This window comes from Bradyrhizobium sp. LM2.9 (assembly GCF_054056555.1).
The window spans coordinates 6,544,096-6,601,766 of the sequence record NZ_JBSRYJ010000002.1 but is presented as its reverse complement, the minus strand read 5'-3'; the positions used below and the strand labels follow the sequence as shown (position 1 = coordinate 6,601,766).

43 protein-coding genes and 10 pseudogenes (2 of these 53 only partly in view) are annotated in these 57,671 nt (G+C 64.4%); 25 read left to right on the top strand and 28 right to left on the bottom strand.

The annotated features are described in order from the left end of the window. Positions 1–65: the 3' portion of a polysaccharide deacetylase family protein gene (locus ACVWW3_RS33805; RefSeq protein ID WP_456651789.1), read on the top strand. It extends 994 nt beyond the left edge of the window; the window shows 65 of its 1,059 coding nt (coding positions 995–1,059); its start codon lies off the left edge, out of view; its stop codon occupies positions 63–65. Positions 66–249: 184 nt separating this feature from the next. Beyond that, positions 250–1,061, top strand: a pseudogene (locus ACVWW3_RS33800) (SDR family oxidoreductase). 178 nt (positions 1,062–1,239) lie between these two features. Here ACVWW3_RS33800 and boxB read toward each other — a convergent pair. From boxB to ACVWW3_RS33780, 4 genes and pseudogenes are all read right to left on the bottom strand, one after another. Beyond that, entirely contained in the window at positions 1,240–2,691 is a 1,452-nt protein-coding gene (gene boxB, locus ACVWW3_RS33795) for a benzoyl-CoA 2,3-epoxidase subunit BoxB (protein ID WP_456651790.1), read from the bottom strand. A gap of 148 nt (positions 2,692–2,839) precedes the next feature. Then, positions 2,840–4,529, bottom strand: a pseudogene (boxC, locus tag ACVWW3_RS33790) (2,3-epoxybenzoyl-CoA dihydrolase). Positions 4,530–4,823: 294 nt separating this feature from the next. Beyond that, a complete protein-coding gene (locus ACVWW3_RS33785; RefSeq protein ID WP_456651792.1) occupies positions 4,824–5,642 on the bottom strand; it encodes an alpha/beta fold hydrolase in 819 nt (272 codons plus the stop codon). A 43-nt stretch (positions 5,643–5,685) separates the two neighbouring features. After that, the gene (locus tag ACVWW3_RS33780; protein ID WP_456651793.1) at positions 5,686–7,227 is read right to left on the bottom strand and encodes a benzoate-CoA ligase family protein; all 1,542 of its coding nucleotides are present in this window, start codon (positions 7,225–7,227) and stop codon (positions 5,686–5,688) included. Between the two features lie 136 nt (positions 7,228–7,363). On the opposite strand from ACVWW3_RS33780, the gene ACVWW3_RS33775 reads away from it, so the two are divergent. Next, the gene (locus tag ACVWW3_RS33775; protein WP_247443563.1) at positions 7,364–8,272 is read left to right on the top strand and encodes a helix-turn-helix transcriptional regulator; all 909 of its coding nucleotides are present in this window, start codon (positions 7,364–7,366) and stop codon (positions 8,270–8,272) included. A 12-nt stretch (positions 8,273–8,284) separates the two neighbouring features. Continuing rightward, on the top strand, positions 8,285–8,680 hold the full coding sequence (locus ACVWW3_RS33770; RefSeq protein ID WP_456651794.1) for a group II truncated hemoglobin: 396 nt from the start codon (positions 8,285–8,287) through the stop codon (positions 8,678–8,680). Between the two features lie 75 nt (positions 8,681–8,755). Here ACVWW3_RS33770 and ACVWW3_RS33765 read toward each other — a convergent pair whose 3' ends face one another. Continuing rightward, the gene (locus tag ACVWW3_RS33765; RefSeq protein ID WP_247338730.1) at positions 8,756–9,088 is read right to left on the bottom strand and encodes a PRC-barrel domain-containing protein; all 333 of its coding nucleotides are present in this window, start codon (positions 9,086–9,088) and stop codon (positions 8,756–8,758) included. A 106-nt stretch (positions 9,089–9,194) separates the two neighbouring features. Beyond that, the gene (locus ACVWW3_RS33760; protein WP_456651795.1) at positions 9,195–9,980 is read right to left on the bottom strand and encodes an IclR family transcriptional regulator domain-containing protein; all 786 of its coding nucleotides are present in this window, start codon (positions 9,978–9,980) and stop codon (positions 9,195–9,197) included. Between the two features lie 111 nt (positions 9,981–10,091). Here ACVWW3_RS33760 and ACVWW3_RS33755 point away from each other — a divergent pair, with 111 nt between their 5' ends. Further along, positions 10,092–11,450, top strand: a complete 1,359-nt coding sequence (locus ACVWW3_RS33755) for an aromatic ring-hydroxylating dioxygenase subunit alpha (protein ID WP_456651796.1) — start codon at positions 10,092–10,094, stop codon at positions 11,448–11,450. A gap of 156 nt (positions 11,451–11,606) precedes the next feature. After that, positions 11,607–13,057 (top strand): annotated as a pseudogene (locus ACVWW3_RS33750) (glutamine synthetase family protein). Positions 13,058–13,117: 60 nt separating this feature from the next. Here ACVWW3_RS33750 and ACVWW3_RS33745 read toward each other — a convergent pair. From ACVWW3_RS33745 to ACVWW3_RS33715, 7 genes and pseudogenes are all read right to left on the bottom strand, one after another. Further along, positions 13,118–13,846, bottom strand: coding sequence for an ABC transporter ATP-binding protein (locus ACVWW3_RS33745; protein ID WP_456651797.1), 729 nt, complete (start codon positions 13,844–13,846; stop codon positions 13,118–13,120). After that, the gene (locus ACVWW3_RS33740; protein WP_247443570.1) at positions 13,839–14,606 is read right to left on the bottom strand and encodes an ABC transporter ATP-binding protein; all 768 of its coding nucleotides are present in this window, start codon (positions 14,604–14,606) and stop codon (positions 13,839–13,841) included. The genes ACVWW3_RS33745 and ACVWW3_RS33740 overlap by 8 nt, the downstream gene beginning before the upstream one ends. Then, positions 14,599–15,543 (bottom strand): branched-chain amino acid ABC transporter permease, encoded by a 945-nt coding sequence (locus ACVWW3_RS33735; RefSeq protein ID WP_456651798.1) that lies wholly within the window; start codon positions 15,541–15,543, stop codon positions 14,599–14,601. Before ACVWW3_RS33735 ends, ACVWW3_RS33740 begins: the two co-directional genes overlap by 8 nt. Beyond that, positions 15,540–16,457 carry a branched-chain amino acid ABC transporter permease gene (locus ACVWW3_RS33730; protein WP_247324607.1) on the bottom strand — a complete coding sequence of 306 codons (918 nt, stop codon included), beginning with the start codon at positions 16,455–16,457 and terminating at the stop codon, positions 15,540–15,542. The genes ACVWW3_RS33735 and ACVWW3_RS33730 overlap by 4 nt, the downstream gene beginning before the upstream one ends. 310 nt (positions 16,458–16,767) lie before the next feature. Then, complete coding sequence (locus tag ACVWW3_RS33725) at positions 16,768–16,986, bottom strand: hypothetical protein (RefSeq protein WP_247338742.1); 219 nt, start codon at positions 16,984–16,986, stop codon at positions 16,768–16,770. A 1-nt stretch (position 16,987) separates the two neighbouring features. Then, positions 16,988–17,645: pseudogene (locus ACVWW3_RS33720) on the bottom strand (acyl-homoserine-lactone synthase). A gap of 83 nt (positions 17,646–17,728) precedes the next feature. Then, positions 17,729–18,459: pseudogene (locus tag ACVWW3_RS33715) on the bottom strand (helix-turn-helix transcriptional regulator). A gap of 167 nt (positions 18,460–18,626) precedes the next feature. Here ACVWW3_RS33715 and ACVWW3_RS33710 point away from each other — a divergent pair. The 9 genes and pseudogenes from ACVWW3_RS33710 (at position 18,627) to ACVWW3_RS33670 (ending at position 27,433) form a co-directional block, all read left to right on the top strand. Beyond that, positions 18,627–18,803, top strand: coding sequence for a hypothetical protein (locus ACVWW3_RS33710; RefSeq protein WP_247338748.1), 177 nt, complete (start codon positions 18,627–18,629; stop codon positions 18,801–18,803). A 121-nt stretch (positions 18,804–18,924) separates the two neighbouring features. Next, a complete protein-coding gene (locus ACVWW3_RS33705; protein ID WP_247443577.1) occupies positions 18,925–19,863 on the top strand; it encodes a LysR family transcriptional regulator in 939 nt (312 codons plus the stop codon). A gap of 144 nt (positions 19,864–20,007) precedes the next feature. Then, complete coding sequence (locus ACVWW3_RS33700; protein ID WP_456672283.1) at positions 20,008–20,886, top strand: shikimate dehydrogenase; 879 nt, start codon at positions 20,008–20,010, stop codon at positions 20,884–20,886. A gap of 58 nt (positions 20,887–20,944) precedes the next feature. Next, positions 20,945–22,075, top strand: a complete 1,131-nt coding sequence (locus ACVWW3_RS33695; protein ID WP_456651800.1) for an ABC transporter substrate-binding protein — start codon at positions 20,945–20,947, stop codon at positions 22,073–22,075. A gap of 125 nt (positions 22,076–22,200) precedes the next feature. After that, a pseudogene (locus ACVWW3_RS33690) lies at positions 22,201–23,078 on the top strand (branched-chain amino acid ABC transporter permease). Beyond that, positions 23,075–24,073, top strand: coding sequence for a branched-chain amino acid ABC transporter permease (locus tag ACVWW3_RS33685; protein ID WP_456651801.1), 999 nt, complete (start codon positions 23,075–23,077; stop codon positions 24,071–24,073). The pseudogene ACVWW3_RS33690 and the gene ACVWW3_RS33685 overlap by 4 nt, the downstream one beginning before the upstream one ends. Continuing rightward, complete coding sequence (locus tag ACVWW3_RS33680; protein ID WP_247338759.1) at positions 24,070–24,813, top strand: ABC transporter ATP-binding protein; 744 nt, start codon at positions 24,070–24,072, stop codon at positions 24,811–24,813. Before ACVWW3_RS33685 ends, ACVWW3_RS33680 begins: the two co-directional genes overlap by 4 nt. Before the next feature lie 11 nt (positions 24,814–24,824). Then, entirely contained in the window at positions 24,825–25,565 is a 741-nt protein-coding gene (locus tag ACVWW3_RS33675) for an ABC transporter ATP-binding protein (RefSeq protein WP_456651802.1), read from the top strand. After that, positions 25,562–27,433 carry a bifunctional sugar phosphate isomerase/epimerase/4-hydroxyphenylpyruvate dioxygenase family protein gene (locus ACVWW3_RS33670; RefSeq protein WP_456672282.1) on the top strand — a complete coding sequence of 624 codons (1,872 nt, stop codon included), beginning with the start codon at positions 25,562–25,564 and terminating at the stop codon, positions 27,431–27,433. Before ACVWW3_RS33675 ends, ACVWW3_RS33670 begins: the two co-directional genes overlap by 4 nt. A gap of 137 nt (positions 27,434–27,570) precedes the next feature. Here the strand turns inward: ACVWW3_RS33670 and ACVWW3_RS33665 are convergent, their stop codons facing one another. Next, positions 27,571–28,941, bottom strand: a complete 1,371-nt coding sequence (locus ACVWW3_RS33665) for an IS4 family transposase (protein WP_456672281.1) — start codon at positions 28,939–28,941, stop codon at positions 27,571–27,573. Between the two features lie 146 nt (positions 28,942–29,087). Then, positions 29,088–30,260, bottom strand: a complete 1,173-nt coding sequence (locus tag ACVWW3_RS33660) for an ABC transporter substrate-binding protein (RefSeq protein ID WP_354048269.1) — start codon at positions 30,258–30,260, stop codon at positions 29,088–29,090. A 299-nt stretch (positions 30,261–30,559) separates the two neighbouring features. Between ACVWW3_RS33660 and ACVWW3_RS33655 the strand changes: the two are divergent. After that, a pseudogene (locus ACVWW3_RS33655) lies at positions 30,560–31,823 on the top strand (NAD(P)/FAD-dependent oxidoreductase). Positions 31,824–31,951: 128 nt separating this feature from the next. On the opposite strand, the gene ACVWW3_RS33650 reads toward ACVWW3_RS33655, so the two are convergent. Then, positions 31,952–33,163, bottom strand: coding sequence for an ABC transporter substrate-binding protein (locus ACVWW3_RS33650; protein WP_456651805.1), 1,212 nt, complete (start codon positions 33,161–33,163; stop codon positions 31,952–31,954). A 44-nt stretch (positions 33,164–33,207) separates the two neighbouring features. After that, on the bottom strand, positions 33,208–34,416 hold the full coding sequence (locus ACVWW3_RS33645) for a cytochrome P450 (protein WP_456651806.1): 1,209 nt from the start codon (positions 34,414–34,416) through the stop codon (positions 33,208–33,210). A gap of 83 nt (positions 34,417–34,499) precedes the next feature. Here ACVWW3_RS33645 and ACVWW3_RS33640 point away from each other — a divergent pair, with 83 nt between their 5' ends. Further along, positions 34,500–35,006 (top strand): MarR family winged helix-turn-helix transcriptional regulator, encoded by a 507-nt coding sequence (locus ACVWW3_RS33640; protein WP_247339213.1) that lies wholly within the window; start codon positions 34,500–34,502, stop codon positions 35,004–35,006. A gap of 369 nt (positions 35,007–35,375) precedes the next feature. Here ACVWW3_RS33640 and ACVWW3_RS33635 read toward each other — a convergent pair whose 3' ends face one another. Next, positions 35,376–37,226 carry a feruloyl-CoA synthase gene (locus ACVWW3_RS33635; RefSeq protein ID WP_456651807.1) on the bottom strand — a complete coding sequence of 617 codons (1,851 nt, stop codon included), beginning with the start codon at positions 37,224–37,226 and terminating at the stop codon, positions 35,376–35,378. A 152-nt stretch (positions 37,227–37,378) separates the two neighbouring features. Between ACVWW3_RS33635 and ACVWW3_RS33630 the strand changes: the two genes are divergently transcribed. Further along, a complete protein-coding gene (locus ACVWW3_RS33630; RefSeq protein ID WP_354048258.1) occupies positions 37,379–37,873 on the top strand; it encodes a MarR family winged helix-turn-helix transcriptional regulator in 495 nt (164 codons plus the stop codon). A 205-nt stretch (positions 37,874–38,078) separates the two neighbouring features. Then, positions 38,079–39,884, top strand: coding sequence for an allophanate hydrolase (gene atzF, locus ACVWW3_RS33625; RefSeq protein ID WP_456672280.1), 1,806 nt, complete (start codon positions 38,079–38,081; stop codon positions 39,882–39,884). A 122-nt stretch (positions 39,885–40,006) separates the two neighbouring features. Here the strand turns inward: atzF and ACVWW3_RS33620 are convergent, their stop codons facing one another. The 10 genes from ACVWW3_RS33620 to ugpB form a co-directional block, all read right to left on the bottom strand. Then, a complete protein-coding gene (locus tag ACVWW3_RS33620) occupies positions 40,007–40,729 on the bottom strand; it encodes a GntR family transcriptional regulator (RefSeq protein ID WP_456651808.1) in 723 nt (240 codons plus the stop codon). Between the two features lie 4 nt (positions 40,730–40,733). Beyond that, positions 40,734–41,126, bottom strand: a complete 393-nt coding sequence (gene hpxZ / locus ACVWW3_RS33615; RefSeq protein ID WP_456651809.1) for an oxalurate catabolism protein HpxZ — start codon at positions 41,124–41,126, stop codon at positions 40,734–40,736. A gap of 1 nt (position 41,127) precedes the next feature. Further along, positions 41,128–42,522, bottom strand: a complete 1,395-nt coding sequence (locus ACVWW3_RS33610) for an AtzE family amidohydrolase (protein WP_456651810.1) — start codon at positions 42,520–42,522, stop codon at positions 41,128–41,130. 7 nt (positions 42,523–42,529) lie between these two features. After that, on the bottom strand, positions 42,530–42,709 hold the full coding sequence (locus tag ACVWW3_RS33605; RefSeq protein ID WP_247339199.1) for a DUF4089 domain-containing protein: 180 nt from the start codon (positions 42,707–42,709) through the stop codon (positions 42,530–42,532). Between the two features lie 15 nt (positions 42,710–42,724). Continuing rightward, positions 42,725–44,461: a dipeptide ABC transporter ATP-binding protein gene (locus ACVWW3_RS33600; protein ID WP_456651811.1), complete on the bottom strand. Its 1,737-nt coding sequence runs from the start codon at positions 44,459–44,461 to the stop codon at positions 42,725–42,727. Between the two features lie 94 nt (positions 44,462–44,555). After that, positions 44,556–45,455: an ABC transporter permease gene (locus ACVWW3_RS33595; protein ID WP_456651812.1), complete on the bottom strand. Its 900-nt coding sequence runs from the start codon at positions 45,453–45,455 to the stop codon at positions 44,556–44,558. Between the two features lie 65 nt (positions 45,456–45,520). Then, entirely contained in the window at positions 45,521–46,534 is a 1,014-nt protein-coding gene (locus ACVWW3_RS33590) for an ABC transporter permease (protein ID WP_456651813.1), read from the bottom strand. Positions 46,535–46,540: 6 nt separating this feature from the next. Beyond that, positions 46,541–48,163 carry an ABC transporter substrate-binding protein gene (locus ACVWW3_RS33585; protein ID WP_456651814.1) on the bottom strand — a complete coding sequence of 541 codons (1,623 nt, stop codon included), beginning with the start codon at positions 48,161–48,163 and terminating at the stop codon, positions 46,541–46,543. A gap of 222 nt (positions 48,164–48,385) precedes the next feature. After that, on the bottom strand, positions 48,386–49,327 hold the full coding sequence (locus ACVWW3_RS33580; RefSeq protein ID WP_456651815.1) for an aminoglycoside phosphotransferase family protein: 942 nt from the start codon (positions 49,325–49,327) through the stop codon (positions 48,386–48,388). A 195-nt stretch (positions 49,328–49,522) separates the two neighbouring features. Next, a complete protein-coding gene (ugpB, locus tag ACVWW3_RS33575) occupies positions 49,523–50,848 on the bottom strand; it encodes a sn-glycerol-3-phosphate ABC transporter substrate-binding protein UgpB (protein ID WP_456651816.1) in 1,326 nt (441 codons plus the stop codon). Between the two features lie 201 nt (positions 50,849–51,049). Here ugpB and ACVWW3_RS33570 point away from each other — a divergent pair. The 6 genes and pseudogenes from ACVWW3_RS33570 to ACVWW3_RS33545 all read left to right on the top strand — a co-directional run. Beyond that, positions 51,050–51,412, top strand: a pseudogene (locus tag ACVWW3_RS33570) (TRAP transporter substrate-binding protein); the annotation flags it as partial. A 111-nt stretch (positions 51,413–51,523) separates the two neighbouring features. Further along, on the top strand, positions 51,524–53,554 hold the full coding sequence (locus tag ACVWW3_RS33565) for an ATP-binding protein (protein WP_456652131.1): 2,031 nt from the start codon (positions 51,524–51,526) through the stop codon (positions 53,552–53,554). Continuing rightward, positions 53,524–55,270, top strand: a pseudogene (locus ACVWW3_RS33560) (ATP-binding response regulator). The gene ACVWW3_RS33565 and the pseudogene ACVWW3_RS33560 overlap by 31 nt, the downstream one beginning before the upstream one ends. A gap of 10 nt (positions 55,271–55,280) precedes the next feature. Beyond that, positions 55,281–56,018, top strand: a complete 738-nt coding sequence (locus tag ACVWW3_RS33555; protein ID WP_247351854.1) for a response regulator — start codon at positions 55,281–55,283, stop codon at positions 56,016–56,018. Between the two features lie 286 nt (positions 56,019–56,304). Then, on the top strand, positions 56,305–56,916 hold the full coding sequence (locus ACVWW3_RS33550; RefSeq protein WP_247351852.1) for a sigma-70 family RNA polymerase sigma factor: 612 nt from the start codon (positions 56,305–56,307) through the stop codon (positions 56,914–56,916). 367 nt (positions 56,917–57,283) lie between these two features. Next, positions 57,284–57,671: pseudogene (locus tag ACVWW3_RS33545) on the top strand (cytochrome c biogenesis CcdA family protein) (it continues 313 nt past the right edge of the window).

Genomic DNA, 57,671 nt, shown 5'->3' with positions numbered 1-57,671 from the left:
CGGTGCTGACCTCAGGCGCCGCGACCGCGATGTGGAATGGCTTTCGAAGGATCGCGGCGGCTTGATCCAACCGCACACTCAGACCTCATCCTGAGGAGCGCTCCGAAGGAGCGCGTCTCGAAGGATGGGCCGCCCGCATCCTTCGAGACGCGCTGGCGCGCTCCTCAGGATGAGGGCGGAGCTGACGACGAGCTGAGTTGACTCCCCTCCCCACCCCGCTCACAACCAGCGCAAACCAAGGGAGGCATCATGTTCAACGATCTGTTCTCGCTCAAAGGCCGCGTCGCGCTGGTGACCGGCGGCTCGCGCGGCATCGGCAAGATGATCGCGGCGGGATTTCTCAGCGCCGGTGCGGCGAAGGTCTACATCACCGCGCGCAAGGCCGGGCCTTGCGAAGCGACCGCGAACGAGCTCACCGCGCAGTATGGCGGCGAGTGCATCGCGCTGCCGATCGACATCTCGACGCTCGCTGGCGCCGAGCTGCTCGCGAGTGAATTTGGGAAGCGCGAGCCAAAACTCGACATCCTCGTCAACAATGCGGGCGCCGCCTGGGGCGCGGAGTTCGACGAGTTTCCCGAGAGCGGCTGGGACAAGGTGATGAACCTCAACCTCAAGGCGCCGTTCTTCCTGACCAAGGCGCTGGCGCCGATGCTGCGCGCGGCGGCCTCGGCAGAGCGGCCGGCAAAGGTGATCAACATCGCCTCGATCGACGGCATTTTCGTTAATCCGGGCGAGACCTATTCCTACGCGGCGAGCAAGGCCGGGCTGATCCATTTGACGCGGCGCATGGCCGTGAAGCTGATCTCCGACCATGTCGTGGTCACCGCGATCGCGCCGGGCCCGTTCAAATCCGACATGAACCGCGCCGCGCGCGCGACCACAGCGACGAGGTCTCGACCCGCGTGCCCGCGGGGCGCATCGGCACCGACGAGGACATGGCGGGTGCCGCGATCTATCTCGCCTCGCGCGCGGGCGACTATGTGGTGGGCGCAACCATCGCGGTGGATGGTGGAATTGTTTACGCAAACCCGGGGATCAAGGGGAGCGGGTGGGATAGCTGAGGGTTGCCGCGACGGCGGCGTGCCCTCGCCTCATACTCAGTGTCGTGCCCTGCGCAGGCGGGGCATCCAGTACGCTGCGGCCTATCGGTTCTAGGCCTCGCTGCCTCTGGAATACTGGATCACCCGCTTTCGCGGGTGATGACACCATTTGTATTGCGAGAGCGTCAGACCCTGACCCCTACGACTCGATCTTCACGTACTCGAAATCGCCCGGCTTGTTGTCGATGCCGACCTTCGGCGGCGAGATCCAGGATGCGAACACGCCGGTCTCGGTGACGGGCTGCATCAGCGAGGTAATGAAGTCGCCGTCCGCGGTCGAGGGCAGCCAATCATCCTTGCGCTTGGCCCAATTGGCGTCGTCGATCAGGAGTCCGTCGGGCGTCGCGTGGATGGCCTTGAACTCGCCGATATGGCGGTGGAAAGCGACGTTGGGCAGCTTGAGCTCAAACTGATAGCCCGCGGTCGAGATCACCTTGTTCCAGCGCAGCATGCCCTTGACACAATCCTGGCTGTAATCGTCGCGCAGGCGCATGTTGAGCGCGGTCAGCGCCGGCTCGTCGACCAGCTTGATCTCGCCGTCGATGAACTTCAGCACCGGATAGGTCGCGTTCTTGAGCTGGTGATCGTCGTCGATCTGGGTCTCGTGATAGCGACCCTTGATGCCGGTGTTGAAGGCGTTGGCCGCGTTGGTCGAGACTTCCGAGCCGAACAGATCAAGCGACAGCGTGTAGTGCAGGTTCAGCTTCTTCTGGATGGTCGGCAGGTCGATCACGCCGAGCGCGCGGACTTTTGCGATGTCGGACGGATCGGTGATGCCGGCTTCGCGCATCGCATCGCAGGTGCGCTGCACGACGCGGGTGATGCCGGTCTCGCCGACGAACATGTGGTGCGCTTCCTCGGTCAGCATGAAGCGGCAGGTGCGCGACAGCGGATCGAAGCCGGACTGCGCCAGCGAGTGCAGCTGCATCTTGCCGTCGCGGTCGGTGAAATAGGTGAACATGAAGAAGGACAGCCAGTCCGGCGTCGCCTCGTTGAAGGCGCCCAGCATGCGCGGCGAGTCAGCGTCACCCGAGCGGCGGCGCAACAAATCGTCAGCCTCTTCACGTCCGTCGCGACCAAAGTACTTTTGCAGCAGGTAGACCATCGCCCAGAGGTGACGGCCTTCCTCGACATTGACCTGGAACAGATTGCGCATGTCGTACAGCGAGGGCGCGGTCTTGCCGAGGTGGCGCTGCTGCTCGACCGAGGCAGGCTCGGTGTCGCCCTGGATCACGATCAGACGGCGCAGCATGGCGCGATACTCGCCCGGGACCTCCTGCCAGGCCGGCTCGCCAAAATGCTCGCCGAACGGCACGACGCGATTCTCCTCGTGGGGCGCCAGAAGAATGCCCCAGCGATAGTCGGGCATCCGCACATAGTCGAACTTGGCCCAGCCGCGCGGATCGACGGAGTAGGCGGTACGCAAATACACCAGCGACTCCTGGAAACCTTCCGGCCCCATGTCGCTCCACCAATCCATGTAGCCGGGATGCCAGCCTTCCAGCGCCTTCAGCACCTGGCGGTCTTCGGCGAGATTGACGTTGTTCGGAATCTTGGTCGAGTAGTCGACGTTCATGATGTTCATGCTCATGGCCGTGCTCCTTGCGATCTCTTGTCCCGGATGCAGTGCGGCGCGAAGTGCTGCACTGCTGAGCCGGGACCTATTGTCCGGTCCGTAATGGGTCCCGGTTCTGCGCAGCGTCACTTCGTGCCGCAGCGCGCCCGGGACACGAAAGTCGTCACACCCGCGTCATATCGAATTTCGGCTTCTGGCCGCTGCCGTAGCGGCGCAGCGCGCCTTCCTCGCCGACCGCGTTCGGGCGCTGGAAGATCCAATTCTGCCACGCGGTGAGACGCGAGAAGATTTTCGATTCCATCGTCTCGGGGCCGACGAAGCGCAGGCTGGCTTCCATGCCGGTGAGGCTGTCGGGCGAGAAGCTGGCGCGCTCCTCCAGGAACACGCGGACCTCGTCGTCCCAGTCGATGTCGTCGAGCGCGAAGGTGACGAGACCAAGCTCTTCGGCCTGCTCGGCGTCCAGAGCCGTGCCCATCGTGGCTTCCGCGCGTTCCACATCGGACGGGTCGGCCTGGAAGCGCGACTGAAGCCGCGTCAGGCCATGGCTCATCGGATACGGGCCGAAATTCATCGCTGACAGCTCGATCGACGGCGGCGGGCGGTTGTCGCCCTGGCGCGTGCCGATCAGCATGTAGGAGCGGTCGGCGGCGAAGACGAGCTCGGCGAGCGTGCCGGCAAAGCAGGAGCCGGGCTCGACCAGCGTCACCAGCGTGCGCGAGGTGACGTCGATGCGCTTCAAGACGCGCTTCCAGTAATGCCTGATCTCGTTGACCAGCCAATGCGCCTTGTTGGCTTCGAGGAAGGCATCGCAGGCGAGCACATGGGCGCGATCGCCGTGACTCTTGAACACCAGCATGGCGATCTCGAGCTCGTTGATGCGCAGATGCAGGATCGCGTCGTCGAGTTCGCGCGCCACCTGGAGCGGCCAGAACGCGACACCCTGCGCCATCATGCCGTCGATGTCGGCGGGCGGCGCGGCTTCAGGCGCCTTGATCGAGATCGTGGCGATGCGCGCGGCGCGGTCGATATCGACGGTGATAAAGCCATAGCGCAGGCTGGTCTCGTCGATGACGCGCTTGAGCGGGGAGAGAGCAATGCCCTTGCCGCTTCCGTTGCGCTTCGACGCAGCCGCAAACTCCCTGGCGCGCTCGGCAACCTTGCCTTCGAGCTTGCTGTTCGGCGCGATCTCGTCGACCAAGGCGCCATTGCACGGCGCGCTTGCCCTTGACGCCTTCCTCGATAGTGCAGAAGAAGTCGGCATGGTCGCGGCGCACCTTGCGTTTGTCGACCACACGCGTGAGGCCGCCGGTGCCCGGCAGCACCGCGAGCAGCGGCACTTCGGGCAAGGCAACGGCAGATGCGCCGTCATCGGCGAGCATGATGTAGTCGGTGGCGAGCGCAAGCTCATAGCCGCCGCCGGCGGCCGAGCCGTTCACGACAGTGATGAAGCGCTGGCCGGAATTTTCCGACGAGTCTTCCATGCCGTTGCGGGTCTCGTTGGTGAACTTGCAGAAGTTGACCTTGTGGGCGTGAGTCGAACCCGCGAGCATGCGGATGTTGGCGCCGGCGCAGAACACGCGGTTCTTGGCCGAGCGCATCACCACGACCTTCACCTCGGGGTGCTCGAAGCGCAGCCGCTGCACCACGTCGGCAAGCTCGATGTCGACGCCGAGATCGTAGGAATTGAGCTTGAGCAGATAGCCCTCGAACAGGCCGCCGTTCTCGTCGACGTCCATGGTCAGGGTGGCGACATCACCATCGACCGCGAGCTTCCAGTGCCGGTAGCGGGACGGTTCGGTTTGGAAATCGATGAATGTCGCGCCGCCTGCGAGGCGCCGATCTTCCCCGGCCATGGGCCACCCTTGAGCTTGTTTATGCGTTTTGGCTGTCGCGTTAGATGCACAATAGTGCATCTTTTTGGGCGCGTCTAGCCCTTAACGGACGAGGCATGCACTTTGTTTCATGACCCCCGCTGGGATCACGCGCCGGCGCTGAGCGCGATCCAGTCGGCTTTGGACAGTTGCGGCCTGCCGAGCTTGGCTTGAAGCAGGCCGTCAGCGCCGGGACCGGAAAGCGCTGCGCGAGTTCAGCGCGCGCATTGGATCACTCGCGTTCGAAGGCACATTCATCGATGTGCCTCCGCAACGTCATGCGGCGCGCACCTGGAGTCCCTGATCGTCGCGCAGGGCCGCTTTTGCAAACTGCTCAATAGCGTCAAGCGTCGCCCCCGGCGCTTCACGATGCGGGGAATGTCCCGCGTCTGAAATGACTTTCAAATCTACCGGACAATAACACTCTTCCTGCGCGATTTCGAGCTGACGCAATGTCCCATATTGATCATTCCGGCCTTGCAGGATCAGCAAAGGGACGCGGATGTAGGCAAGAGACTCGGAAATATCCCAGTCGCGGAATTTCGGATCGAGCCAGGCGCCGTTCCAGCCCTGGAAGGCGTTGTCGACGTCCTTGTGCCAGCGCGCGAGTTTTGCCTTCAGATCGGTGGTCTCGAATGCCGTCTTGATGTCCGCAATCGACTTCACCGAGATGTCCTCAACGATGAAATGCGGCGCGATCAGCACGAGCCCGCTCACGCGATGATCCTGATGCGCGCCGGCATAGATCGTCGCGATCGAGGCGCCGTCGGAATGGCCGAGCAGGAGGCCACGCTTGAAGCCGATCGCATCGAGCACCTTCGGCAGCACGTCCAGCGCCTCGCGCTCCATATAGTCGAGCGGCCGCGGCAGCGCGACCTTGCTCGACTGGCCGTAGCCCGCACGCGAATAGACGAAGATGCCGGCGGAGGTCGCCTGCTGCAGCTTTTCCGGGAAGTCGCCCCAGAGCCCGACCGAGCCGAGGCCTTCATGCAGCATGACGATGGTCGGTGCGTCCGCGGTTTGTGGCGCGAGCCATTTGTAGTCGAGGCTGGCGTTGCCGATGCTGAGGAAGCCGGTGGGGGTGAGGTCGGTCATGCGCATTTTCTTCCAGCAATGAGAACGAGACGTCTCCGCGCGCTCAGCTCGCCCCGTCCCGCAGCTTGAACCGCTGGATCTTGCCCGTCGCCGTCTTCGGCAGCGAGTCCACCACGTCGATCCAGCGCGGATATTTCCAGGGGCCGATCTTCTGCTTGACGTGGTCCTTGAGCATCTCCTGCAAGTCCGTTGTCGTCGCGCCGGGACGCAGCACGACGAAGGCCTTCGGCTTCAGCAGCCCTTCCGGATCGGCTTCGGGCACCACGGCGGCTTCCAGCACGGCAGGATGCGTGATCAGCGCGCTCTCGACCTCGAACGGCGAGACCCAGATGCCGGAGACCTTGAACATGTCGTCGGCGCGGCCGCAGAAGGTGTAGCGGCCCTCGCCATCCCTGACATATTTGTCGCCGGTGCGGGTCCAAGGGCCTTCAAATGTGCGGCGGCTCTTGTGGCGCTGGTTCCAGTAGCCCTCGCCGGCGGAGGGCGCGTCGACCAGCAGCTCGCCGACCTCGCCGTCGGCGACATCCTGGCCGGCCTCGTTGACGAGCCGCACTGCATAGCCCGGCACCGGCTTGCCGGAGGAACCGTATTTGATGTCGCCGGGCGCATTCGATAGAAAGATGTGCAACAGCTCGGTCGAGCCGACGCCGTCGAGGATGTCGACGTTGAAGCGCGCCTTCCAGCTGTTGCCGACGGATTCCGGCAGCGCCTCGCCGGCCGAGGTGCAGATGCGCAGGGCGCTGCCGCCGCGCTCGCTCTTCATCGCCTCGTCGTTGAGCATCGCCGCGAACAATGTCGGCACGCCGTAGAAAATCGAAGGATTGTAGCGGTCCATCAGGTCGAACATGCGCGCCGGCGTCGGCCGTTCGCTGTTGAGAACGACGGTGGCGCCGACCGACATCGGGAAGGTCAGCGCATTGCCGAGGCCGTAGGCGAAGAACAATTTTGCCGCGGAAAGACAAACGTCGTTCTCGCGGATGCCAAGCACCTGGTTCGCGTAAGTATCGGCGGTCGCCTGCAGGTTCGAATGGATGTGGCGCACGCCCTTGGGCATGCCGGTCGAGCCTGAGGAATAGAGCCAGAACGCCGGCTCGTCGGGATGCGTCGCGGCGGTCGTGAACCGGTCGCTCTCGCCCGCGAGCTCTTCAGCGAGCTGCTTGTGGCCGTTGAGCTTGGCGCCGGACACCACGACATGCTCGAGATCGGGCATGCGGCCGACGACATCCTTGATGACGGGATAGAGGGCCTCGGAGACAAACAGCACGCGCGCGCGGCAGTCGGCGAGGATGTAGGCGTATTGATCTGATGTCAGCAGCGTGTTGAGCGGCACCGGCACGATGCCGGCGCGGATCGCACCCAGAAACACGACGGGGAAATCGACCGTATCCAGCATGATCATGGCCACGCGCTCTTCGCGGCGGACGCCGAGCCGGCGCAGCATGTTGGCGGTGCGGCGGGTCTGGTGCTGGAGCTCGCCATAGGTGAGCCGGGAGACGGTGTCGTCGAACACGGTCTTGTTGCCGCGCCCCTCCTCGACGTTCCGGTCGAGCAGCCAGGTCACCGCGTTATAGGATCCCTCGCTCACGGACTTCTCCCCCGAATTTAGAATTATAATTCATAGAAAGACACTGTGGCGGCTTGCTGTCAATGCCAGCAGGCACTATGTTTCATTAATATGCGCCGCAGGACACCCGCTCAAGAAGGCCCATGATCCGTAGTCCATGACCGACAGTCCCGACGCCGAATCCCGATTTCTCGAACAGCTCGGCCAGCGCGTGCGCACCATGCGCGCGCTGCGCGGCATGTCGCGCAAAGTGCTCGCCAAGGTATCAGGAATTTCGGAGCGCTACATCGCGCAGCTCGAGAGCGGCAAGGGCAACGTCTCCATCGTGCTGCTGCGCCGCGTCTCCGACGCGATGGGCGCGCATCTGGAAGATCTGCTTCCCTCGGCCGATCCGACCCCGGACTGGCAGATGTTTCGCGATCTCTTGCGCAAGGCGACGCCTGCGCAGATCGCGCAAGCCAAGGATTTGCTCGCCGGCGGCAGCGCATCGGCGCCGCGGCGCGCGCCGTTCTGCGGCATCGCGCTGATCGGCCTGCGCGGCGCCGGTAAATCCACGCTCGGCAGGATGCTGGCGAAGAAGGTCGGCTGGAGTTTTGTCGAGCTCAACAAGGAGGTCGAGCAGCAGAACGGCCTCTCGGTCGCCGAGATCATCGCGCTCTACGGCCAGGAAGGCTTTCGCCGCATGGAGCAGGCGGCGCTGCAACAGCTGCTCGCGCGCAACGAGCTGATGGTGCTGGCGACCGGCGGCGGCATCGTCTCGGAGCCTTTGACTTTCGACCAGATCCTGTCGTCGTTCTACACGATCTGGCTGAAGGCCGAGCCCGAGGAGCACATGGCCCGCGTCCGCCGCCAGGGCGATTTGCGGCCGATGGCGGACGACCGCTCCGCCATGGCGGAGCTGCGCAACATCCTCTTGAGCCGCGAGCCGCTGTATGCGCGCGCGACGGCGGTGGTGGACACGGCGGGACTTTCCGTCGATGCCGCCGCGGCCCGTCTGATTGATGCGGTGCGGCCGGTGCTGCAAAACGAAGCGCGCAGCTTTGGGCTGCGCAGCGTGGCGCTGTAGGTCCGAACTCCCATGGCCGAGAGCGACGTCGCAATCTCGATGTTCGAGCGGATCGGCGGCAGCGCCACGATCGAGCGGCTGGTCGATCGCTTCTACGATCGCATGGACACCCTGCCGGAGGCGCAGGTCATCCGCACGATGCACGCCGCCGATCTCGGCGCGATCAGGGACGTGCTGAAGCGCTATCTCACCGAATGGACCGGCGGCCCAAAACTCTATTCGGTCGAGAAGGGCCACCCGCGGCTGCGCCAGCGCCACATCGGCTTTGCCATCGGCGACGCCGAGCGTGATGCGTGGATGCTCTGCATGCGCGGCGCGTTGGAAGAGACGGTCGTCGATGCTGCCGCGCGGCAAGACCTCGACAAGGCGCTGTCCGGCCTCGCCGACTGGATGCGCAACCGGCCGTAAAAGCGTCGATCAAGGCCAACGTGTGGCGTTCCGGGTACCGCTTCGCTGACCCGGACTATGAGACTTGCGACGCGACTAGATCGACCAGTAATTCGGATGCGGGTAAGGCCGCGAGCGGTCACCCCAGTCGAATTCATCGCCATCGACCTCGCAGGGGCCGCTGCTCAGTTGCTCCGGCGTCAGCTCGACCTGGAAGACCTGACGTCCTGGATCATATCTCAGTGCGCTCCACTGCAGAGGATAATGATGGTGGGTGCCGAGCAGCCCACCGGTCTTGATCACGGCGTAGGCGACCGTTCCACTCACCTTGTCGAGCATCAACCGCTCGATCGTGCCGAGCTTGGTGCCGTCGCGCCCGTAGACGGCGACATGCTCCACGCGATCACTGGGAACCATGGTATGGTGCATGGCGTCCTCCCTGTTCTCTTTTTTGCCGCGCGCATTATAGCCTGCCAGGCAGGACGAGCGAAACCCACCTCTTTGCTCTCTGGGCTTTTTGCTCTCCTGGCCTCAGCTACAACAGCTGCGAACGCACCGACTCCGCACCGTCCCGCAACAGCGGCAGGAAGCGGCCGACCAATTCCTGCGCCGGCACCCGGTCGACATGGGCGCCCATGTTGATGGCGGCGACGAACACGCCGTCGTAGCGGCGGACGGGGACGGAGATCGAGCGGAAATGCGGCTCGGCTTCGCGGTCGACCAGTGAATAGCCCTGCGCGCGGTCGGCGACGATGCGCGCAAGCAGCGCCCTGGGATCGGTCTCCGTGTGCGGCGTCAGCGCCTCACGCTTCATCGCTTTCAGGCGCGCGGCAAGATCGGCGTCGTCGAGCTGGCCCAGCATGGCGCGGCCGACCGAGGTGCAGAAGGCCGGCAGGCGGTAGCCGATTTCGAGCCCGCCTGAGAACATGCGCGCCGGGCTGCTGCGCGCGATGAACACGACCTCATCGCCGTCGAGCACCGCGAGCGAGCAGATCTCGTTGGCCGCTATCGCAACGCGATCGAGCACCGGTTGCAAGACCGTGACGAGCTGGCTGGACCGCAGATACGATGCGGCCAGTGTCAGCACATGCGGCGTCAGCGAGAACAGCTTGCCGTCGCCGGCGACGAAGCCGCCGCGCTGGAGCGTGAACAGCATGCGTCGCGCGGTGGCGCGCGGCAGATCGGCGGAACGAGCCAGATCGCTCAGCGTCATCGGGCCGGCCGTGGTGCCAAAACATTGTAGCAGGCGCAGGCCGCGATCGAGGCTCTCGACGAAATCCGTTGCGCGATCGTCGCTCTCGCTTCGCTTCAGCTTGGGCATGGCGTCGGGACATTCCTGCAAAATAGTGCTTGCTGCCGATCCAAGGCATGTCATAATTCGCCCATTCGTTCAATAGGCGAACAAACGCCACTCCACAAGGATGCACTCGCCATGATGAGCCAGGAGCAGAACGACCTGATCACCCGCACCGGTCCGAAGAACCCTTGCGGAAAGCTGATGCGGAGCTATTGGCAGCCAGCGGCACTGGTGGACGAGCTCGACGGCGATCGCCCGATCCGCCCCGTCAAGCTGCTCGGCGAAAACCTGGTGCTGTTCCGCGACGAGACCGGGCGCTACGGCCTGATCGATCGCCACTGCGCGCATCGCGGCGCCGATCTCGCCTTCGGACGGCTCGAGCATGGCGGCCTGCGCTGCGCGTTCCACGGCTGGCTGTTCGACGCCGCCGGGCAGTGCATCGAGACGCCGGCCGAGCCGAAGGACTCGAAGCTTTGCCAGAACATTCGCCAGCGCTCCTATCCCGTGGTGGAGAAGAGCGGCATCCTCTGGGCCTGGCTTGGCGAAGGTAAACCGCCGGCATTTCCCGAACTCGATTGCTTTGTCGCGCCCGGCACGCACACCTTTGCGTTCAAAGGCCATATGGCCTGCAACTGGCTCCAGGCACTCGAAGTCGGCATCGATCCCGCGCACGCGTCCTATCTGCATCGCTTCTTTGAGGACGAGGACACGTCCACGGCGTATGGCAAGCAGTTCCGCGGCGCCTCCGCAGGCAGCGAGTTGCCGATGACCAAGATCCTGCGCGAGTACGACCGCCCGATCATCAATGTCGAGCACACCGAATACGGCCTGCGGCTGATCGCGCTGCGCGAGATCGACGAGGAGCGGACGCATGTGCGCGTCACCAACCAGCTGTTCCCGCACGGTTTCGTCATCCCCATGAGCACGGAGATGACGATCACGCAGTGGCACGTGCCGGTCGACGACGAGAACTGCTACTGGTACGCGATCTTCACGAGCTACGCGAACCAGGTCGACAAGCAGAAGATGCGCGACCAGCGGCTCGAGCTTTACGAGCTGCCGGACTACAAATCGCGCAAGAACAGCAACAACGATTACGGCTTCGATCCGCACGAGCAGCAGACGGCGACCTATACCGGCATGGGCACCGACATCAACGTCCACGACCAGTGGGCGGTGGAGTCGATGGGCGCGATTCAGGACCGCACCAAGGAGCACCTCGGCACGAGCGACAAGGCGATCGTGCAATACCGCCGCCTGCTGCGGCAGGAGATCGAGAAGGTCGCGGGCGGCGAGAAGCCGATGCTGCATCTCGACGAGAGCACCGCACGAAGCATCCAGGGTCCGGCGACCATGGACGGCATCGGGCCGACACGTGGCTGGGAGACCTACTGGATGGAAGTCGACGTCAAGCGCCGCCGCGGCGCGCCGTGGACGGCACCGGTGCCGAAGGAGATCGCGGACAATGTGCATCGGCTGACGGCGGCGGAGTAAGGGTGACGGCCCATCCTCGTCATTGCGAGCGAAGCGAAGCAATCCAGACTGTCTCCGCGGACGCATTTCTGGATTGCTTCGCTGCGCTCGCAATGACGGAGAATGTGGCGGGCGTCTTGCACCCGTCGTGCATCGGTGACTGAAGGAGCAAACATAGTGAGTTTCGTCGCGCGTCATGCGCTGTGGTCGGATGAGCAGAAGGACGCGGCGACGCGCATGCGCCGTCTCGTCGAGGAGAAAAATCTCGAAGTCATCCGCCTCGCCTTTCCCGACCAGCACGGCATTCTGCGCGGCAAGACCATCATCGCCTCGGAGGCGATCGCCGCGCTGGAAAGCGGCTGTTCGATCACCACGACCATGCTCGCCAAGGACACCTCGCACCGCACGGTGTTTCCGGTGTTCACGTCAGGCGGCGGCTTCGGCATGAAGGAGATGGAGGGCGCGGCCGACGTGCTGATGATCGCCGATCCCACCACTTTTCGTGTTTTGCCATGGGCGCCGGCGACGGGCTGGGTGCTCTGCGACCTCTATTTCAACGACGGCCGGCCCGTGCCGTTTGCGACGCGCGCGCTTTATCGCAAGGCGCTCGACGAGCTTGGACGCCGCGGCCACGATTTCGTTGCAGGCCTCGAGGTCGAATTCCACATCTTCAAGCTCGACGACGCGCATATGCGCCCGGAGGATGCGGGACAGCCAGGCACGCCGCCCTCGGTGAGCCTGCTCAGCCACGGCTATCAGTACCTCACCGAGCAGCGCTTCGATCAGATGGAGCCGGTGCTGGAGATTTTGCGGCGTGACATCGTCGCGCTCGGGCTGCCCTTGCGTTCGGTCGAGGTCGAGTTCGGGCCAAGTCAGTGCGAATTCACCTTCGCGCCGAAGAAAGGGCTGGAGCCCGCCGACAATATGGTGCTGTTCCGCTCTCTGCCGTGAAGCAGATCGCGCACCGCCACGGCTATCACGCCACCTTCATGTGCCGGCCGAAGCTGCCGAACCTGTTCGCGAGCGGCTGGCATCTCCACCAATCGGTCGTCTCCCGCACGAGCGGCGACAACCAGTTCATGGCCAAGGAAACGACCAAGGAGGGCGGCGAACCGCTCAGCGCGTTCGGCCGGGCCTGGCTCGCCGGCCTGCTCGACCACGCCCGCGCGTCTACCGTGTTCACGACCCCGACCATCAACGGCTACAAGCGCTACCGCTCCTATTCGCTGGCGCCGGACCGCGCGATCTGGGGCCGCGACAATCGCGGCGTGATGATCCGCGTGCTCGGCGCGGCCGGCGATGCCGCCACGCGCCTGGAAAACCGCATCGGCGAGCCCGCCGCCAATCCCTATCTCTACATGGCCTCGCAGATTCTCTCAGGCCTCGACGGCGTCGACCGCAAGCTCGATCCCGGCCCGTCCGCCGATACGCCCTACGAGACCAAGGCGCCGCTCTTGCCGAAGTCCCTGCGCGATGCGGTCAGCGCGCTGAAGGACGATCCGTTCTTCCGCGAAAAACTCGGCGCCGAGTTCGTCGACTACTACACCCACATCAAGAACGCCGAGATCGACCGCTTCCTGTCCGAGGTGACCGACTGGGAGCACCGCGAGTATTTCGAGGTGTTTTGACCTCGGCTTTCTCCCCGTCATTGCTTCGCTACGCATGTGACGACGGGAGAGAGCGGAGGCTCAAATTCCCAGATATCTGTGCTGCAGATCCGGTTCCGCCATCAGCTCTTCGGAGGTGCCGCTCCACACCGTCTTGCCGCGCTCGATGATGGTGTGGCGGTCGCAGATGCGGGCGAGGTGGTCGACGTTCTTGTCGACGACCAGGATCGACTGTCCCCGGCTCTTGAGCAGCGACAGGCAGTTCCATATCTCTTCGCGGATCAGCGGCGCCAGGCCTTCGGTCGCTTCATCCAAAATCAGGAGCTTCGGGTTGGTCATCAGCGCGCGGCCGATGGCGAGCATCTGCTGCTCGCCGCCGGAGAGCTGGTTGCCCATGTTGGAGGCGCGCTCGGCGAGGCGCGGAAACATCACGTAGATCGACGCCAGCGTCCAGGGATTGGCGCTGCCAAAGCGATCGGCGGCGGCCGCGACCAGATTTTCACGCACGGTGAGGTTCGGGAATATCTGACGTCCCTCGGGGACGAGGCCCACACCGAGTTTTGCGATTCGGTAGGACGGCTGCGTTCGCACTTCCGAGCCCGCGAAGCGGATGCTGCCCGCGCGCGCCGGCGTCAGGCCCATGACGGAGCGGATGGTCGTGGTCTTGCCCATGCCGTTGCGGCCCATCAGCGAGACCATCTCGCCTGATTTGATCGACAGCGACAGGCCGAACAGCACCTGGGACAGGCCGTAGCAGGTCTCGATGCCGTCGACCTCGAGCAGCGTATCAGCCGCCACTTTTTCAGACATGGTGCGTCACCACATGCGCCTCGCCGAGATAGGCGCGCTTGACGTCCTCGTTCGCCCGGATCGCGGCCGGATCGCCGGAGGCAATGACGCGGCCATAGACCAGTACCGAGATACGGTCGGCGAGCGCGAACACCGCGGGCATGTCGTGCTCGACCAGCACGATCGAGACTTCCTTCCGCAGCTCCTGGAGCAGCTGCACCATGCGCTGGGATTCAGTGACGCCGAGACCCGCCATCGGCTCGTCGAGCAGCAAAAGCTTCGGCTTGCTTGCCAGCGCAACCGCAAGCTCGATCTGGCGACGCTCGCCATGGCTGAGCCTGGACACCAGGACATCGGCACGATGGGCGAGACCGACGCGGTCGAGCGCGGCATGCGCGGCATCGCGCAGGCCTTTTTCCTTGCGCGCATCGGCGAAGAAGCGAAACGAGGTGCCGGCATGCGCTTGCGCCGCGAGCGCGACATTGTCGGCGGCGGTGAAATCGAGCAGCAGCGAGGTGATCTGGAACGAACGCGCCAGGCCCAGCGCGCAGCGGCGATAGGCCGGCAAGTAGGTGATGTCGCGACCGCCGAGCGAGATGCTGCCGGAATGCGGCTCCAGATGCCCGGTGAGCTGGCTGATCAACGTGGTCTTGCCAGCACCGTTCGGGCCGATGATGGCGTGCAGTTCACCTGCCGCGACGTCGAGCGAGACGTTGTCCGTGGCAATGATGCCGCCGAAGCGGCGCACCAGCTTGTCAACGCGGAGCAGCGGTTCAGCCACGGTTGAGCCTCCCGAGCAGGCCCATGATGCCGCCGCGGCCGAACAGCACGACCAGCAGCAACAGCGGGCCCATGATCAGCGCCCAGTATTCGGTGAGCTGCGACAAGAATTCTTCCAGCAGCAAATATACCACCGCGCCGACGACCGGACCGAACAGCGTGCCCATGCCCCCGAGGATCACCATCACCATGAGGTCGCCGGAACGCGTCCAGTACATCACGGCCGGGCTGACGAAATCGGTATTGTTGGCGAGCAGCGCGCCGGCGAGGCCGCACATCGTGCCCGAGATGACGAAGCAGACCAGCTGGTAGCGTTTCGAGGGAAAGCCGATCGCCTGCATGCGCTGCTCGTTGGAGCGCAGGCCCTGCAGGACGAGACCGAAGCGCGAATTGGTGATGCGCCAGATCAGGAAGACCACGCCGAACAGGCAGGCGAGGCAGAGATAGTAGAACTGCGTGCGGTTCGACAGATTGATCAACCCGGAGAAGTCGCTGCGCTTGTAGACGGTGAGGCCGTCATCGCCGCCGTAACGCGCCAGCCCCGAGGCGACGTAATAGGCCATCTGCGCGAAGGCGAGCGTGATCATGATGAAATAGACGCCGCGGGTGCGCAGGGAGAGCGCGCCGATCACCAGCGCGTAGATCGCGGAGGCCGCGAGCGCGACCGGAAACTGGATGAAGCCGCTTCCGACGCCTTCCTGCGCCAGCATGCCGACCGCATAGCCGCCGATGCCGAGATAGGCGGCGTGGCCAAAACTCATCATGCCGCCAAAACCCATGATGAGGTTGAGGCTCGCGGCCGCCAGCGCCAGGATGACGATGCGAGTGAACAGCGTCAGGATGAAGATGTTGCCGGAGGCTTGCGAATAGAGCGGCAGCAGCACGAGGCCCGCCAGCATCAGGGCCGTGACGGCCTTGCTCACAGTGAATGTCTTCATCGACGGTTGGCCGGAAACAGCCCCTCCGGCCGCACCACCAGCACGATCGCCATCAGCAGATAGATCAGCATGGACGACAGCGCGGGCGCGGCGGTGGAAGCAGCGGCGCCGCTCAGCACCTGCCGCAATAAATTGGGCAGGAAGGCGCGGCCGAGCGTGTCGATCATGCCGACGAAGATCGCGGCCAGGAAGGCGCCGCGGATCGAGCCGATGCCGCCGATCACGATGATGACGAAGGCGAGGATCAAAATGTTCTCGCCCATGCCGATCTGCACGGTGAGGATCGGCGCCTGCATCAATCCGGCAAGGCCGGCGAGCGCGGCACCGAGGCCGAAAACCAAGGTGTAGAGCAGCTTGATGTTGATGCCGAGCGCGCCGATCATCTCGCGATTGGAGGCGCCGGCGCGGATCAGCATGCCGATGCGGGTACGCATCACGCCGAGATAGAGCAGGAGCGCGACCAGCAGCGCCACCGCGATGATGGCGAGGCGATAGGCGGGATAGTGAATGCCGGGCAGGATCGGCACCGGCACGGTGAGCCAGGCCGGGAGCGGCAGCGCAAGGCCGGCCGGCCCCCAGATCAGCCGCACGGCTTCGTTGAAGAACAGGATCAGGCCGAAGGTCGCGAGCACGTGGTCGAGATGGTCACGTCCGTAGAGATGCCGCAGCGCGCTCATCTCCAGCACGATGCCGAGCACGAGCGTCGCGCCGAGCGCCAGCAGCGCGCCGAGCAGGAAGCTGCCGGTCCAGGCTGCGAAGGTCGCGGCGAAATAGGCGCCCATCATGTAGAGCGAGCCGTGCGCGAGGTTGACGAGATCCATGATCCCGAACACCAGCGTCAGGCCGGCGGCGAGCAGAAACAGCAGCAGGCCGAACTGCAATCCGTTCAAGAACTGTTCGACGACGAGCAACATCAAAACTCTTTCAGGCGCACGCAGGTTCGCGCCGATGTTCGAACACGGTCGCCATCAGTGAAAGAGCTCCCCCTGCCTGTACAAGGCGGAAAAATGGGTAATGGCAGTATCGTTCCGAGGCAAGAGCGATTTGACACCAAACATGCACTTTGTTGCATGCCGATGCATGCGAGCGAGCGCCGCCATGCAAAGCGCTGTGCAAGAAGGCTGCCGCGCGGGATGGGTCAACCTGCCGCACCCAAACGATCACCCTCCCCCCGTTGCCGGAGGAAGGGTGTGAAATTCGTCGCAACGTCAGGAAGGATGGCGCCTAGTGCGACGTCATCTGCCGGGAAAGGTTATCCGGTTCAGCGAGCACGCTGTTGGCCGTCGAGGCCTCCAGCGCCGCCATCCGGAACAGATAGGCGAGCGTCCCCAATCCGGTGTCTTCCGCCATCTGCGCAAGCTCGAGCGCCATGTCGGACATGTAGCCGAGATTCTCGTCCTTGGTCTGCGCCATGATCTGGCTGTTCCGCATCATGTTCGACATTTCAAGCGCTCTTTCGTTGCGCGGCGAGGCCGCAGAGGTTGGCACGGGCGACGGCGTCCAAACGCGGGCCGTCCTGTTGCACGATCGAAGGCATGCCGATGCGATCATGCAGGGCATCGAGCGTCTCCCGACGAATGTCGATCGTCGCCGCCATGGTCCATGCGTTCTCCACCAGAGTCGGCAGACCGAGCGGGGTCACGACGAAGCCGGCCTCATGAAAGCGCGGCAACCACCAGGTTTCCATGATCGCGCTGACTTGCGCGATCCCCTGACCGAGGCAGAACTCCTGCACCGCCGTCATCAGTTGCAGGTTGAGCGCGCCGTCGCGGCGATCGCGCACGACAAAGTAGCGCGACCATTCCCAGACCAGCGGATCCGCCGGACAGCCCGCGCACCGCCGCCAGATGCGGGAAGACTTCGCTCATCATTGAAGACTTGGTAGTCGGGTAGAGCCGGTGACCGCCGATGACGCGCCGCCCCTCCAGCGCGAGCAGATAGACGGTATCCTCGTCGTCATAGGAATCGATCTCGCGGCAATCAGGTTTGCGAAGTGCCTCCCAGTGGCGCTCTTCGACGAAGATGTCGTGCCGCAGCCGGAAATGCTGCTCGAGCACGTCTTCGTAAAGGTGACGATTTACCGCAGAAATGGCGTGAATCATGAAAGCCCCCATTCGTCCTCAATGGGGAGCAGCGTCTGCGAAAAGAGGCAGGCTCGATATTGGGAAATTTCCCAGTACGTCGGTTAGGGATTGATGATCTTGTTGCGAATCGCCAGTGCAACCGCATGCGTGCGGTTGACGGCACCGAGCTTGCGCGCGGCGGTTGCAAGATGCTCTTCGGCGGTACGCTGCGTGATGTGCAGGATCTCGCCGATTTCCCAGGCCGACTTGCCCTGCGAGGCCCAGGAGATCACTTCGCGCTCGCGCGGGGTGAGGCGTGTCGACGAATACGGCGCCGGATCGAGCAGACGGCGAATGTGGTCGAAGCCGTACATCGCCATCAGGTGCAATGCCGGCTTGCTGCGGGCGTTGAGATCGAGATGGATGCCCCCGAGCGACACGGCGGCCTCATAGCCGGTGAGCCCGTGGATCGGCACGATGAAGCCGCGCGACATGCGGAAATCGCCGGCGCGGTTCATTACCTCCGCCGCGCCCGGATCGAGTTCGGCATCATAGGGCGCTTCCGACCATTCGAACGGGTTGACCGATTGTCGGCACATCCGCACCACCGGGTCGACGCGGTCGTAGTTGTTCTGTGTGTAGAGACTGAACCATTCCGCGGGCCAGCGCTTGGCGAGCACCATCTGTGCGAACCGCTGGTCGGGATTCGGCAACCCTGTCACGATGATGGTTTCGAAGCCGAAGCGCCCGAACGCCCCTTCGAGCGCGCGTTCATAGCGTCCGGAACCTTACGATAGGCCGCCAGGCCTTCAATGAAGTCGAGCGCCTCCCGGCCATAATCCACGGCGGACATCGGTGCGTTTCCTGACCCTTGGGCTCCGGTATAGCACGTCTTCGCGGGCTGCCTCAATTCACCGTTTCCGTAGTTGTCCGGTATCCCATTGACCTCGAAGCTTTGATCTACTTGTGGAAGATGGGACGTCAAGTTACACCTATGACGTCTGAAGCGGGAAAACCACGATGGAAGACGAGGACATCGCCCTCAACAGCGTTCTCGGCCTGGAACTCAACCGCGTGTTTTTCGCCGTCCGTGAAACGGCGAACAAGCAGAAGATCATCGAGTTCGCGCGCGAGGTGCTGCAAAGCGAGCGCCCGGAACGACCCGGCAGCGTGTCGCCCGAAGGACCGTCGAGCTAAACGCGGTCGCGGCAGCGCGGGCGCGCGCCGCCAATTCACGTTGTCGAACATTTGCCGCTGGATGACCTCGCGGCTCTCGTGAGATGATCGCGACCACGATTATCTTTCGGATGCCCAGGTCATGATGACGCTGCGCCAGGTTGAAGTGATCCGTGCCGTGATGGTGACGGGCACCATCGGCGGCGCGGCGAAGCTGCTCAACGTTTCGGCCCCGGGGATCAGCCGCCTCGTCAAATACACCGAACGCTCGCTCGGCATCCGCTTCTTCCAGCGCCAGAACGGCCGCTATTTCCCGACGCCGGAAGCCGAGAACATCTTCGAGCAGATCAACGGCGTCTACAAGAAGGTGGACGACCTCTCCGAGCTCATCTCCAAGATCGGCCGCGGTGGATTGTCGGAGCTGCGCATCGGCTCGGTGCCGAGCATCTCGCAGGTGATGGTGCCGCGCGCGATCGAGCGCGTCCGCCGCCGCTATCCCGACCTCGGCATCGACATCAACATCCTCAAGCTCGAGGAAGCCATCGACTATCTCCTGCTCGGCCGCGGCGAGTGCGTCGCGATGAGCTATCGGCTCGACCATTCCGGGCTCGACTTCATGCCGCTCGCCTCCGGCGAGCTCTATTGCATCGTGCCATCAGGCCATGAGCTCGCCGGCCGCAAGCAGGTTTCCGCGGCCGAGATCACCCGCTATCCGCTGATCGGCATCGATCCCAACGACCCTTACGGCCGGATCATGGCCGAGATCTTTGCGCGCAACCGGCTCGACTACAACATCACCATCCGCGCGCGCTTCGGTACCACGGTCTGCGCGCTGGTGAAGGCGGGGCTCGGCATCGCCATCATCGACCAGTTCACGGTCGCCCATGGCGGCTATCCCGGCATCGAGCTCTTGAAGATCACCGAGCCGACGCGTTTCGACACCTACATCGCGGTGAAGCGCGGCGCGCCGCTGTCGCTTCACGTCGAGTATTTCATCGAGTCCCTGCGCGCCGAGATGCGCGCGGTGGAGCCGTCCCGCATCAACGGCAAGGCCATCCCTTCGCGCGGGCGCAAGAAATAACATTATGTTAGGTTTGCCAGATAAATGGGTAATTGTGTTAGGCAAGGGAAAGACTATCGTCGCACATGGAAGCCCCCTTGGAATTGCGCGGATTTCCCCGCTAATGGCCGGGACCGAACACTCCCAACGAGACGATAGCGAACCATGTCCGAGCGCGGATACGCCGCCAGCAAAAAGCTCCTCACCGGCCTGATCGGCGCGCCGATCGCGCATTCCGCATCCCCCGCCATGCATGAGAGCGCCGCCGAGGCTCTGGGCTTGCGCGGCCACTACCAGCTCATCGAGGTCGCCGGCGCCGATGCGGCCGGGCTTCGCATGATGCTCGAGGGCGTGCGGCGGCTCGGCTTTGCCGGCGTCAACGTCACCTACCCATACAAGGAAGCGGTGGTCCCGCTGCTCGACGAGCTGGCGCCGGGCGCTGCCGCGATGGGCGCGGTCAACACCGTCGTCGCCCGGGACGGCCGGCTGACCGGCCACAACACCGACACCACCGGCTTCGCGCGCGCGGTGGCGCCACTGCTGGCGCCGTCCGGCAACGCCGTCGCCGTGATCGGCGCCGGCGGCGTCGGCAAGGCGATCGCGTTTGCGCTGGCGAGCCTGGACGTGACCGACATCCGCATCTTCGACAGCGAGCCGGCGCGCGCCGAGACGCTCGTCTCCCTGCTGGCCGCGCGGGGCGTCGCAAGGCTGGCGTCGAGCATCGAGGACGCGCTGCAAGGCGCGACCGGCCTCGTCAACGGCACGCCGGTCGGAATGCTGCCGAACCGCGGCATGCCGGTCCCGGCCACGCTGCTGCATGAAAAATTGTGGGTTGCGGATGCCGTCTACTCGCCGCTGATCACGCCGCTGCTCGCTGCCGCACAAGCCACGGGCGCGCGGATCATGACCGGGCGGGAGCTCGCGATCTACCAGGCCGCCGACGCTTTCGAACTGTTCACGGGCCTGGCCCCGTCGACTGAGGTCATGGGAGAGGCATTTGACGAGGTGATGGCCGCACGAAGCTCGGCCTATCACGCAGCGTAACCAAAGCGGCCGGACACAAGGCCGCGAACAACATCAACGAAAAATGGGAGGATAGACCATGAAATCGGCCATTCTGGCGGGCGCCCTGCTTGCCTTCGCGACTGCAACCAGTGTCCACGCCCAGGCGATCAAGCTCGCCGACGTCGCCGAGCTTTCCGGCGGCGGCGCCACCGTCGGCACCAACTGGAAGAACGGCATCGACCTCGCGATCGAGGAGATCAACGCCAAGGGCGGCGTGCTCGGCCGCAAGTTAGAGGTCACCCATGCGGACTCGCAATCCAACCCCGGCGTTGCGCGCGCGCAGGTGCAGAAGGCGCTCGACGCCGAGCCCTATGTGCTGCTCGGGCCCGGCTATTCCGGCTCCGTGAAGGTCACCGCGCCGCTCGCAGCCGAAGCCGGCATCGCGCAGATCATGGGCGGCGAAGCCGCCGAGTTGACGCAGGCCGGAAACAAATTCCTGTTCCGCACTTCATTCGGCCAGCAATCCTCGATGCCGAAAGTGGCAAAGTACATTCACGACGACATGAAGGCGAAGTCGGTCGCGGTGGTCTGGGTCAACAATGATTTCGGCCGCGGCGGTCGCGACGTCGTGGTCAAGGAGCTCGACCGGCTCGGCTCCAAGGTGGTCGCCGATCTCTCCACCGAAGCGGGCCAGGCGGATTTCGCCGCCGACGTCGGCAAGATCAAGGCCGCCAATCCCGACGCCGTGTTCGTCTACCTGAACGAGGAAGAGAGCGCGCGCATCCTGAAGGAGCTGAAGCGCCAGGGCGTCACCGCGCCGCTGATGGGCGAGACCACGCTGATTGGCCAGAAGGTGATCGAGCTCGCGGGCGATGCCGCCAATGGCGCGCGCGGCCATGTCGGCCTGACCACCGACGCGCCGGTCGACCTGATCAAGGCGTTTCGCGACAAGTTCGCGAAGAAGTACAATTACGTGCCCGACCATAACGGCCTGAAGGGCTATCTTGCGGTCTACATGGTGAAAGCCACGACCGAGAAAATGGGCAAAGTCGATTCCAAAGCCTTCGCCGACACGCTGCATGGCCTGACCATCAAGGCAGCGGACGAGCCGGGCATCCTGATGGACGTCACCTTCAGCGACACCGGCGACATCGATCGCCAGAGCTTTCTGGTCGAGGTGGTCGAAGGCAAGCAGGTCGTGAAGCAGGTGCTGCCGAAGGTGAAGTGAGGGCTTCCTCGCCTCCCCCCGCCCGCGCGGGGAGAGATCTCTCTTCTCCCTCTCCTCGTAAGAACGGCGAGAGGGAGAAAAAAGAGAGCGGGGAGAGGGAGAAGACAGAGCGCCGAGAGGGGAAAATGTCCAATCTGTTTGATCTTCTGGTCGCGGGACTTGCCACCGGCGCGATCTATGCGCTGGTCGCGGTCGGCTTCACACTGCTGTGGCAGACCTCGCAGACCATCAATTTCGCGCAAGGCGAGTTCGTGATGCTGCCGGCATTTTTGATGCTGGCAGCAATGCATGCCGGCGCGCGCCGTTCTGGCTCGCGATCATCCTCGGCATCCTGCTCTCGATGCTGCTGCTGGGCCTCGCCTTCAAGATGCTGCTGGTCGATCCGATGATGCGCCATGGCGTGCTGCCGCTTGCGATCGCGACCATGGCGCTCGCGATCGGCATCAAGGAGGCCGTGAAGCAGTTCTTCAGCGCCGAGGCCTCGCCCTTCCCCTCGATCGTGCCGACCGGCGACGTCTCCATCCTCGGCCACGCCGTCTCGCTGCAAAGCATCGGCGTCCTCGTCCTCGCCATCCTTGCTGTCTCCGGTCTGACCGCGCTCCTGAACCGAACTTCGCTCGGCCACCAGATGCAGGCGGCGGCGCAGAACCCGACGGTGGCGCGCATCATCGGCGTCCCGGTCGAGCGCATGATCCTCCTGACCTTCCTGATCAATGCGTTTCTGGTCGCGCTCGCCTCGCTGTTGATCACGCCGATCTACCTTGCGAAATTTACATCGGGCGAGGTGCTGGGCCAGGCCGCCTTCATCGCCGCGATCGTCGGCGGGTTCAACCAGGTGCGCGGCGCAATCGCGGGCGGGCTCCTGATCGGCGTGCTCGACAATCTCGCCGCCGCCTACGTCTCGACGCAGTACCGCGCCGCCGTGCCGATGATCATCCTGATTGCCGTCATCCTGTTCCGGCCGCAGGGCTTGCTCGGCCGTGCCGAGGAGCGCACCGTATGAGCGCCTTCGCCAAACCTCTGAAGATCGCGCTCGGCCTCCTCGTCATCGCCGCGCTGATCGTCATCCCCATGAACTTCAACCGCTATGGCCTGTTCATCCTGAGCCAGTGGGCGGTGATGGCGATCGCCGCCATGGGCCTCAACCTCACGCTCGGCTATGCCGGCCAGGTCTCGCTGGCGCAGGGCGCCTTCGTCGGCATCGGCGCTTACGCGGCAGCGATCATGACCACGCATGGCTGGCCGCTGCCGGCGGCGATCGTCGTCGCGATCGCGTTGAGCTTCGCGGTCGGCTGGATGCTCGGCTATCCGGCGCTGCGGGTGCAGCACCACTACCTCGCCTTCGTCACGCTCGCCTTCTCCACGCTGGCCTTCCTGGTGTTTCGCAACGAGAGCTGGCTCACCGGCGGCATCTACGGCATCTCCAACATTCCGCGCCCGCACATCTTCGGCATCGCGACCAGCAAGCCGCTGCCGTTCTACTATGTCTGCCTCGGCTCGCTCGCGATCGTGTCGCTGGCTGTGTGGTGGCTGATCCGCTCACCCTGGGGCCGCGCGTTCATGGCGCTGCGCGAAAATCCGCTGCGCGCGCAATCGCTCGGCGTCGACACCCGCCGCTATACGCTGATGGCGTTCGCGATCGGCTCGGCGCTCGGCGGCGTCGCCGGCGCGCTCTACGCGCCGCTGACGCAATATATCGATCCCGTGCCGTTCAACCTGTCGCTCTCGCTCGACCTCTTGATGATGGTGATCGTCGGCGGCGCCGGCTTCTTCCTGGGTCCGTTCCTGGGCGCGATGATCGCCGTGCTGCTGCCGGAATGGCTGCGCTTCACCGATGGCTATTATCTGATGCTCTACGCGATCGCGGTGATGGGGCTGCTGATCTGGTCGCCGACCGGCATTTTGGGAATCCTGGATCGCTATCTGGCCGAACGCCGCACCAAGGCGGCTTCTACGCTGCGCGCTGTCGCAAAATCCCGGCTGGAGACGGTGCAATGAGCGCAGTCCTCGAAGTCACCGACATCAAGAAGAACTTTGGCGGCATCAGTGCCGTCGGCGGCGTCTCTTTCGACGTGCGCGAAGGCGAGATCCTCGGCCTGATCGGCCCGAACGGCTGCGGCAAGTCCACCTTGTTCAACTGCATCCTCGGCCAGCTCACGCCATCAGGCGGCGAGGTCAAGCTCGACGGCAAGGTGGTCACCGGCCTGCGCCCTGCCGAGCTCAACAAGCTCGGGGTCAGCCGCACCTTCCAGCTCCTGCAAGTGTTTCCAAAGCTCTCGGTGCGCGAGAACCTGATCCTCGCGGGCCAGGAGCACCAGGGCAGCATGGCCTCGCGCCTGGTCGGCCGCTCCGATGCCGGACTGACGGAGGCTGCCAACCAGATGATCGGGTTTTTCAAGCTCGATCATCTCGCCGACGAGCCGGCCGGCGGACTCTCCTATGGCCAACAGAAGCTGCTCGACGCCGCCATGGCCTTCATGGGTGGACCGCGCCTGGTGCTGCTCGACGAGCCCGCCGGCGGCGTCAACCCGTCGATGCTGACGGATTTGAAGGAGCGGCTGGTCGCGATCAACCGCGAGAAGAACGCCACGTTCGTCGTGATCGAGCACAACATGGAATTCGTGATGTCGCTGTGCTCGCGCGTGATGGTGATGGCGGAAGGCAAGGTGCTGGCGATGGGACGGCCTGACGAGGTCCGCAAGGATCCCGCCGTGATTGAAGCCTATCTCGGACATTAGGGAGAGCCATCATGAGCGATCCGATCCTCTCGGTTCACAATCTCGTCGGCGGCTACGGCAAGATGACGATTTTGAACGGCACGACCTTCGCCGTGCCGCAGGCCACCATCACCACCATCATCGGCCCGAACGGCGCCGGCAAGTCCACCGTGTTCAAGGCGATCTTCGGCCTGCTCAAGCTGCGCGAGGGCAAGATCAGTTTTGCCGGCCGCGACGTCACCAATTTGAGCCAGCGCGCGCTGCTCAATGTCGGCATCTGCTACGTGCCGCAGGGCCGCAACATCTTTCCCGAGTTGTCGGTGCGCCACAACATCGAGCTCGGCGGCGTTTCCGCGGGCAAGGGCATCGACCTGCAGAGCCGGATCGAGGCCGCGCTCGACCTGTTCCCGGTGCTGCGGCGGAAATCGACGCAGCAGGCTTCCACATTGTCCGGCGGCGAGCAGAAGCAACTCGAAATCGCCCGCTCGCTGCTGCTCGAACCAAAGCTCGTGCTGATCGACGAGCCCTCGATCGGCCTGTCACCGCTGATGGTGCAGCAGACTTTCGACATCCTGAAATCCCTGCGCGAGCGCGGCGTCACGATTTTGATGATCGAGCAGAACGCACGCTCGGCACTGGAGATTTCCGACATCGGCATCGTGCTCGAGCTCGGCCAGACCCGCATGGTCGACGGCGCGAAGCGAATCCTGAACGACCCGCGGATCGGCCAGCTCTTCCTGGGCGGTGCGATGGAGGAGGACAACGCAGCATGAACAAGCGCTCGATCGCGACCGTTTCCCTGTCCGGCAGCCTCGACGAAAAGCTCCGCGCCATCGCATCCGCCGGCTTCGACGCGGTCGAGATTTTCGAGAACGATCTGCTGTCGTTCGGCGCAAGCCCGCGCGACATCGCAAAGGTCTGCGGCGACCTCAATCTCGAGATTTGCGCGTTTCAGCCGTTCCGCGATTTCGAGGGCATGCCGGAGCCGCAGCGTTCGCGCAACTTTGCGCGCGCCGAACGCAAGTTCGACCTGATGCAGGAGCTCGGCACCGACCTGCTGCTGATCTGCTCCAACGTGTCCCCCAGCTCGCTCGGCGGCATCGACCGCGCCGCGGATGATTTTCGCGAACTTGGCGAGCGCGCGGCAAAACGGTCTTTGCGCGTCGGCTACGAGGCATTGGCCTGGGGACGCCACGTCAACGACTACCGCGACGCCTGGGAGATCGTGCGGCGCGCCGATCACCCCGCGACCGGCGTCATCCTCGACAGCTTTCACGCGCTGGCCCCCGGCTTTCCGGTTCGCGCGATGGCCTCGATCCCCGGCGACAAGATCTTTCTGGTCCAGCTTGCGGATGCGCCGAAGCTCGAGCTCGACATCCTGTCGTGGAGCCGGCACTTCCGCTCCTTCCCCGGCCAGGGCGATCTGCCGGTCGGCGAGTTCATGGCGGCGATCGCGGCGACCGGCTATGCGGGGCCGCTGTCGCTGGAGATCTTCAACGACCAGTTCCGCGCCGGCTCGGCCATGCAGACCGCGGTCGACGGCCTGCGCTCGCTGATTCTGCTGGAGGACCAGCTTGCACCGGATTGGCCAAAGCTCATCAGCGAGCCCCTGGCGCCGAAGGCCAAAAGTCGCGGTACGGGATTCATCGAGTTTGCCGTCAACGAGACCAAGGCCGGCGAACTCGCCCACCTGCTTTCGCAGCTCGGCTTCCGCAAGACCGGCAAGCATCGCAGCAAGGCGGTGGAACGCTGGTCGCAAGGCAAGGTCGAGCTCGTCATCAACTCCGAGACCGACGGCTTTGCGCATTCGCACTATGTCACGCACGGTCCCGGCGTCTGCGCCATCGCGCTCGAGGTCGACAATGCGGGCCTTGCCATGCAACGCGCCGAGACACTGAAGGCGCGCACCTTCTACCAGCCGGTCGGGCCGGGCGAGCTCGAAATTCCCGCGATCCACGGCGTCGGCGGCAGCCTGCTGTATTTCCTCGATCAGGCCGGCAAGAACTGGGACACGGATTTCGAACCGATTGCGAGCGACGCCGGCGCGGACGCGCTGCTGGCCGTCGATCACATCGCGCAGTCGATGCCCTATGACGAGATGCTGTCCTGGCTGTTGTTCTACACCGGGATTCTCGACCTGACGCGTCTGCCGCAGATGGAGATCGCCGATCCCAGAGGGCTCGTGCAGAGCCAGGCCGTCATCAATGGCGACCAGAGCCTGCGTTTCGTGCTTAACGGCTCATCCGCCAACCGTACACTGCCGGCGCGCTTCATCTCGGAGTTTTTCGGCTCGGGCGTGCAGCACGTCGCGTTCACGTGCCGGGACATTTTTGCGGCAGTCGCGGAGATGCGCAAGCGCGGCGCTGATTTCCTCGACATCCCCGATAATTACTACGACGACATCGAAGCCAAGTACGATCTGGCACCCGAGCTGATGGCGCAGCTGCGCGCCAACCACATCCTCTACGATCGCGAAGGCGACGGAGAATTCTTCCAGGTCTACACCCACATCTTCGACGAACGATTTTTCTTCGAGATCGTGGAGCGGCGGGATTATCCGGGCTTCGGTGCGGCCAATGCCGGGATCAGGCTTGCCGCGCAGGCGCACGAAGTGCGGCCTGCGAGCATGCCGCGGGTGTAGGTCTCTATCGAGGCCGTCATTGCGAGGAGCCCTTGCGACGAAGCAATCCAGAATCCCTCAGCGGAAAGATTCTGGATTGCTTCGCTGCGCTCGCAATGACGGGGAGAGAGCTGAGAGCCCCTCTCCCCGCGACCGGGCTAGGGCATGCACATATCTCTGAGGCTCCATCCTGCTGCGACGGCATGGAAGTATTGGAGACCGTTGCTGAAGGTGATTGGACCTGGCGGCCTGGAAGATGGATAGCCGTCCCAACCGCCGAGGCGGCCGATGATCCAGGCGGCCCAGGCTAGGCTGTCAGGCGGATGCGGGTTCTTCAGCCGCTTACTTTTGGCTTCGTACTGCTGGTTCAGGGCAGTCAGCGTAGCCATCTCGCTGGTGTTGAAGGCGATGTGGATGGACTGCTGTCTGTCGTCACGCGCTTGCAGGAGCTGGATGGTGATCACAGCCGCCTTGGCAGCGATGGCGACCAGCTTCAGAAGCCGGTCGGCGGTCCCAATTTGGCTGTCTTCGAGCTTGAGGCCTTGTGTCTTGAGGACACGGAAGAACTGCTCGATGATCCAGCGCTGCTTGTACCATTCGACGATACGCCAGGCGTCATCTGCACCGGTGACCCCGTGAGAGGTGAGAAGACACCAGCGCAGCGGTTCGACGTCGGAGCCGGCGTTGATCTCGCGGACGTCAACGACGGCCAGATGTAAGCTTTTCGGCAAATGGCGCAGGAACTTGCTTTGCGGTCGAGCCAGTTCGATTGCACCAAAGCGAAGCTCGAGGTTGGCCTGACGTGCCGGCCGCTGCGCTCTCGGAGGCAATTGGACCGTACGACGCTCCATCGGCACCATAGCCTCGATGGCCGCATACAAACCCGCCATGTCGGCCAGCTTGCGATCATGCATGCTGCGGGCGATCACGTGATAGCCCTGCTCGGCCGCGCTGGCATAAAGGGCAAAGATGTCACTCTCGCGGTCACCAAGCAGGGTTACCCTTGCGGCTTTCGCAAGCAGCGGCTTGGCCGCAAGGGCGGTGGCAGTCCAGCGCTGCGATTCCTTGTCCGACAGCTCGCGGCTGTCATGCGAGACGGTCCGACGGCCCTCACGCGTCCACACTTCGCCGCTCAAAAGTCCCAGGCAGGTGCCATTGTCTGCATCCACCGCCAGCAACGGGTGCAGCAGCACGCCGTGGTTATTGCCCTTGCCGATTTCCCCAAGCCCGCGACGGCGTTGCGGTGTGGTCTTGAAGTGGATCTCACTGGTGTCCTGGATCGCCAAAACGTGGCGGCCCTCGACAGCTGCAACCGTGCTTTCACTCCAGCTTTCGATGATCCGCTCCGCTGTCACCTTGTCATGACCGAGAAAGCGGTTGAACCGCACCTCCAGGTTACGGTCTCCTCTCGAAAGCTGCCGCAGGCAGACATTCTTGCCAGCAACCATGCGTCCGACAAGCGCCCGCCCCCCTTTATCGAGACGACGATCCCCGAACCGGCCCAGCGTCCAGTCAATTCGTGACAGCATGGCGGCACCTCCATCCGATCAGAAGTGCCGTCATAGAGATCACACGGATTCCCGATTCTGGAACCCCTCACCCTCGACCCGAGTCAATCCGTCGCACCAGATATGTGCATGCCCTAGCGCGACCGGGGAGAGGGAAAGCAGAGACCTCACTTCATCGCGCATTTGTCGTGGAAGCGATCCTGGTCGTTCTCGACGATGGTCGCGACCGTCTTCAGCGAAAGCTGGCCGTCGCCGTCCTTGACCACGTCCTGGAGATAGAAGTTCTGCACCGGGATGTGGTTCTTGCCGTATTTGAAGGGACCGCGCAGCGACTTGAAATTGGCCTTCTCCATCTCGGCCTTCATCGCGTCCTTCTTGCTGGTGTCGCCCTTGACCGCGACCACCGCGCTGTTGATGAGCTGGGCCGCGTCATAGGCTTGCGCGCCGTAATAGGTCGGGCGCAGGCCGGTGTACTTCTTGCGGTAGTCGGCGACAAAGCGCTTGTTCTGCTCGTTGGGCAAATCATTCACCCATTCCTGCGCGCCGGGCACCCCGAGCGCGTTCTCCTTCTGCAGCGGCAGCGACAGCTCGTCGACGGTGAAAGCCGTATAGAGCGGCATCGTGCTCTTCAGCCCGGCCTGCGCATATTGGTTGAGGAACTGCACGCCGGCTGCACCGGGATAGAACACGAAGATCGACTCGGCGCCCGAGGCGCGCGCCTTGGAGAGCTCGGCGGAGAAGTCGAGCTGGCTCGGCCACACCGTGTATTCCTCGCCCTTGACCTCGCCCTTGAACGTGCTCTTCACGCCCGCGAGCATGTCCTTGCCGGCGGCGTAATTCGGGCCGATCAGGAACACGCTCTTGACGCCCTTCTGGTTCATGTAGAGGCCCATGGCGGCCGGCGTCTGGTCGTTCTGCCAGGAGGTCGAGAACACGTAGGGCGAACAAAGATCGCCCGCGAGCTGCGACGGACCGGCATTGGCCGAGATCAGGATGGTCTGCGAATCCACCGCGGTCTTGAGCGAGGCCAGCAGCACATTCGACCAGATGTAGCCGACGATGAAATCGACCTTGTCGGACTGCACCAGCTTCTCGGTCTTCTGCTTGCCGACATCGGGCTTCTGCCCGTCGTCCTCGTAGATCACCTCGACCGGCTTGCCGTCCATCTTGCGGCCGATGTGATCCAGCGCGAGCTCGAACGAGTTGCGCATGTCGTTGCCGATCACGGCGGTCGGGCCGCTGAAGGTCGAAACGAAGCCGATCTTGATGGTGTCGCCGGCGAATGCCGGGCTTGCCAGCACCAGCGCCGCTGCGCCCGCCAGCCAGAATGCCGTCCTCATAGCCTCTCCCCTCCTTATTATTATGCCCGGAAGCAGGGTGATCGCCGCCCCGGGTCATCTCTATTGAACGCAAAATCTGTCGCGCCGCCAATGGCTCAGCGCCCGCCCCTGCACCATATTTCGCCATGATCGGCGATAGCAAGAAATATAATTCTACTTACTTCGAAGGGGGCTGCGGCGCTTTTTCGCGGGGTATCGATACACTTCGCTTATTTCCCGATTGATGACGCCTATTGGACCGCGGCGCCTAATCCGCACTTAAATAGGAAAACACAGCAGCGAGATTCGAGGGGCGTATCATGGCCACGACACCGCATCGCGTCGTCATCGTCGGAGCCGGCTTCGGCGGACTGGAGACGACCCACCGGCTGGCCGGCAGCCCGGTCGAGATCACGCTGATCGACCGCCGCAACCATCACCTGTTTCAGCCGCTGCTCTATCAGGTCGCGACCGCCTCGCTCGCCACCAGCGAGATCGCCTGGCCGGTCCGGCACCTGATGCGCGACCGGCGCGACGTGACGACGCTGTTTGCGACCGTCAGCGGCATCGATGCCGACAGGCGCTGCGTGCTGATCGACGACGGCAGCGAGGTGCCTTACGACACGCTGGTGCTCGCCCACAGGCGCGCGGCATGCCTATTTCGGCCACGACGAATGGGAGCAGTTCGCGCCGGGTCTCAAAACACTGGAGGACGGGACCACGCTGCGCCGTCACATCCTGGTGGCGTTCGAGCGCGCCGAGCGCGAGACCGATCCGGAAAAGCGCGCGGCGCGGCTGACTTTCGTCATCGTCGGCGCCGGCCCCACCGGGGTCGAGCTTGCCGGCACCATTGCCGAAATGGCGCACCACACCTTGCCCGGCGATTTCCGCAACATCGACACGACGAAAGCGCGCGTGGTGCTGATCGAGGCGGGGCCGCGCGTGCTGGCAGGTTTTGCCGACGACCTCTCGGCCTATGCGCAGGCCTCGCTGGAAAAGATCGGCGTCGAGGTCGTACTTGGCGAGGCCGTCACCGAGATCGACCGCGAAGGCGTGGTTTTCGGCGGCACGCGGCTCGATGCCAAAACCAAGATCTGGGCCGCCGGCGTCCGCGCCTCGCCCGCGGCTGAGTGGCTGGGCGCGCCGGCCGATCGTGCCGGACGCGTGCAAGTGGAGGCCGATCTCACCATCCCCGGTCATCCCGAAATCTTTGCGATCGGCGACACCGTTGTGATCAACGCCTGGGACGGCAAGCCTGTGCCCGGCATCGCGCCGGCCGCCAAGCAGCAGGGACGTCACGTCGCGGACAGCATCAAGGCCCGGCTGCGCGGAGAGCCGACAGGCCCGTTCCGCTACAAGCACTCCGGCAGCCTTGCGCAGATCGGCAAACGGCTCGCGGTGATCGACTTCGGCAAGGTGAAACTGCGCGGCACCGTCGCGTGGTGGATCTGGGGCATCGCCCACATCTACTTCCTGATCGGCTTGCGCCACCGCCTCAGCGTCGCGCTGAGCTGGCTCTGGATCTACGCCCGCGACCAGCGCGCCGCGCGGCTGATCACGCAGGGAAGCAGCAAGGTGGCGTAGGGACCATCCTCTCGTGTCCCGGACGCGGCGCCGCATGAAATGACGCGACGCGGAGCCGGGGCCCATACCTGTGGGCCCCGGCTCTGCAGCGCAGCGCTACGCGCCGCACTGCGTCCGGGCATGAGACCCTACTTCACCAGCTCACACCCGCCCTCCGCCAGCGGCCGAAACGCCTGCTCCGCGGGAATCGTCGAGACCAGCTTGTAATAGTCGTACGGATATTTCGACTCCTCCGGCTTCTTCACCTCGAACAGATACATCGGATGCACGACGCGGCCGTCCTGGCGGATCGTGGTGTCGCCGAACAGCTTGTCCTTGCCCTTGAACTTCTTCATCTCGGGCACAGCGTCCTTGGCACTGTCGCTGCCGGTCGCGGCGACCGCATTGAGATAAGCGAGCGTGGACGCATAGACGCCGGCCTGGTTGCCGCTCGGCATCTTGCCGTTCATGCCGGGCCGCGCGGCGAACCGCTTGGCGAAGGCGCGGGTGTCGTCGTTCATGTCCCAATAGAAGGCTTCCATGAGCTGAAGGCCCTGCGCGACCTTGATGCCCATGCCATGGACGTCGTTGATGAAGAGCAGGAAGGCGACCAGTTTTTGTCCGCCCTGCTGTATCCCGAACTCGGCGGCCTGCTTCACCGCGTTAATGGTGTCGCCGCCGGCATTGGCGAGCCCGATCACCTGCGCCTTCGAGCCCTGCGCCTGCAACAGGAAGGACGCGAAGTCGGAGGTGCCGAGCGGATGCTTGCTGGAACCCAACACCTTGCCGCCATGCGCCTCGATGTATTTTTGGGCTTCCGCTTCGATGCCCTTGCCGAGCGCGTAATCGACCGTAAGGAAATACCAGTTCTTGCCGCCGCGCGACATCATCGCGGCCGCTGTCGTATTGCCGGTGGCCCAGGCGTCGTTGACCCATTGGATGGTGTTGGGCGAGCAGGCCTTGCCGGTGAGATCGGAGCTCGCAGTGGACGACGCCAGGAACGTCATGCGGCTGTCGCGCAGCAGCGTGTTGATGGAGAGACCAACGGCCGAGTTCGGCACGTCGACGATGGCGTCGACACCCTCGACATCGAGCCATTTGCGCGCGATGGCGTTGCCGACATCGGCCTTGTTCTGGTGATCGGCATAGACGATCTCGACCTTGATGCCTTTGCCGCCGCCGTTGAAATCCTCGGCAGCCATGCGCGCGGCCTCGACCGAACCCATGCCGTTTGTGTCCTGGAAGATTCCGGAAATGTCGTTGAGCACGCCGACGCGCACGACATTGTCCGAGATCTCGGCATTTGCCGCGCCGCCGATCAAGCTCGCAGCCAGCGCAAGTGTCCACTTCAAGTTCTTCATTGTTCCCTCCCCTGTCGTATTTATTGTTTTCAATGCCAGCAGCGTCAGGCCGGCGTGAAGGTCACAGGCAGGCTGTCGAGCCCGCGCAGCGTGTTGTTGAAGCGACGTTGTGGAGCGCCGGTGATCTCGATCTTTGCGATCCGGCGGGCCAGCGCCGCGAGCATTGTCTCGCCTTCGAGCCGCGCGACCAGCTGGCCGACGCACATGTGAATACCTGAGCCATAGCCAACATGGCCGGACGTGCGGCGGGTGATGTCGTAGCTGTCGGGCTTGTCCCAGCGCCGCGGATCGCGATTGGCGGCCGCCAAGAACATCAACACCTTCTCGCCCTCACCGATGGTCGCGCCTGACAGTTCGACCTCGCGCGTTGTTGTGCGGAAGAAGGTCTGCACCGGGCTTTCAAAACGAATGGCCTCCTCGAAAGCGTTGCGCGCCAGCGTGAAATCGTTGCGCAGGCGCTGCCACTGCTCAGGGAACCGCGCGAGACAGTAGACCGCTGCACCGATGCCGTTGACGGTGGTGTCGAGACCGGCCGACAAGAGCGAGCGCACCAGCAGCGGCGCTTCGGTGGCGGTGATGGCACCCTCGTCGACATGGGCGTGGATGCAGGCGCCGATGCCGCCGGGCGTGAGATTGTCGCGCTGGCACTGCTCGGTGACGTAGGCCTGGTGCGGCGCCGAGCGCGCGATCGCCTCCTTGCGCAACTGGTTCGGCGGGCCGAAGGCGTTGAACACCAGGCTCGCATAGGGAATGAGATTCTCGCGTCCCTCAGGCTTCAGCCCGAGCGCATCCGGGAAGATCGACAGCGGATAGGCCTCGGCGAGGTCCGTGATGGCATCGAAGCTGCGCTTCTCCAGCAGCGCGTCCACACGCGCTTCCGCTGCCGCGGCAAAGCGGTCGCGGAGCCCCTTCATCACCGTCGGCGACAGCACCTTTGAGAGCACGGCACGGGTGCGGGTGTGCTCGGGAGGATCGGCCTCGAGGATCAGGCTGGGCGGCCGCCACGGCGTCTCCTTCTTGAAATCGGAGAGACCGACACCGCGGCTGGAGCAGAACGTCGCGGGATCGTTCAGCACGGCATGAACCTCGGCATAGCGCGCTACGCCGTAGAGCTTCCATTTATCGAGATAAACGACCGGACCTGTCTCTCGCAGCAATTCATGCGTCGGATAAGGATCGGCAAAAAAATTCATGTCGAAGGGGTCAACGTCGAGATGCGGGACCGCCGATACGGCAGAGCCGGGTGCACTCATTGAAGTCCTCCCTCATTTTGATCTTGTGAAAGGGCCGCGCTTACCTTTAGGTCTCCGGACACGCCGCGAGACAGAATCCCGATATGCCGCCGTCTTCGACCAGAGCCCGCCAAAAACCTGCGCCCGCGGAGACGGGGCCGACGCTCGATCTCGATCGCTACGTCCCGGCGTTCATCACCTTCATCGCCAACAAGCTCTCGAACAGCGCCACCGCGTTCTATCAGCGGCAGTTCGGCGTCAACGTCACGGAATGGCGGATCATGTCGCTGCTGGCGATCGAGCCCGGCATCCCCGCCTCGCGCATCTGCCACGTCATTGGTTTCGACAAGGGCCCGGTGAGCCGGACGCTGGCGGGCCTGGAAAAGCGGGGGCTGGTGTCGATCCGCACCGATCCCAACGACGGGCGCACCCATTCGATCTCGCTGACCGCGAAGGGCCGCGCCACCCATGACAAGGTGATCGTCGCGGCATTCGAGCGCGAGCGGCGCCTGTTGTCTTGTCTGGGCAAGGACGAGCGCGAGGTGCTGATCGACCTGTTGCGCCGCCTGCACGAGAATCTCGGCGCGGTCACCGGCGGCACCGAGACCTGACGCGCCGCGCATCGGGCGCGGACCCCTGTCACGTCCAGGCATGCACCGGCACTCGCCCGCGGCACCCTTTCTGCCGAGCATTGCTCCCTCCGAGATCTGACGCGGCGGTTCCTCCCGCCATCATCCTTGTCCGGAACGGTTCGCACAAGTTAGTTGCTTAGGCAACAAAAGAATCGGCAAAGATATTGCGGCAGAATCGCTGGCATAATTGGGCTTGCCCAACTCTCGTGTTCCGGACGCGCTGCAGCGTGAAACGCTGCTGCGCGGCGCCGGGATCCATGCGACCGCGCGCACTAAGCGAGATAGGCCCCGGCTCTGCAGCGCACCACTGCGTGCTGCGCTGCGTCCGGGGCACGGGCCAACCAACCGCTACGGACCAATCCACTCCCCCGGCGCATCGTCGTTCAACCGCGCCAGCGCTTTGGCGCGCAGCGTCAGCACGGCGCGCTGATTGATGTAGCCCTTGTCCGTAATCTCCCCGCCGTCCACCGACGGCGGCTCGGCGAGCAGCAGTGCGCGTGTGGCGTGGCCGGAGGAATTGGCCCCCTGCTGCCTCAGTTTCGCGAGACCCCGCGCGATCGCCGCTCTGACCTTGTCATGCGCGAGCACGTCGTTCGCACCTGCCGTCTCGGGCAAACCCGCGTGAACGCGGCAGGCGGCGATATTCGGGAACACCAGGAAGCGCACCTCGTCGCCGCCATGACCGGTGACGACGATGTCCTGCGCGAGCGGCGCCAGCGCGGCGATGCCGGCGACGCGCAGCGTGCCGACATTGACCCAGGTGCCGGAATTGAGCTTGAAGTCCTCCGCGACGCGGCCGTCGAAGAACAGGCCGCGCTGGGGCCGCCCGGCGTCGGCGAACTTCACGGCGTCACCGATGAGATAAAAGCCCTCTTCGTCGAACGCCTGCCTGGTCAGCTCCGGCGCCTTCCAATAGCCCGGCGTGACGTTGGGGCCGCGCACCCGCACCTCCAGCTTGTCGCCGGAGGTGACGAGCTTCAATTCGGTGCCGGGGATGGGCACGCCGATATTGCCCGAGCGCTCCGCGAGGAAATGGCAGTCGGTCGCCAGCGGCGACGTCTCGGTCGAGCCCCACGCCGAGACCATCGGTATCGCGCGGCCAACGGTCTTGACGGAGAGCTCCTCGATCGCGTCCCAGAGATTCTGCGGCAGCGCGGCACCGGCGTAGAACGCGAACCTCACCTCGCCGAAGAAGCGGCGGCACAGCGCCTCGTCGCCGCGCAGCGCCGCGATCAGCATGTCAAAGCCGCGCGGCACGTTGAAATAGACCGTCGGCATCACGCTTTTCAAATTGGCGAGTGACGTCGCAAAGAGGCCCGGCGCAGGCTTGCCGCCGTCGATATAGAGCGAGCCGCCATTGCGCAGCACGAGATTGAAATTGTGGTTGGCGCCGAACGTGTGGCTCCAGGGCAGCCAGTCGAGAATGACGAGATCGCTGCCAGCTTGCTCGAGAAAGGTCCAGGTCTGCGCCTTGGCCTGCTGGCTGGAAGTCAGCATGCGCTGGGTGTTGATCACGGCTTTCGGCGTACCGGTCGAGCCCGAGGTGAACAGGAATTTTGCGATCGTATCGGGCGTCACCGCGGCAAAGGCCGTTGCGACCTCGGGGCTCTCGGGCGTTGCCGCGATGGTGCCGAAGGCCAGCGCATCGATATCGTCTGCATTGCCGCTGATGATCTGCGCACGATGCAGCGGCTTGATCGCGGCCATCGCCGCCGCAAACGGCTTCACTGCTGAGACATAGATCGCGGCGGGCTCAAGCAGTGTGATCATGCTCTTGAGCTTGTCAAAGTCCTTTGACATCAGCGAATAGGCTGGCGAGATCGCCGCCGAGGGCACGCCGACATGCTGGGCCGCGAGTGCCAGCAGCGCATGATCGATGCTGTTGTCGGAGAGGATCGCTAGCGGATGCTCTGGGCTGAGACCCCGCGCCAAAATCCAGGACGCCGCAGCACGCACCTGGCGCAGCGCCTGCGCATAGGTAACGGTGGTCCATGGAGCTTCGGCACTGCTGCGCTCTGCGAGGAAAATCGCATCAGGCCTCTGCCGCGCCCATTGCTCCAGCCAGTCGCCGATGCAGCGCGCGCCATTGCGCAAGGGGTCGGGCGAGCGCAGCACGATGCTGCCGTCGGCGCGATGCTCGGCAACGGTTCTGGGCGTCGCGAACAGGCTCGAAGCATCACCGCGTGGGGCGGCTGTCATGGTTTCCTCCTCGCCCGGAAGCCGGGATCGGCCGCAGCCTCGTCGCGGGCCGCGTTGACCATAATGTTGGGCGTGGCAATTGTTGTCGTCAACAACAATCTTCCGCTGGCACGGCGAAGGCGCTACAACAATGGCCCGGCAGGAGACCCGACGTGACAACCACCGCAGCCCAGACTTTCCCACGCAAGCGTGCGGCCAACGGCGCAACGCCGCGGAACGACGCGGACGAAATCGGCCTCGATGCACTGGTCGGCCACGCCGGTTATGCGGTGCGGCGCTTCCAGATCTGGATTTTCCAGGACTTCGTCAAAACGCTCGGCAATGTCGACATCCGGCCGACGCAATATTCGGTGCTGACGGTGATCGGCGCCAATCCCGGCCTTTCGCAGATGGCGGTGGCCAAGCGCCTCGGCATCGAGCGCGCGCGGCTTGTGCATCTGCTCGACAGCCTCGAACAGCGCAGGCTCGTGAAGCGGGTCAGATCGAAGACCGACCGGCGCTCCCATGCCCTGCACCTCACCGCGCAAGGCGAGACGGCGCTGGCGAAATTCAAGCGCCTCGCCGCGGAGCACGAGCGGCATGTCGAGGACAGGATCGGCAAGGAGAACCGGGAGCGGCTGCTGCGGATCCTCGCTGACTTCACCTGACCCAGACTGCCCACTATTTATGCAAATGCCCCCGGCAGGGCGCTGGCACGACGGCCACCCGACCCTCGAAATATCCCTCAAGCCACTGATCCCCCGATAATATCCGGAGCACTCGTCCTGCCCGGGTCGTGTACACAATGGCACATCGCTTGCTTCGATCCGGGTGAAGACAGATAGCCGGAGTTTTGTCGCCATGAGGGCTGGAATGGGGGCTGAGCAGCCTGAAACGATTGCCGCGATTGTGGCCGCGCATCGCGCGGGCACGCTCACGCCGGCGCAGACGGTCGCGCGCACCTATCAGCGCATACGCGATCACAACGATCCGGCCGTTTTCATCAGCCTGCGCGACGAAAAGGACGCGATCACGGAGGCCGAGAAGCTCGCCACGAAGGATGCCGCCAGCCTGCCGCTCTATGGCGTGCCGGTTGTGGTGAAGGACAATATCGACGCGCTGGGATTTCCGACCACCGCGGCCTGCCCGGCCTTCTCGTATACGCCGACGCATGATTCGACCGCGGTGCAACGGCTGCGCGCCGCCGGCGCCATCATCATCGGCAAGACCAATCTCGACCAGTTCGCGACCGGCCTCGTCGGCGTACGCTCCCCTCATGGCATCCCTCGCAATTCGATCCGCGATGATCTCATTCCCGGCGGATCGAGCTCGGGCTCGGCCACCGCCGTCGGCGCCGGGCTGGTGCCGCTGTCGCTGGGAACTGACACCGCCGGCAGCGGGCGCGTGCCGGCGATGCTCAACAACATCGTCGGGCTGAAGCCGAGCCTCGGCATGATCTCGACCGCTGGCCTGGTGCCGGCCTGCCGGACGCTCGACTGCATCTCGGTGTTCGCTCTGACCGTGGACGACGCCGCGTTGGCGCTCTCCGTGATGACTGGCCCCGACCAGACCGATCCGTTCTCGCGCGACCGGCCGCTGGGCGCGATCACGCCGCTCCCGGCAAACCTGCGTCTCGGCGTGCCGCGCAACGGACAGCTGATCTTTTTCGGCGACAAGAAGGCGGAAGCGGCCTTTAGCGATGCGCTGAAGCGCTGGACCGCGCTTGGCGCAACGCTGGTCGAGTTCGACCTCGAGCCGTTCTACGAGACGGCGCGACTACTCTACGAGGGACCGTGGGTCGCCGAGCGCTATCTCGTGATCCGCGACCTGCTGGCGTCCGCGCCGGATGCGATCCATCCGGTGACGCGCGAGATCACCGTGGCCGGCGCGCGGCTGACGGCGGCGGAAACCTTCTCCGCGCTCTATCGCTTGCAGGGCCTGCGCAAGATCATCGAACGCACGTTTGCGAACATCGACGCGCTGATGCTGCCGACGGCACCGACGGTCTATACGACCGCTCAGGTGCTGGCCAATCCGGTCGAGCTCAACAGCCGGCTCGGTACCTACACCAATTTCGTGAATCTGCTCGACCTCTGCGGCCTCGCGGTGCCGGCAGCGATGCGTGACGACGGCATTCCATTCGGCATCACGCTGCTTGCGCCGGCCGGACATGACGCGCTGCTCGCGAGCATCGGCCGCGTGTTTCACGCGGCTACGGAGCTGACGCTTGGCGCAAGGGGCGTGGCGCAGTCTGCGCTCGCGCCCCTTGCCGCGACCAGCGTCGATGGAATTCCGATCGCCGTCGTCGGCGCGCATCTGTCAGGCATGGCGCTGAACGGCGAGCTGAAAGCGCTGAACGGCCACCTGATCGAGGCGACCAGGACCGCGGCTGACTACAAGCTCTACGCATTGAAGACCACGCCGCCGAAGCCGGGCATGCTGCGCGTCGAAGCCGGCAAGGGCGCGTCGATCGAGCTGGAGATATGGTCGCTGTCGTCGTCCGCTTTCGGCAAGTTCGTCAACGCGATCCCCGCGCCGATGGCGATCGGCACGGTGCGGCTGGCCGACGGCCGCAACGTGAAGGGGTTTCTCGTCGAGCCGGAAGTGCTGGGCGACGCCCGCGACATTACGGCCTATGGCGGTTGGCGAAAGTATATGGCGGAGAAGGCGACGGGATAGGTGCATCTCCTCATGGTGAGGAGGCGCGCAGGCGCCGTCTCGAACCATGAAGGCCACGCGGCTGCATCTCGGCCTTTCATCCTTCGAGACGCGGCCTTCGGCCGCTCCTCAGGATGAGGAGATCACACCGACACCGCGTAGATCTCGTACTCCCCGCGCACCAGCTCGATATGCGCGCGCATCGCGGCGGCGGCGCCCTGCTTGTCGCCGCGCATGATGGCGACGACGACGCGGTCGTGCTCGGCTTGCGATTTGGCGAGACGGCCGAGATTGCGGAACTGGGCGCGGCGGAACGGCTGCACGCGCACGCGGGTCGCCAGCGTGATCTCGGCGATGTAGCCGTTCTGCGAGCCTGCATAGATCGCGTTGTGGAAGCGCTCGTTGTCCTCGTGGAAACGATCGGGATTGCCGGTGTAGCTCAAGACCCGCAGCTCTTCGTGGATGGCCTCCAGGCCGTGGCGCTCGACGGCAGACATGCGCTCGGCCGCAAGACCTGCACAGAGCGCCTCCAGCTCCGCCATCGCCTCGAACATGCTTGTCAGCCGTTCGAATGAAGGCTGCGCCACGACCGCGCCGCGATGAGCACGCGCTTCGACGAGACCGCTTGCCACGAGCTGGCGCAGTGCTTCCCGCACCGGCGTGCGCGAAACGCTGAAGCGGCGCGCGATATCGGTTTCGTCAAGCGGCGCGCCGGGGGCAAGGGCTCCGCGCACGATCTCGTCGGCGAGTTGCAGGCGCAGCTCCTCGGCGCGCGTGACCTTCTGCACCGAAGGCGACGCCCGATCGGCGCGCGGCACCACCGGCTCGGCCGGCAATGTTCCCTGCGGAAGGTCGTCAAGCGTCATACGATCAGGTCTCTTTCGACTCGTCGATGATGCTGACATGGGCGGCGGCGACGCGCCAGCCCTCCGGGAATTTTACCCAAGTCTGCATCTGCCGGCCGACCTTACCCGGCACCGTGTCGCGATAGAACAGGGTGGAGGCGACCGCGGTGTCGCGGCCATAGCTGGTGATCACGGTTTTCGCAGTGCGGCGGTTGAGGCCGACCGGCGAGCGCCCGGCTCGAAAGCCGGAGATCGCCTCATAGCCGTAGAGGTTCTCGCCGATGCCATAGCGCAGCGTGCGGGGATCGTTGCGGAAGAGCTCGCCGAGCACGGCGACGTCGTTGGTGATCAGCGCCTGCTCGTAGCGGTCGAACGCGGCTTTGACTTCCGCGATCACGTCGGGGAGATCGATCTCCATCTCAAAATCCTTTTGGGCTGGGCGCGGCGACGACGCCCATCTTCTCCAACGCGTACGCGACACGCAACGCGATGTCCTCGCGCCAGGGCGCGGCGATGATCTGCACGCCGATCGGCAGCGGCTCGAGCGGCACCGGCACGGCGACCACGGGCAGGCCGATAAAGGAGATCGGCTGGGTGTGGATACCGATGTTGGCGCGCACCGGCAGCTCAACGCCGCCAAGGCTGAAATTGACCTGGCCGAGCTTTGGCGCGGTGCAAGGCGTCGCGGGGGCGAGCAACACGTCGACGGACTTGAAGACCTCGGCGAGTTGCGCGCGATACCAGCGACGGAATTTCTGGGCGCGGTCGACCAGCGGCGCCGGCACCATGGCGCCCGCGATCAACCGGTCGCGCACGGCTGGATCGAAATCGTTCGGCCGCTTGCGCAGGCGATCGAGATGCAGCGAGGCGCCTTCGGTGGTGCTGATGACATAGGCCGCGGCACGGGCGCGCGCGGCTTCGGGCACGTCCACCACGCGCGTTGCGCCCAGCGCCTTGGCGACGCGGCCGATAGCCTCGACGGCTTCCGGAAACAGATTCTGCTGGAAGTACCCGCCGGCGATCGCAATGCGCAGATCCGAAACCGGATTGGCGAGCAGCGGCAGCGTCGGCTCTATCCCGCGCGTCGTGCAGGCGGCATCGTCGGCATCCGGGCCCTGCATCGCGTCGTAGGCGAGCGCGAGATCGGTGGCCGAGCGCGCGAACGGGCCGAGATGATCGAGGCTCGCGACGAACGGAAACGACCGCGCGCGCGACAGCCGGCCATAGGTCGGCTTCAAACCAAAGATGCCGCAGAACGAGGACGGCACGCGGATCGAACCGTTGGTGTCGGAGCCGAGCGCGATCGGCACCAGCGCGCCGCCGACAGCGCTGCCCGAGCCGCCGGAGGAGCCGCCGCTCATTCGCGTGGTGTCATGCGGATTGCGCGAGGGACCGTCATGGACATTCTCGCCGGTGAAGTCATAGGCGTATTCGCCCATGTTGAGCGCACCGACCAGCACGGCGCCAGCCGCTTCCATGCGCTCGATCAGCGTGGCATCGCGCGTGGCGGGCACGCGGTCTCGGTTGATCTTCGAGCCGGCGCGTGTGGCGAGGCCTGCGACGTCGAACAGATTCTTCACCGCAAACGGCACGCCGGCGAGCGGGCCGACGGACTTGCCAGCGGCGATATCGGCGTCGATCGCGCGCGCTTTGGCACGGGCGCGATCGGCGGTGATGTCCGTGAATGAATTGAGGATGGTGTCGTGCTGCTTGATGCGCGCAAGCGCTGCTTCGGTCGCATCGAGCGCCGACATTTTGCGGCCCGCAACCGCGCTCGCGATATCGGAAGCTGTCATCTCTGGCTTGGTCGTCATGGCGGCGTCAGACGGTGAACACGGGCGCCGGCTCGGTCTCGTCCGGCAGCGCGAATTCGTCGACGAGGCGGCCGAGCCGCAACGAGACTTCGAGGTTGGCGCGAATGGCCGGTCGCCAAGCGTCCTCGACCGGCAATGCCAGCGCCTGCGATACGGCGTCGATGTAATCGTCCAGCGGTTCGGCCATCACGCTCCCAAACAATCAGTGCACCGGCAACGGCGGATGCGGGATCGCCGTCAGCAGCTCCTTGGTGTAATCGTCCTGCGGATCGCTCAAAACTCTGTCGGAAGAGCCTTCCTCGACGATTCGACCCGACCGCATGACAATGACACGATCGCACAACAAGCGCACCACATTCAAATCATGCGAGACGAACAAATAGCTCATACCTAGCCGTGCCTTGAGGTCCTGAAGCAGATTGAGGACCACGGCTTGCACCGAGACGTCGAGCGCCGCGGTCGGCTCATCCAGAATGACGAGTTTTGGGTGCAGAGCGATGGCGCGGGCAATGCCGACGCGGGCCTTCTGGCCGCCCGACAATTGGTGCGGGAAGCGATCCAGCAGATTGTGCGGCAGGCCCACCATGGTGGCCAGCTCCTCGCAGCGGGTGCGGAGCGCGTCGCGCCCCCCGATGTCGCCAAGCTGCATGATGGGGTCGATGATGGCGCGTGCGGCGGTAAAGCGCGGGTTGAGGCTGTCGGTCGGATCCTGGAACACCATCTGGATACGGCTGCGTTGCGGCAGCCGGGCAAATCCCGCCGGCGCAATGCCGCCGATGTCCTCGCCGTCGAACTGGATCAGGCCCGAGGTCGGGTCCAAGAGCCGCATCACCATCATCGACGTGGTCGATTTGCCGCAGCCGGACTCGCCGACCAGGCCAACGCTCTCGCCATGACCGATGGAAAAGCTGATGCCGTCGACCGCGCGGAACACGTCCGGCTCGACCGGCGGCTTGCGGCCGAACAATTTGCCGAGCGTCGCGGTCGCGCCCTGGCGAGGATATTCCTTGACCAGCTTTTCGATGAGGAGAAGAGGCTGGTCGCTCTTCCCGGCCTCGTCTTGCCACGCCTGGTGGATGGCCGGGTCAGGCGCGGCCAGAACAGCTGAGCCCTCCTCCTCCGGCAACAGATCCCGCAAGCTCACGCCGAGCCGAGGCGTCGCGCGCATCAGCTTCTTCGTGTAGGGGTGCTGCGGATTGGCGAAAATGTCGGCGGCCTTTGCGGTCTCGACCACCCGGCCCTTCTCCATCACCACGACGCGGTCGCAATAGGCTGCCGCAAGGCCGAGATCGTGGGTGATCAGGATGGTGGACATCGCCTTGCGCTTGGTCAGCTCGACGATCAGGCCCATCACCGCCTTCTGCGTGGTGACGTCCAATCCAGTCGTCGGTTCGTCAGCGATCAAAAGCTGTGGATTGCAGGCGAGCGCGAGCGCGATGACGACGCGCTGGCACATGCCGCCGGACAATTCGAACGGATAGGCGTGATAGCGCTCGCGCGGGCGGGCGATCTTGACCTGCTCCAGCGCCTCGATTGCCTTCTCGCCGCGATCCGAAACCATGGCCTGCTGCACATGGGTGCGCAGCACGTCCTCGATCTGATCGCCCACTTTCCGGATCGGATTGAGCGCGGCGCGCGGGTTCTGGAAGATCATCGAGACTTCGCGGCCGCGCAGGTCGCGCATCTGGTCTTCGGTCGCGGCCTTGACGTCGATCCCGGAGAACATCACCGAGCCCTCGGCGATCCGCCCCGCGCGGTCGAGGATGCGCATCACCGCATACGACGTCACCGATTTGCCGGAGCCGGACTCGCCGACAATGGCAAGCGTCTCGCCCTTGGCGACGGAGATGTTGACGTGCTGCACCGCCTTGACGATGCCGCGGCGGGTGTTGAATTCGACCGTGAGGTCCTGGACGTCGAGCAGGGGCTGGGCGGTCATGAGCGACTCCCGTCACTCAAAAGGTCGAAAACAACCCCATGCACAGTAGAAAGGGGCTTGGAATCGTTGGAGAATTTTAGCGGGAAATTTGCCATCACGTCCTCCGCTGGGGGTCGACGATGTCGCGCAGGCCGTCGCCGAGGAGGTTGAAGCAGAACACGGCAATCATCAGGGCGAGGCCAGGGAACAGCGCGATCCACCATTCGCCGGAGACCATGAAGCCCGCGCCTTCGGCGACCATGATGCCCCATTCCGCCGTCGGCGGACGGACGCCGAGGCCGATGAAGGACAGGCCGGCGGCATTGAGGATGGCGTAGCCCATGGTCAGCGACATCTGCACGATCATGATCGGCATGATGTTGGGCAGAATATGCACGAGAAGAATACGGAATTCGCCGTTGCCGGAGAGACGTGCCGCCTGAACGAAGCCGGCATTGCGGCGCACATTGGCTTCGGCGCGCGCGACGCGGGCATAGAGCGGGAAGTTCACGATCGCGGTCGCCAAAATGATGTTCTGCACGGTGTTGCCGAGCGCTGCGACGATGCCCATGGCGAGCACGAACAGCGGAAAGGCCATGATGGTGTCGGCGATGCGGCCGACGATACGGTCGGTCCAGCCGCCGAAATAGCCGGCGGCGATGCCGGCGAGCCCGCCCATCAAAAACACCAGCACGACGGAGGCGACCGCGATGAACGCATCGAGCCGCGTCGCCACCACGACCCGGCTGAAGATGTCGCGGCCCAATTGGTCGGTGCCGAACCAGTGCGCGGCCGAGGGCGGCTTCAACGACGCGGCGGTGTCGGACGCCAGCGGGTCATACGGCACCACATAGGGACCGAAGACCGCGGCAAGCAGGATCACGATCAGCAGCGCGAAGGCAAAGCCTGTGACCTTGTTCTCGCCGAGCACGTAACGGGTCTGGTCGAGCAACGCGACGAGCCCTGACGTCCGCGCGGGACCGACGGGTTCAACAGCAGGCGCAACGGAGCTCATTGTGTCCCTTTCGTTTTGCGCATGATCTTGTCGGAAAACCGGCCTTCACTTTTCCGGATCATGCGCTAGCCCTCCAGCCTGACGCGCGGATCGATCACGCCATAGAGAATGTCGATCACGAGATTGAGCAGCACGTACATGACCGCCATGGTCAGCACAAAACCCTGCACCGGCGCGAAGTCCGACGAGATCAGCGCCTCGACCGCGTAAGAGCCGATGCCGGGCCATGCGAACACTTTTTCAACCAGCACGTTGGCGCCGAGCAGGAACGAGAACACCATGCTGAGCGTGGTGATGACGGGAAGCATCGCGTTACGAAACGCGTAGCTGACGATGACGGTCGCCGGCGACAGGCCGCTGGCGCGCGCGGTGCGCACGAACTCCGACGACAGCACCGCCAGCATCGAGGCGCGCGTCATGCGCGCGATCGGCGCCAGCGAGAAGATCGCAAGCGTCGTCGCCGGCAGGATGAGCTGGCTGCATGCCGAACGGAACGCCTCGAGGTCGCCCGCGATCAGGGTGTCGATCAGGTAGAAGCCGGTTACTGTCGGCGGTGCGCTATAGAACACATCGAGCCGGCCGAGCGGCGCGGGCGACCAGCCGAGCCGGAAATAGAAGACATAGACCAGCACGAGGCCGGTGAAGAACACCGGCAGCGAGACGCCGGCCGTCGTCGTGACACGACAGAGATGATCGACCCATGATCCCGGCCGCGTCGCCGCCAGCACGCCGAGCGGGATGGCGATGACGATCGAGACCACGAGGCCGAGCAGCGTCAATTCGGCGGAGGCCGGCAGGCGGTTGCGGATCTCGGCCGCGACCGGCTGGCCCGTCGTGAGCGAATTGCCGAAATCGCCATGGGCGAGGTCGTTGGTGTAGCGGAAGAACTGCTCGATCAACGGCTTGTCGAGGCCGAGCTTTTTGCGGATCTGCTCGACGGCTTCCTTGGTCGCGGCGGGACCGGCGAAATACGCGGCAGGATCACCGGGCAGCGCGCGCGTCAGCAGGAAGGTGACGATGACGACCCCGATCAGCGAGGGGATCGCGAACATCAGGCGCTTGCCGATCATGGTCAGCATGACCCCTCACCCCTTCGCCATCGCGCGGTAATCCAGGCGGCGGTGAAACCAGTATTGGTAGCCGCTGATGTTCTTCTGCATCGCGACGTTGACGAAGGGCTGGTACAGCGGGATGCGCGGGATGTCGCTGTAGGCGAGGTCGACAAAGCCCTTCACGTCGGTGTCGTAGGTCGCCGTGTCGCCGATAGCTGCCGCATTGCGTGCGCCGTCGATGAGCTTGTCCATCTCCGCCGACTTGTAGCTCATGGTGTTGAAGACGGAATCGTTGCCGTGATAGCACCAGTAGAAGAAGTACTCGGGGTAATCGAGCCAGCCCGAGAACACGTTGGTGAAGAGCGGCATCTCCTTCTTGTTCAATTCGGTGCGCCAGTTGGCGCCGGGCACCTTGTTGATAGTGGTCTTGATGCCGATCTGGGCCAGGCTCTCCTGCACCAGCACGCAGAGCGGCTCGTTGACGCCGGCGAAGTTCAAATCGAACGAGATCGTGGTCTCGAAGCCGTTGGCGTAGCCCGCCTCGGCCATCAGCGCCTTCGCCTTGTCCATGTCGGTGTTGTATTTGTGCGGCTGCGGCCAGGCGACTTCGGTCGGCTTGTCCTTCGGCGCGCCGAACATCGGGTTCGCCAGCCCGAACATCACCGCGTCCATGATTTTCTGATAGGGAATCGCGTAGGCGACCGCCTGACGTACCTTGGGATTGTCGAACGGCGGCTTGGTGACGTTCATGCCGATATACTGGATGCCGTTGGAGAACGGCAGCGACACCACGTTGAGCTTGCCGCTCGCCTTCATCTCCTGAAAGTCCTTGAACGGCAGCTCGTAGGAGATGTCGGCGTCGCCGCGCTCCAGCAGCGCGCGGCGGTTGCCGGCCTGCGGCACCATGCGCCAGATCACGCGCTTGATCTTCGGCAAGGGGCCGCCGACCCAATCCTCGTTGCGCTCCATGACGACTTCGGCGCCGGCAGTCCACTTCGTCACCTTGTAGGCGCCCGAGCCCGCGGTCTGCTGCTTCGTGTACTCAAGACCCCAGGGGTCTTTTTCGCTGGCGTTCTTCTTCACCAGTTCGGAGTTGATGATGCAGGGCACGATGACGGCGAGATCGGGGATCGTGAGACGATCCTTCTTCAGGAAGTCGACGCGTACCGTGTAGTCGTCGATCACGACGAACTGCTCAGGCTTGGTCAGCGAGCCCGCGCTCATCTGGAAGGTGGGGAAGCCGCCGACGCTGACGGCGCGGTCAAGCGACCATTTGACGTCCTTGGCGGTCACAGGCGCGCCATCGTGGAATTTGGCGTTCTTCTTCAGCGTGAAGGTGACCGACATGTCGTCGATCTTGAAATCTTCGGCGAGCTCACCCCTAAACTTGTCGCGGTCGTAATAGGGCACGCCGCCGGGGCCGCTCTTCATCTCGTGGCTGATCAGGCGGTCGTAGCAATTCCAGGACACTTCATAGCCGGGCACGTTGGTGCCGACGCCGTGGATGTCGAGATTGTTGGGGCCACCTTCCGAGACGATCAGCAGCGTCTCCGACCGCGCATCGGCCTGGGCGGACGAGATCACCGACGGCATGGCCGGAAGCGCCGCACCAGCGGCCAATCCGGAAACGGACTTGAGGAAATCGCGGCGCTTCATGAAACGGCTCCAACTCAAAAGTTTTTGGTTGGAACTGGATTCGCAAGGTTCGTGCCAAGGCTTAACGAGTGACTAAACGCCGAATAAGCCATTGATAAGACAAAATAATTTAGCTTTTCGACCAAGCTGCCGCACCCAAGCAAGATGCCAAGTCATTGCATACAAAGAAGCGTATTTGCACAGAAAATAGACTGCTGACCTTCTCCGCTCAAGCCGCGGGCGTCATCCCGGCCAGATCAAATCCTGCAACTCGACAAGATCGTTCGCCTTCTCCTGCCAGCCCTCGATGCAGACGTGGCTGTTGAGGTCGCTGGCACGGTGCAGCAGCATCAGCGCCATCAGCCGGCGCTTGAGCGCGTAGTCCGGCTTCGCATAACCAAAACCCTCGAGCAGGCTGCGCACCCTCCCCGGCCGGCCCGCTGCCATGAACGCGCTGGGGCCGAGCAAATCGTAATCGCGCCATCCCGCCAGCACGTCGCCGAAGTCGAACAGGCCGGCGAGCGACCATTGATCGTCGCGGCAGGCGAGCAAGAAGTTCTCCGGAATGTATTCGCCGATCAGGATCACCGGCGGCGCGTCCATCGGAATGAGTTTTGGCGCGTCGCGCAGGAGATCGTCGAGGCCGACGAGGAATTTCGGCGCAAGGCCGAGACGCGTGTGTCGCGCCTTGCAGCCCAGCATCTGGGCGCGCATGAAGCCATCCCAGCGCGGCTCGATTTGCGCAAGCGGGCCGAGCGGCGCGCGCTGCACGGACGCAATGGTCTCGCCGATCTGACGCAGCACGCGCTCCTTCTGCGCTTCGGCTAATTGCGGCCAGACCTCCGAGCCGAGCGTGCCGGCAAGGCGCGTGATGATCAGATAAGGCCAGCCGTCGCGCATCCCCTCCGCGACGATCTCGGGAATCGGCAAGTCAAGGCGGCCGGCAAGCTGCGTCAGCGAGCCGCGCTCGGAGACGAATTGCGCGCGAAGCAGCGGCCGGAAGATTTTCAGGATCAGCTTCTCGCCGAAGCCCACGACAAGATTGGTGCCGGTCGAAAATACATGCGGCGCGCTGACATCGAGACCGTGGCTGCGCGCGATGTCGAGCGCGATCGGCAGCCATTGCGAGGAAGTGGAGCGCCAGGCGCGAAAGCTTTCTGCGTCGGCGAAGTGAGGTAGTGTCATCGATCGCAACCTTAATAGCATTTCAAACAATCCCGGGGGCCCATCCTTCGAGACGCCCGCTTTGGCGGGCTCCTCAGGATGAGGGCGGAGTGCGTGGCAGCAATTTCAACGGGCACCGATGCCGCTTAAGCCTCATCCTGAGGAGACCGCTAGAAGCGGTCGTCTCGAAGGACGAGGCGCGCGCTCGGGTCGCCGCTACCTATCCGGGCTGGCGCGCTCGAACTGGCGCAGCAGCTTGTTGCCGCGTACGACTGCGGAATCGAGCGCTCCTTGCGCGCTCTTGTGGCCGGCAAAGGCCTGCTCCAGCTCGTCCTCGATCGCGCCGCGGATCAGCACGAAGGAGCCGAGCCGGATGCCCTTCGAATTCTCCGTCGGAGGATGCAGCGTGATCTCCTCGAACGAGATCGCCGAGCCCGGATTGCGCTCGTAAAAACCTTGCGCGCGCGTCAGCTCGAAGGCGGCGCGGGTAACAGGCAGATAGCCGGTGTTCTGGTGCCAGGCGGCCTGCACGCCGGGCTGCGACAGATAGGCGAAGAACCGCGCCACGCCCTTGTATTCCTCGCGCGGGCGGTCGCGCAGCACCCACAATGTAGCGCCGCCGATGATCGAGTTCTGCGGCGCGTCCTTCACGTCGGGCCAATACGGCATCATGCCGTAGCCGATCTCGAATTTCGAATTCGCCTTGATGTCGGCCCGCGTCGCCGAGGAGCCGATGAAGATGCCGCATTCGCCGTTCTGGAAGCGCGGCTCGGCCGACTGGCCGCGGCCGCTATAATCGAACAGTTTTGTCTTTTGCCATTCGACAAGTTGGGCAACGTGTTTGACGACGACCGGATTGTTGACGGTCAGCTCGGCATCCAGCGCGGCAAAGCCGTTGGCCCGGGTCGCGAGCGGCAGATTGTGAAACGCCGAAAAGTTCTCGACATGGATCCAGGACGGCCAGGACGTGGTGAAGCCGCACGCCGCGCCGCGATCGCGCAGGCGTTTTGCAGCAGCGCCGAGCTCCGGCCAGGTTTTCGGCGGCGTCTCCGGATCGAGGCCCGCGTCGCGGAACATGGTCTTGTTGTAATAGAGGATCGGCGTCGACGAATTGAACGGGAAGGACAACAGATTGCCGGCCGCATCGGTGTAGTAGCCGGAGACGGCGGGAAGGTAATCGCCCAGCGAGAACGGCTCGTTCATGTCCCGCATCAGGCTGAACACGGGATAGATCGCACCCTTGGCCGCGGTCATGGTGGCGGTGGCGACCTCGTTGACCTGAACGATCGCGGGCTGGCTGCGCGAGCGGAAGGCGAAGATCGCTGCCGTCACCGTCTCGGTGTAATTGCCCTTGTAAGTTGGCACGACGCGATAATCCGGCTGCGAGGCGTTGAAGTCGGAGGCGAGCTTCTCGAGCTGCCGGCCGAGCTCGCCGGACATGGCGTGCCACCACGCGATGTCGGTGGCGGCACGCACCGGCGCAGCCAATGAGAGAGCCGCAAAGGCGGCGACGATCTGCAAAAGGCGCGATGCTGAAGTCACGATGGCTCTTCCCGTGCCGCACGACGAAAGGCGGCTGTCCCTGCTTAAGGCGCGGCATTTGCGGTTTCAACCGGGAATGCGCGCCGGCCGCGCCGCACAATCATGCGGCTGCGCCGGGCGGGATGGCCTTCCCCCGACCATCTGCTAGATTGCATTGAACCTTTTCCTCCCGCCATAGACTCCACCACTGAGGGGTTGAGTGTGCCAGTGTTGAACCGTGCCGAACGCTCGCGGACCGGGGTGGTTTTCGTCGCGCTTGTGATCGCCATCTGCGCGACGAGCGCCGTCGCGCGTGAATTCCGCGCGGCCGACACCCAGACCGAGGATTATCCGACCGTGCAGGCGCTGCGCTATATGGGCGCCCTGATCGCCGAGCGCAGCGGCGGCCGGCACGAGATCCTCCGGTCCATCGAGCACATGCAGAAGGTGCTGGACGGCCCCATCGGCAGTGAGACCCTCGGCGGTTTCGAGCCCTGCGGCTTGGTCGGCCTCGCCCTCTGCGATTCCGGCGCGCGGTCGACCTACAACGGCCTCCGCCCGGTGAAGAGCGTGGTCTACGCGAGGACCGTCGACGATCCCGCCGCGACCGCGCTGATCGAACGCATTCGCAAGGTGGAGTAAGGCCTCTTGCCCGGGCTTGGACACAGCGAGCACGCAGACAGGCCGCCCGGCCCGATCGGGCGGCTGCGCGCGCGGCTCCTCGGTGCGCTCCGGGCGGTGCCGATCCGCTGGCGCATCCTGTCGATCGCGGCGCTGAATTCCGCCGTGGTGGTGGTGCTGGTCGCGCTGATCTGGAACGGCTCGCAGGTGCTCGGCTCGGCCTGGGACGACGTGCGCCAGGTGCGCGAGTCCGACCGGATTCTGGCGCTGCTCGAAAGCGAGACAGGGCGGCTGCACAATCTGATCCACCGCTACATCAACCAGCCGAGCCCGGATCTGTTCGCCGAGATCCTGCTGCTGCGCGAGGCGGTGCTGGGTACGCTGACCAACCGCGCCGCCAACGACCCGATGCTGTCGGGCTCGGTCGAGGAGCTGGAGCGTACCACCGACCGCTTTCTCAACGGCTTTGGCGAACTGCGCAGCGTGCAGGTCACCATCGCCAGGACCTACGAGGATCAGGTGCAGGGACCCGCCAGGGACATGGCCGGCCTCTACTCCATCATCGAAGGCGCCACCGGCCATCGCGACGCGCTGATCTGGCCTTCGCTCGGCAAGTCGCGCGAGGCCTTCACCGCGATGCTGGTCGCGGCCAATTCCTACTATCTGTCGCTGTCACCGGCCGCAGCCGACGAGGCGCGGCGCAACACCGAGACGATCGAGACAACCATCCCGGTCATGATCGATCTCGCCGAAAACGATCTCCAGCGCATGGCGCTGCAAAAGCTCGGGGCCCGCACCATGGCGCTGCGCGAGGGCTTTGCAAAGCTCTCCGAACAGCTCACGAGTCGCACCGAGCTGCTGCGCAGCACCATCGACGCCAACCAGGCCGAGGCGATCGGCGCCATCGACGACCTCTCCACCAAGATGCGCCAGCGCGAGCAGAAGGCGCAGGAGACGTTCGACCGGACGCTCGCGGACATTTCGCGGCGTGTTCTTTCCATCGCCGTGATCTTCCTCGGCATCATCCTCACCGCCGGCGTGCTGATCGCGCTGTCGATCCGGCTGCCGCTGCAGCAGATCATGGCTGCGATGCGCGCGATTACGCTCGGCGACCTCGGCCGCGAGGTGCAGGGCACGCGCGCGCGCGACGAAGTCGGCGCCATGGCGCGCGCGGTGGAAGTATTCCGCGAAAACGCGATTGCCAAGCGCGAGACCGAGGACGAGCTGCGCGCATCCAAAGAGAAGGCCGAGAGCGCGCTGCTCGAGCTCAACACCGCGCAGCAGAATCTGATCGACGCCGAGCGGCTCGCAGCCCTCGGCGGCCTCGTCGCCGGCGTCGCCCACGAGGTCAACAACCCCATCGGCATCAGCCTGACCGTCGCGTCCAGCTTCGCCCGGCGCACCGAGATCTTCGAGGCCCAGCTCAAGGGCGAAGGCGGCCTGCGCCGGTCGCAGCTCGAAGAATTCGTGCAATCCTCGCGCGACGCCTCGCAGCAGCTGGTCGCCAACCTGCAGCGCGCCGGCGAACTGATCCAGTCGTTCAAGCAGGTCGCGGTCGACCGCTCCCATGCCGAGCGGCGGCAATTCTCCTTGAGCGAAGCCACCGACCAGATCATCGCGAGCCTGCGCCCGGTGCTGAAGCGGTCGCCGATCACGCTCCATGTCGACATGCCCGAGGGGCTGCTGCTCGACGGTTATCCCGGCTCCTACGGCCAGATCCTGACCAACCTCTTCCTCAACGCCGCCAACCACGCCTTTGCCGACGGCCGTGCCGGCACGATCACGATCTCGGCGCGGCCCCGCGGGGCCGACGACGTCGAGATCATCTTCACCGATGACGGGGCCGGCATGACCTCCGACGTGCAGCGCCAGGCCTTTGACCCATTTTTTACCACAAGGCGCAATGAAGGTGGCACGGGACTCGGCCTCCATATCGTCTATAACCTCGTCACCCAGCAGCTCGGCGGTCGCATGATGCTGGAATCCAAGCTGGGACAAGGCACTACATTTCGCATTATCATGCCCCGGGTCGCCAGGGGCGGCGCGCAAAGCACAGAGACTGACGGGACTTCTCAATGGCCGAACAGGACGATGTCCTCCACCTGATCGACGACACCGGTACCGCGTCGGAGGATGTTGACGCCCGGAAATGGAAGATCGCCGTCATCGACGACGATCAGGCCGTGCATGACGGCACCCGCTTCGCGCTGTCGGACTACAGTCTCAACGGCCAGGGCCTGGAGATCCTCTCTGCCCATTCCGCGGCGGAAGGTCGCAAGCTGATGGCCGCGCACAGCGACATCGCCGCCGTGCTGCTCGACGTCATCATGGAAACCGACGTCGCCGGCCTCGACCTGGTCGAGTACATCCGCAACGAGCTCAAGAACGAGACCGTGCGCATCATCCTGCGCACCGGGCAGCCCGGCGCAGGCGCCCGAGCGGCGCGTGATCGTGCAGTACGACATCAACGACTACAAGGCCAAGACCGAGCTCACCGCCGACAAGCTGTTCACCTCGCTGACCGCGGCGCTGCGCTCCTACCAGCAGCTCGAGCGCATGCTGCAGACCCGGCGCGGGCTCGAGATCATCATCGACGCCGCCTCGACGCTGTACGATTTCAAGTCGATGCAGCGGCTCGCCGAGGGCGTGCTGACCCAGCTCGCCTCGCTGCTCAATGTCGATTGCGCCGGTATACTGGTTTTGCGCGACAATGGCGGCATCGACCCCGAGCTCTCGGTGCTCGCCGGCAGCGGCTGCTACAGCCGCTTCATCGGCATGACCACCTCGAAGGCGCTCGACCCCGAGCTGCGCCAGATGGTGGAGGACGCGTTCCAGCGCCGCAAGAACGAGTTCGCCGACCACCGCAGCGTGATCTATTTGCGCACCGGAAGCGGCCGCGAGGTCGTTGTGCTGCTCCAGGCCGAGCGCGAGCTGTCGGAGACCGACCGCTCGCTGGTCGAGATCTTCTCCAGCCGGCTCTCGATCGCCTTCGACAACGTCATCCTCTACCAGCAGCTCCAGGCCGCCAACACCCAGCTGGAAGACCGCGTCGCCCAGCGCACCCGGGCGCTGATGCAGGCCAACCGCCGCCTCTCGGCGCAATGGCTGCGGCTGCAGCGCGCCAACGGCTTCAAGAACGAGATTCTCGGCACCGTCGCACATGATCTGAAGAACCCGCTCGGCGTCATCCTCGGCCGCACCGAGATGCTGAAAGAGCTGATCTCGACCGGCGCGTCGTCGAGCGGCGTGGTCGCCCAGGTCGATCACATCCGCGATGCGACGAAGCGCCTGACCACGATGGTCGACCATCTGATCTCGGACGCGATGGCCGATGCCTTCGACATCACCATCCGTCGCGAGCCGGTCGACGTCGCGGCGCTGGTCAAGGAGGTCGCCGAGGCCAACCAGCCGCTCGCGGTCAACAAGCAGCAGGCGATCAGCGTTATCGCGCCGGCCAACATCGTCACCATGTGCGACACCGACCGCATCCGCGAGGCGATCGACAATCTCATCAGCAACGCGATCAAATACTCACCGATCGGCGGCAAGATCGACGTCGCCGTCAGCCATGAGGGCGGCGACACCATCGTCCGCGTCAGCGACGAGGGCGCCGGCCTGTCGCCGGAGGATCTCGGCCGCCTGTTCGGCCGGTTCCAGCGACTGTCCGCAAAACCGACCGCCGGCGAGAGCTCGACGGGGCTTGGGTTGTCCATCGTCAAGCGTATTATCGACATGCATGGCGGCGAAGTGACCGCCGAGAGCGAGGGCCCCGGCAAGGGCTCGACCTTCACCATCACCCTCCCCGCGACAGAAATCCCGTGATTTCAAGACCATGACCCAAAGCCAGCACATCATGATTGTCGATGACGAGGCCCCGGCCCGGGAGATGGTCGGCGATTACCTCAAGATGCACGGCTTCACCGTGACGCTGTGCGACGGCGGCAAGTCGTTGCGCACCGCGATCGACGGCAGCATGCCCGACCTCGTCGTGCTCGACCTCAACATGCCCGAGGAAGACGGGCTCTCGATCATCCGCGACCTCAAGAGCCGCATCAACGTGCCGGTGATCATGCTCACCGCGACGGCGAGCCCGATCGACCGTGTCGTCGGCCTCGAGCTCGGCGCCGACGATTACGTGGCAAAGCCGTGCGAGCTGCGTGAGCTGATGGCGCGCATCCGCTCGGTGCTGCGCCGGAGCACGCCGGTGAAAGCCGTGGCGGCGGAAGCGGCGGCTGCGAAATCGGACAAGGAGCAATTGGTACGGTTCGGGACAAAGTGGCTCGATCTCGAAGCGCAGGCCTTGCGCGACGACGAGGGCAACGAGCATCCGCTGACCGCATCCGAGTTCGGGCTGTTGAAGGTGTTCGCGGCCAACCCGAAGCGCGTGCTGTCGCGCGAGCGCCTGCTGGAATTGGCCAACGCGCGCGACGCCGAAGCCTTCGACCGCGCCGTCGATCTGCGCATCATGCGCATCCGCCGCAAGATCGAGCCCGATCCGACAAAACCCGCCGTGATCCGCACCATCCGCGGCGGCGGCTATTTGTTCTCGCCGGTCGGGGAGAAGGCTTGAGTGTCGTCCTCGCGAAAGCCAGGACGACATCGGGGTTGAGGCGACAGCGAACGCAAAGGCCCGAAATACGTTCCAAGCGTCCCTGACCCCCGCCCCGTATTTTCCGTATATTGAAATTCCACGCCTTTTTGCCCCGAATGTTTCGTCGCACCCTATCCGACGAAACAATTTGGCGGCGCACGAAACCATTTTCCTCTTTTCGTGCAGACGTCCCGAAACGTTGGCTCATTAACACTTTGCTCGAAGGAAACGCCGCTCGGTTGCGGCGCTACGGGGAGCCAGGTCAATGCCGAACGTCATCGCCATCAACGCCCAAGCCAGCCAGAGCATCATCGCCGCTCAGGCGACCTCGGACGACATGCTTCTCGAAAGCATTGCCGACGGCAACCGTACGTCCATGCACATCCTTTATTGCCGTCACAGTGTGCGCGTCTACCGCTTCATCCTGCGGATCGTGCGGGACGCCACCACGGCGGAAGACCTCGTCAGCCAGGTGTTTCTGGATGTGTGGCGGACCGCCGGCCAATTTCAGGGCCGCTCGCAGGTCTCGACCTGGCTGCTCTCGATCGCCCGCTTCAAGGCGCTCACCGCGATGCGCCAGCGCCGCTTCGAGGACATCGACCAGGAAGACGTGCGACAGATCGCCGATGGTTGCGACACGCCCGAGACCTCGCTCGACCGCAGCGATACCAGCGCCATCCTGCGCGCCTGCGTTCAGAAATTGTCACCCGCGCATCGCGAAATCATCAACCTCGTCTACTACCATGAGAAGTCGGTGGAGGAGGTCGGTCAGATCATCGGCATCCCGCAGAGCACGGTGAAGACCCGCATGTTCTACGCCCGCAAGCAACTGGCCGAGTTGCTTAAGGGCGCCGGCGTCGAGCGCTTCGCTGCCTAAAGATGAATTATTTCAAAGAGATAGGGTTTTACGATGGTCCTATCCCGGACACGGAAGTGTTACCGCGGACGAAACAATTGAAACAAAGCACAACATCAGGCGGAAAAACTTTCTTCCTATAAAACTCACATACGGTTTCGTTAAACCTCCCAAGACCTCCAACGACCCGGACGGGATGCCCCCCTCCGGGTCGTTTTGTATTTTGGGGGTCTGTGGGGCCAACCACGGGCTCCCGCCTCTCCCGCTTGCGGGAGAGGGGGCACACCACCGATGCGGCCACGGCTTCCCCGTCACGAACGTGTGACGGCGCGTAACGTCCGACACATCCACCCCGAACTCCCCTCGTGACCCCCATCACGAGTACCCCATGCTGGAACTCATCTTCGCTCTCCTTGCCGGCGTCCTCACCATCGCCGCGCCCTGCACGCTGCCGATGCTGCCGATCCTGCTCGGGGCCCTCGATCGGGCGCGCGGGACACTTGCGGCCGGCGATGATCGCGCTCGGCTTCGTCATCTCGTTCTCGACGACCGCGCTGCTGCTCGGTGCAATCACGCGGCTGTTCGATTTCGATCCGAACGTGCTGCGCGAGGCGGCATCGATCCTGCTGCTCGGCTTCGGTCTGTTGATGCTGTGGCCGGCGCCGTTCGAATGGCTGTCGATCCGGCTCAATGGCTGGCTCGATCTCGGCAATTCCAACGCTACGCAGCGCGAGGGCGCGCTCGGCGGGCTCTTGCTCGGCACCACGCTTGGCCTG

What these genes read in the sequence shown, in the direction of transcription:
- boxB (WP_456651790.1), bottom strand. Translation starts at nt 2,691, where the DNA reads ATGAGCATGAACATCATGAACGTCGACTACTCGACCAAGATTCCGAAC.
- ACVWW3_RS33785 (WP_456651792.1), bottom strand. Translation starts at nt 5,642, where the DNA reads ATGACCGACCTCACCCCCACCGGCTTCCTCAGCATCGGCAACGCCAGC.
- ACVWW3_RS33775 (WP_247443563.1), top strand. Translation starts at nt 7,364, where the DNA reads ATGACCGACAGTCCCGACGCCGAATCCCGATTTCTCGAACAGCTCGGC.
- ACVWW3_RS33770 (WP_456651794.1), top strand. Translation starts at nt 8,285, where the DNA reads ATGGCCGAGAGCGACGTCGCAATCTCGATGTTCGAGCGGATCGGCGGC.
- ACVWW3_RS33765 (WP_247338730.1), bottom strand. Translation starts at nt 9,088, where the DNA reads ATGCACCATACCATGGTTCCCAGTGATCGCGTGGAGCATGTCGCCGTC.
- ACVWW3_RS33760 (WP_456651795.1), bottom strand. Translation starts at nt 9,980, where the DNA reads ATGCCCAAGCTGAAGCGAAGCGAGAGCGACGATCGCGCAACGGATTTC.
- ACVWW3_RS33755 (WP_456651796.1), top strand. Translation starts at nt 10,092, where the DNA reads ATGATGAGCCAGGAGCAGAACGACCTGATCACCCGCACCGGTCCGAAG.
- ACVWW3_RS33745 (WP_456651797.1), bottom strand. Translation starts at nt 13,846, where the DNA reads ATGTCTGAAAAAGTGGCGGCTGATACGCTGCTCGAGGTCGACGGCATC.
- ACVWW3_RS33735 (WP_456651798.1), bottom strand. Translation starts at nt 15,543, where the DNA reads ATGAAGACATTCACTGTGAGCAAGGCCGTCACGGCCCTGATGCTGGCG.
- ACVWW3_RS33730 (WP_247324607.1), bottom strand. Translation starts at nt 16,457, where the DNA reads ATGTTGCTCGTCGTCGAACAGTTCTTGAACGGATTGCAGTTCGGCCTG.
- ACVWW3_RS33725 (WP_247338742.1), bottom strand. Translation starts at nt 16,986, where the DNA reads ATGTCGAACATGATGCGGAACAGCCAGATCATGGCGCAGACCAAGGAC.
- ACVWW3_RS33710 (WP_247338748.1), top strand. Translation starts at nt 18,627, where the DNA reads ATGGAAGACGAGGACATCGCCCTCAACAGCGTTCTCGGCCTGGAACTC.
- ACVWW3_RS33705 (WP_247443577.1), top strand. Translation starts at nt 18,925, where the DNA reads ATGATGACGCTGCGCCAGGTTGAAGTGATCCGTGCCGTGATGGTGACG.
- ACVWW3_RS33700 (WP_456672283.1), top strand. Translation starts at nt 20,008, where the DNA reads ATGTCCGAGCGCGGATACGCCGCCAGCAAAAAGCTCCTCACCGGCCTG.
- ACVWW3_RS33695 (WP_456651800.1), top strand. Translation starts at nt 20,945, where the DNA reads ATGAAATCGGCCATTCTGGCGGGCGCCCTGCTTGCCTTCGCGACTGCA.
- ACVWW3_RS33685 (WP_456651801.1), top strand. Translation starts at nt 23,075, where the DNA reads ATGAGCGCCTTCGCCAAACCTCTGAAGATCGCGCTCGGCCTCCTCGTC.
- ACVWW3_RS33680 (WP_247338759.1), top strand. Translation starts at nt 24,070, where the DNA reads ATGAGCGCAGTCCTCGAAGTCACCGACATCAAGAAGAACTTTGGCGGC.
- ACVWW3_RS33675 (WP_456651802.1), top strand. Translation starts at nt 24,825, where the DNA reads ATGAGCGATCCGATCCTCTCGGTTCACAATCTCGTCGGCGGCTACGGC.
- ACVWW3_RS33670 (WP_456672282.1), top strand. Translation starts at nt 25,562, where the DNA reads ATGAACAAGCGCTCGATCGCGACCGTTTCCCTGTCCGGCAGCCTCGAC.
- ACVWW3_RS33665 (WP_456672281.1), bottom strand. Translation starts at nt 28,941, where the DNA reads ATGCTGTCACGAATTGACTGGACGCTGGGCCGGTTCGGGGATCGTCGT.
- ACVWW3_RS33660 (WP_354048269.1), bottom strand. Translation starts at nt 30,260, where the DNA reads ATGAGGACGGCATTCTGGCTGGCGGGCGCAGCGGCGCTGGTGCTGGCA.
- ACVWW3_RS33650 (WP_456651805.1), bottom strand. Translation starts at nt 33,163, where the DNA reads ATGAAGAACTTGAAGTGGACACTTGCGCTGGCTGCGAGCTTGATCGGC.
- ACVWW3_RS33645 (WP_456651806.1), bottom strand. Translation starts at nt 34,416, where the DNA reads ATGAGTGCACCCGGCTCTGCCGTATCGGCGGTCCCGCATCTCGACGTT.
- ACVWW3_RS33640 (WP_247339213.1), top strand. Translation starts at nt 34,500, where the DNA reads ATGCCGCCGTCTTCGACCAGAGCCCGCCAAAAACCTGCGCCCGCGGAG.
- ACVWW3_RS33635 (WP_456651807.1), bottom strand. Translation starts at nt 37,226, where the DNA reads ATGACAGCCGCCCCACGCGGTGATGCTTCGAGCCTGTTCGCGACGCCC.
- atzF (WP_456672280.1), top strand. Translation starts at nt 38,079, where the DNA reads ATGGGGGCTGAGCAGCCTGAAACGATTGCCGCGATTGTGGCCGCGCAT.
- ACVWW3_RS33620 (WP_456651808.1), bottom strand. Translation starts at nt 40,729, where the DNA reads ATGACGCTTGACGACCTTCCGCAGGGAACATTGCCGGCCGAGCCGGTG.
- hpxZ (WP_456651809.1), bottom strand. Translation starts at nt 41,126, where the DNA reads ATGGAGATCGATCTCCCCGACGTGATCGCGGAAGTCAAAGCCGCGTTC.
- ACVWW3_RS33610 (WP_456651810.1), bottom strand. Translation starts at nt 42,522, where the DNA reads ATGACGACCAAGCCAGAGATGACAGCTTCCGATATCGCGAGCGCGGTT.
- ACVWW3_RS33605 (WP_247339199.1), bottom strand. Translation starts at nt 42,709, where the DNA reads ATGGCCGAACCGCTGGACGATTACATCGACGCCGTATCGCAGGCGCTG.
- ACVWW3_RS33600 (WP_456651811.1), bottom strand. Translation starts at nt 44,461, where the DNA reads ATGACCGCCCAGCCCCTGCTCGACGTCCAGGACCTCACGGTCGAATTC.
- ACVWW3_RS33595 (WP_456651812.1), bottom strand. Translation starts at nt 45,455, where the DNA reads ATGAGCTCCGTTGCGCCTGCTGTTGAACCCGTCGGTCCCGCGCGGACG.
- ACVWW3_RS33590 (WP_456651813.1), bottom strand. Translation starts at nt 46,534, where the DNA reads ATGCTGACCATGATCGGCAAGCGCCTGATGTTCGCGATCCCCTCGCTG.
- ACVWW3_RS33585 (WP_456651814.1), bottom strand. Translation starts at nt 48,163, where the DNA reads ATGAAGCGCCGCGATTTCCTCAAGTCCGTTTCCGGATTGGCCGCTGGT.
- ACVWW3_RS33580 (WP_456651815.1), bottom strand. Translation starts at nt 49,327, where the DNA reads ATGACACTACCTCACTTCGCCGACGCAGAAAGCTTTCGCGCCTGGCGC.
- ACVWW3_RS33555 (WP_247351854.1), top strand. Translation starts at nt 55,281, where the DNA reads ATGACCCAAAGCCAGCACATCATGATTGTCGATGACGAGGCCCCGGCC.
- ACVWW3_RS33550 (WP_247351852.1), top strand. Translation starts at nt 56,305, where the DNA reads ATGCCGAACGTCATCGCCATCAACGCCCAAGCCAGCCAGAGCATCATC.